This is a genomic window from Pseudomonas citronellolis, assembly GCF_029335315.1.
Lineage (GTDB): Bacteria > Pseudomonadota > Gammaproteobacteria > Pseudomonadales > Pseudomonadaceae > Pseudomonas > Pseudomonas citronellolis_A.
The window spans coordinates 1-55,097 of record NZ_JARJLT010000110.1 but is presented as its reverse complement, the minus strand read 5'-3'; the positions used below and the strand labels follow the sequence as shown (position 1 = coordinate 55,097).

Here is a 55,097-nt window from a genome sequence, read left to right as displayed (position 1 = left end):
CCGCGCATGGGCGAGCCGGGCGACTACCTGATCGAGCGCGCCTTCGTCGAGAAGTAAGCGCGTCCGCGTCGAAAGAACCCGCCGGCATGGCGGGTTTTTTTATGGCCGGGTGGGGGCCCGTCCGCGCGACAATCGCCTGGAAGAAAGCGTTTGGGATATTTCAGACGAGCATTTGGGATGCCCTGGGTGTAGGGGAATTCCTGTTATTCGCTGGAAAGTCAGCTGAATGCTCAAGCTGCAAAGTGGTTCGCAATCAAGGCGGGCGCCTCTGCGGGAGTGGATGGCCAATCTGTTATTTTTCATTGCAGATGGGCTCGCCTTTGACCGCGTTGCGGCTCGATAGTTCGGGGAGGGCCCGCCCGGGATCTTGTCGGATTCGGCGGGTGTGCCCGTTGTCCCGTCTGACGACAAGGATGGATGCCTTCGCGTGCGATCAGGAGCGGTTGGAGCTACGGATGTTCAAGAATCCCAAGGTGACGATGGGCGGGGGGAGCGAGCTCAGGCAGGTACTCTCCAAGGTCAGGGATGGCTGCATCGGCGAACTGAGCGCGCCTCTCATCGGGCTGCTCGCCCACCTGGGTTATCTGGTCCTGCTCGATGGTGCGCCCGCGCTGACCCTCAAGAGCTACCGTCTGCTGCGCGAGCGCCTGCGTTGAACCGAGCCGGCTTCAGGCGTCGCCGCGCTGCACGTCGAGCACGCGGATGATGCCCGGCTCGGGGTAGTGCCAGTGCACGTCCAGGTCCCACAGGCGCGCGCCGTAGCGGCGTTCCGCCGTGGGTTGCTGGTAGGCCGGGCGCGGGTCCTGGGCCAGGCACTGTTCCACCAGCTCCACCACCGGCTCGCCCAGGCGCAGCGCCTGCTCGCGGGCCTGGGCCAGGGCGGCGTCGCTCCACTGCACCGGAATCGCCGCCGGCGGCGCCTCGGCGATGGCGTTGCGCGCCCCGGCCACTGCGTCGGCATAGGGCACGTAGGGTTTGACGTCGAGCACCGGGGTGCCGTCCAGCAGGTCGATGCCGGACAGCCACAGGCGCCCGGGCTCGACCTTGTCCAGCTTCACCACCGATTGGCCGATGCCATTGGGGCGGTGCGTGGCGCGGGTGGCGAATACGCCGAGGGAGCGGTTGCCGCCCAGGCGCGGCGGGCGCACCTTGAGCCGTGGCTTGTCTTCCAGCGCCTGGTGGAAGAGGAACAGCAACCAGACGTGGCTGACCTGCTCCAGGCCCTCCACCGCCTCGCCGCCGTCGAAGGGCGGCAACAGTTCCAGCACGCCGCGCGCCGCCGGGGCCAGCTGCGGCTGGCGCGGGATGGCGAACTTCTCCTTGAAGCAGGAGCGAATGTGGCCGATGGGGGCGACGGAGTAGGACATGGCGGCGGACGCGTGGCGCAGGGGCCGCCATGTTACCCGATCAGAGGTGGAAGCCGCCGTCGATGGGGATGATGTTGCCGGTCATGTAGGCGCCGGCGGTGCTCGCCAGGGCCACCGCCAGCGCCGCCATTTCTTCTTCGCGGCCCCAGCGCTTCATCGGGATGTGCGCGTTGTCCTCGGCGAGCGCCTCGGGGTCGTTGGCGATGTGCCGGGTCATCTTGCTCGGGAAGCGCCCCGGGGCGATCACGTTGACGTTGATGTGCTCGCTCACCAGTTCCCGCGCCAGCATGCGCGACAGCTGGTGCAGCGCGGCCTTGCTCGGCCCGTAGGCGTAGGCCTGCTCGCCGAGCGAGGCCAGCCCGGCCACCGAGCCGATGTTGATGACCCGCGCCGGGCTCTGGGCATTGCCGGCCTTGCGCAGCAGCGGCAGCAGTTGCTGGATGCAGCTGAACACGGCGGTGACGTTGAGCTGCATGACCTTGTCCCAGCCCGCCGCCGGGTAGCTTTCCAGGGGCGCGCCCCAGGTGGTGCCGGCGTTGTTGACCAGGATGTCCAGGCTGTCGATGCGCTCCCCGAGGCTGGCGGCCAGGGCGCGGGCGCCTTCCTCGCTGGCCAGGTTGGCCGGTAGGCCATGGCACTCGCCGTAGGCCGAGAGTTCGCTGGCGGTCTCGGCGCAGGCGGCGCCGTCGCGGGCGCAGATGAACACGCGGGCGCCGGCTTCGAGCAGGCCCTGGGCGATCATCCGACCGATGCCGCGGGTGCCGCCGGTGACCAGCGCGGTGCGGCCGGCCAGGCTGAAATAGGGGTGCATGGGACGATTCTCCGTTGAGGGGCTCGGCCGTCACCCTACTGCCGTGGTGATGCTTCGGCCGATCACTATCCAGGGCGCAAATACTCGGCCATGCGGTGAATCTCACCTGGCCTGCACCTTTCCTTAACCCCGGCATAACCTTCGCCTCGCTACCTTGCCGTCGCCGTGCCGCTGGGGCCCGGCATGGACTCCGGGGAGAGGTCGGATGAAGTACCTGCGAAGCGAGCGTGGCCAGCTGCTGTTGCTGCTCGGCGTGACGGCGCTGATCCTGTTGTTCGGCTTGGGCCTGCGCGAGGTCTGGGGGCCGGAGGTGCGCTGGGCGGACATCAGCCTGCGCATGCTGCAGTCGGGCGACTACCTCGACCCCTACCTGCTCAGCGAGCCCTACTACGACAAGCCGCTGTTGTCCTACTGGCTGATTACCGCGCCGGCGCACCTGTTCGGCCTGAACCACTGGACCCTGCGCCTCTCCACGGTGCTCGCCGGCTGGGGCAGCGTCTGGCTGACCTACCTGCTCGGCACGCGCCTGTTCGAGCGCCGCGTCGGCCTGGTCGCCGGCTGGCTGCTGGCGACCACCTTCTACTTCGCCTTCTGGGCGCGGGTAGCCACCGCCGACATCCTCACCGTGTTCGGCGTGCTGGCGGCGCTCTACTGGTACTGGCGCGGGCCGGACGACACCCGTTTCAGCCGCTACCTGGGCTTCTGCCTGATCCTCAGCGTCACGTCGCTGTGCAAGGGGCTGATCGGCTTCGTCCTGCCGGTGCTGGTGCTGTTGCCGCACCTGTTCAGCGAGGGCCGCTTCAAGCGCCACCTGAACCTGCGCCTGCTGGCCGCCGCGGCGGTGGCCGGGGCGCTGTACCTGGTGCCGTTCATCCTGTCGAAACGCTATGGCGCGCCGACCTACGCGGAGAGCGGCCTCGACCTGGTGGTGCGGGAAAACCTGGTGCGCTTCTTCCAACCCTTCGATCACGAGGGGCCGATCTACACCTACCTGATCTACCTGCCGGTCTACACGCTGCCCTGGGCGCCCCTGTGGATCGCCGGGCTATGGCTGGCGGTGCGCCAATGGAAGACCCTGGAGCCCAACGAACGCTGGCTGGTCTGGGCGCTGGCGATCCTGTTCCTGTTCTTCAGCGCCAGCGGCAGCCGGCGCAGCTACTACGTGCTGCCGCTGGTGCCGTTCGCCCAGTTGCTCGCGGGCTGGTGGCTGGTGCGCCGGCGCCAGGGCCTGAGCCGGGCCTGGCGGCGCGGCATCGCCGGCGCGGCGTTGGTGCTGCTGCTGGTGCTCGGCGTGGCCTACCCGTGGAGCAACCTCGGCGGCGGCAGCATGACCTTCGCCCGCGACGTGCAGGCCCAGGCCGAGCGCGAGGCGCCCTGGCAGGCCTGGCGTGTGGTGCTGGTGGGGGATATCGATCGCAAGTTGCCGATGTACCTGAATCGTCCGGGGCAGCCGCAGGCGCAGCCATTCTTCTTCGTTCCCGAAGGCGCGGACTACCCGCGCGACGGTGACAGCGCCGCGTTCTTCGCCTGGCTGCAACGCTATAGCGGCCAGGCCTGGGACCCGGCGCGCAGCATAGTGATAGTGGACTTCCGCCATCACCAGGCGCCGCCCCTGGCCTACCTGGGGGGCGACCACCAGGCGCTCGTGGCGCGCTCGGACAACGGCCAGCGGCTATTCAAGCAACATGGCGAGCGCAGCCTGGCCTATCTGCCGGCTACTGCCTCAGCGGCGCAGTCGAGCGCTCAGGCCCTTGAGGAAGTTGCGCAGTAGCTGGTCGCCGCAGGGGCGGTAGTTGTCATGGCCGGGCGCGCGGAACAGGGCGTTGAGTTCGGTCTTGGTCATGATCAGGCCGGCGTCGTCGAGGATCGCCAGCAGGTCGAGGTCGCGCAGCTCGAAGGCCACGCGCAGCTTCTTCAGCACCAGGTTGTTGGTCAATGGCAGTTCCAGCGGTGGCAGCGGGCGGCTGTCGTCGCGGCCACGGCGGTGGATGATCAGCCCGTCGAGGAAGCGCGCCAGCACCTCGTCCGGGCATTCGCGGAAGCTTGCCTCGTCCTCGCGGGCGAGCAGCGCGGCGACGTCTTCCTCGCTCAGCGCTTGCCCGGCCAGGGCGGCGATGGCGGCTACCTCGCGATCGGCGATGTCGAGGCTGTAGCGCAGGCTGCGCAGGATATCGTTGTTGAGCATCGGTAGTTTCCCGGCTTGAAAGAGAAAGCCCCGCGAGGGCGGGGCTTTCGGCGACTCAGACCAGTTCGGCCCAGAGGTCGTATTCGTCGGCGTCGGTGATGCGCACGCGCACCTTGTCGCCGGGCTTCACGTCGAAGCTGTCGACGTAGACGGCGCCGTCGATCTCCGGGGCGTCGGCCCAGGAGCGGCCCACCGCGCCTTCGGCGTCCACTTCGTCGATCAGCACTTCGATTTCCTGGCCGACCTTCAGCTGCAGGCGCGCGGCGGAGATCGCCTGCTGGTGCGCCATGAAGCGCTCCCAGCGCTCCTGCTTGACGTCGTCCGGCACCGGTTCCAGGCCCAGGTCGTTGGCCGGGGCGCCTTCGACCGGCGAGTACTGGAAGCAGCCGACGCGGTCGAGCTGGGCTTCGGTCAGCCAGTCGAGCAGGTACTGGAAGTCCTCCTCGGTCTCGCCGGGGAAGCCGACGATGAAGGTCGAACGGATGGTCAGCTCGGGGCAGATCTCGCGCCACTTCTTGATGCGCGCCAGGGTCTTGTCCTCGAACGCCGGGCGCTTCATGGACTTGAGCACTTTCGGGCTGGCGTGCTGGAAGGGGATGTCCAGGTACGGCAGCAGCTTGCCTTCGGCCATCAGCGGGATGACGTCGTCGACGTTGGGGTAGGGGTAGACGTAGTGCAGGCGCACCCACACGCCCATGCTCGACAGCGCCTGGCACAGCTCCAGCATGCGCGTCTTGACCGGCTGGCCTTCCCAGAAGTCCAGCTTGTACTTGAGGTCGACGCCGTAGGCGCTGGTGTCCTGGGAGATCACCAGCAGTTCCTTGACCCCGGCCTTGACCAGGCGCTGGGCCTCGCTGAGTACGTCGCCCACCGGGCGGCTGACCAGCTTGCCGCGCATCGACGGGATGATGCAGAAGCTGCAGCTGTGGTTGCAGCCCTCGGAAATCTTCAGGTAGGCGTAGTGGCGCGGGGTCAGCTTGATGCCTTGCGGCGGCACCAGGTCGATCAGCGGGTTGTGCTCGGCCTTGGGCGGGATCACTTCGTGAACGGCGCTGACCACCTGCTCGTACTGCTGCGGGCCGGTGACCGCGAGCACGCTCGGGTGCACGTCACGGATGCTGTCCTCGGACACACCCATGCAGCCGGTGACGATGACCTTGCCGTTCTCGGCGATGGCCTCGCCGATGGCGTCCAGGGATTCGGCCTTGGCGCTGTCGATGAAACCGCAGGTGTTCACCACCACGACGTCGGCGTCCTCGTAGGTGGGCACGATCTCGTAGCCCTCCATGCGCAGCTGGGTGAGGATGCGTTCGGAATCGACCGTGGCTTTGGGGCAGCCGAGGCTGACGAAACCGACTTTGGGCGTTGCGGTGGACATGGGTGGCTAACCTCTAAGGGCGCGCTGGCGGCGCCTCTGATCAAAAAGTGCGCAATTCTAGCGGCAGCCCGCGCGCTTGACCAGCCTCCGTGAGACAAGGTGTCGCAGGCGCGCCTCGTGGCGCAGCGAAGCACAGGGTAAGCGCAACGATCACGCTCTATAGTCATTCAGATCATGCTTTGTTGCGCTTGCATCGTCGCAGCCGTCGGAGCAGGATGCGCCGAATTTTTCCTAGAGGAATTTTGTTACATGTCCGATGCCAGCGCTGGAACCGCAGAGCACCAGGAACGTCACTCCAGCTCCGCGATAGGCATGATGGTGGCCGCGGTGGGGGTTTGCTACGGCGATATCGGCACCAGCCCGCTGTACACCCTCAAGGAGGTGTTCGTCGGCGGCTACGGTGTGGAAGTCGGGCATGACGCGATCCTCGGTATCCTCTCGCTGATCTTCTGGTCGCTGGTCTGGGTGGTGTCGATCAAGTACGTGATCTTCGTGCTGCGCGCCGACAACCAGGGCGAGGGCGGGGTCATGGCCCTGACCGCGCTGGCCCGCCGCGCCGCCCATGGCTACCCGAAGCTCAGCTCGGTTCTGGTGGTGCTCGGCCTGTTCGGCGCCTCGCTGTTCTACGGCGACAGCATGATCACCCCGGCGATTTCCGTACTCTCGGCCATCGAAGGCCTGGAGATCGCCTTCGACGGCCTGGAGCACTGGGTGGTGCCGCTGGCGCTGGTCGTGCTGGTCGGCCTGTTCCTCATCCAGCGCCACGGCACCGCGCGTATCGGCATCCTGTTCGGGCCGGTGATGGTGCTGTGGTTCCTGGTGCTCGGCGCCCTCGGTCTCTACGGCATCTACCAGCACCCGGTGGTGCTGAACGCGATGAACCCCTACTGGGCGGCGAACTTCTTCATCGTCCACCCCGGCATCGGCGTGGCCATCCTCGGCGCCACCGTGCTGGCGCTGACCGGCGCCGAGGCGCTGTACGCGGACATGGGCCACTTCGGCCGCAAGCCGATTTCCCGCGCCTGGTTCGCCCTGGTGCTGCCGGGCCTGGTGCTGAACTACTTCGGCCAGGGCGCGATGATCCTCTACAACCCGGAAACCGCGCGAAACCCCTTCTACCTTCTGGCGCCGTCCTGGGCGCTGCTGCCGATGGTGGCGCTGTCCACCGTGGCCACCGTGATCGCCTCCCAGGCGGTGATCTCCGGGGCCTTCTCGCTGACCCGCCAGGCCATCCAGCTGGGCTTCGTGCCGCGCATGTTCGTGCAGCACACCTCCAGCCACGAGCAGGGGCAGATCTACATCGCCGGGGTGAACTGGGCGCTGATGGTCGGCGTGGTGCTGCTGGTGCTGGGCTTCGAGTCGTCCGCGTCGCTGGCCTCGGCCTACGGCGTGGCGGTGACCGGGACCATGCTGGTGACCACCCTGCTGATGGGCGTGGTGCTCTGGCTGCACTGGAAATGGCCGCTGTGGCTGGCGATCCCGTTCTTCTGCCTGATGCTGCTGGTGGACGTGCTGTTCTTCTCGGCGAACCTGCCGAAAGTGGTGCAGGGCGGTGCCTTCCCGGTGATCGCCGGTATCGGCCTGTTCATCCTGATGACCACCTGGAAGCGCGGCCGCCAGCTGCTGGTGGACCGCCTGGACGAAGGCTCGCTGCCGTTGCCGCTGTTCATCGCCAGCATCCGCTCGCAGCCGCCGCACCGGGTGCAGGGCACCGCGGTGTTCCTCACCGCGCGCTCCGATGCCGTGCCCCACGCGCTGCTGCACAACCTGCTGCACAACCAGGTGCTGCACGAGCAGGTGGTCCTGCTCACCGTGGTCAACGAAGACAACCCGCGGGTTTCCACCGACCGCCGCTTCGAGGTGGACGCCTACGGCGAGGGCTTCTTCCGCGTGGTGCTGCACTTCGGCTTCATGGAAGACCCGGACATCCCGGCGGCGCTGAAGTACTGCCACCTCAACGAGCTGGACTTCAGCCCGATGCGCACCACCTACTTCCTCAGCCGCGAGACGGTGATCCCGTCCAAGCGCATCGGCATGGCGCGCTGGCGCGAGGGCCTGTTCGCCTTCCTGCTGAAGAACGCCAACGGCAACCTGCGCTACTTCAACCTGCCGCTGAACCGGGTGATCGAGCTGGGGACCCAGGTAGAGATCTGACCGGCCTTGCCGGTACGAAAAAGCGCGCCCTCGGGCGCGCTTTTTCATTATTGAGGGTGCAATCGCCCTGAATCGTAGGAGCGGGCCATGCCCGCGATTCGCGCGCGTGGCGCGCTCCTACGAGGGGGCGGTCACTCCGGGCGCGCCTCGCCGGCGCCGGGGAGCATGCGCACCAGGGTGTTGTCGCGGCTGATGAAGTGGTGGAACAGGCCGGCCGCGGCATGCAGGCCGATCAGGAAGTAGCCGAGGTTGCCGACGGTCTCGTGGATTTCCTTGATCTGCTTGGCCAGGTCCGGGCTCTCCGCCACCAGCGGCGGCAGTTGCAGGCCCCAGAACGGAATCGGCTTGCCGGCAGCGCTGAGGATGATCCAGCCGGCCAGCGGCAGCCCGATCATCATGGCGTACAGCGCCAGGTGCATGACCTTGGCCAGCAGCATCTGCCAGGCCGGTGGCGCCGGGACGATCGGCGGGGTGGGGTAGATCAGCCGGCCGAGCAGGCGCAGCCAGACCAGCACGAACACACTCAGGCCAAGCATGAAGTGCCACTGGCTGAGCAGCGCGCGGGTATCGCTGCCCTTGGGAAAGTTGCCTTTCAGCTCGATGCAGGCGTAGACGCCGGCGATCAGCAGCAGCATCAGCCAGTGCAGGGCGATGGACAGGCTGCCGTAGCGGCGCGGATAGGGGGACTGGCTCATGCAAACTCCTTCTCTTCAGGCTGCCCCGCTCGTGTGGCGGGTTGCGGCAGCTTGCGTCGTCAACCTGAAGTCAGGCTGAAGACGCCGCCGCTGGACGGAAGTGTAAGCCAGCCTTCGCGTCAGGACTCGTTCGGCGGCACCTGGCGCGCGCGAATGGCGTTCACCAGGCGCTTGGCCAGGGCCGGGTAGTTCTCGTCGAAGTGGTGGCCGCCGGGCAGCTCGAGGTTCTCGCCGACCGCCTGGGGCTGGGTACAGCCGCTCTCGTCCTTCTCGTCGATGCCGTACACGCAGAGCACCTTCGGGCCGGGCATGCGCGCCAGTTCCGGGCCGGTGGCGGCTTCCTTGCCGGCCTTGCCGAGCCAGCCCTGCACTTCGATCTCGAAGCTGCCGCTGCGCGCCAGGGCCAGCAGCAGCACGGTGCTGACCTGCTGCTTGTCGGCTTCCGGCAGGCGGTTGTAGATGGCCGGCAGCACGTCGGCGCCGAACGAGTAGCCGGCCAGCACGAAGTGCTTGGCGCCCCACTTGTCGCGGTAGTGCTGCATCAGCAGGGCGAGGTCGGCGGCGCTCTGTTCCGGGCTCTTGTGCTCCCAGAAGTAGCGCAGCGCGTCGACCCCGACCACCGGGTAGCCGAGCTCGGCCATCTGCCCGGCCACGTCGCGGTCCAGGTCGCGCCAGCCGCCGTCGCCGGAGTAGAACAGGGTGATGGTTTCCGAGGGTTTGGCGGCCGGCACTTCGACCACCGGGAAATCGTCGCCGCTGCCCTGGATCAGGCGCTTGAGCTGGTCGTCCAGCACCACCGGCAGGCTGTCGTAGTAGTTGGCGATGACCGTCTCGGCGTTCTGCTGGGTGCGGGCGAAGCGCGCGGTCTCGTCGGACGGGTTGTCGTTCCAGGCGGCGGTCCAGTGGCCGTGGGCGGCGCTTTCCGGCAGCTTGGGCGAGGCGCAGTCGGGCTTGTCGAGGGCGAAGCCGACCGACAGTGCCTTGGCCTTGTCGCTGTTCTGCCCGGCCAGCCAGCGCCAGGCGTAGGCGCCGCCCTGGTGCACGCCGGCGACCAGGGTCGGCTGGGCGTCGAGCAGGTTCAGCGCGGCCTGTGCGCGATGCTGCTGGGCCACGCAGTCGTTGTCCGGGAAGATGAACTGCACCACGCGGGCGCCGTTGTCGTGGGCCAGCGCCAGCAGCTGGGCGTCGTCCAGCTTATTGTCCTGGGGGACCGCCAGCAGCACGGTGGCGGTCGGGTGCTTGGCGGGAATCGCCAGGGCCGCCGGGCTGCCGTCGGGCAGTTGGCTGTGTTCCAGGCGCGCCTGGGACAGCGGGTGGAGCCACAACAGCGCGCCGGCGACGGCGGCGGCGATCAGCAACAGCAGGACGATGGCCAACAGGCGCCAGCGACGTTTCGACATATCAGCGTTTCACCAATCCAGAAAGGCCGCCGGCGATCAGGGCGGCGGTATCGGCGAGGGCCACCAGCGGATCGAGTCCGGCGGGCACTGCCAGGTAGCGGGGCTCCCAGTCGGGCTGGAACTTGTCCTTGAAGCGACGCAGCCCCTGGAAGTTGTAGAACTGCTCGCCACGGTGGAACACCAGCGCGCCCAGGCGCTGGGTCAGCGGCGCGCCGCGGCGCGGTTGCAGGCCGGAGAGCGGCACCATGCCGAGGCTGAAGCGCGCGTAGCCGCGCTCCTTGTAATGCAGGATCAGGCCGAGCATGAGGAATTCCATAGTCATCTTCGGCGCGTCCGGCACCACCCGCATCAGGTCCAGGCTGGCCAGTTCCTGGCTGGAGGTCTCCAGCAGGTTGACGAAGGCCACCGCGCGGCCCTGGAAACGCACCACGGCGACGCGGAAGTAGTGCAGGTATTCGGGGGTGAAACGGCCCAGGGAGAAGCCTTTCTCGCGGGTCGCCTTGCCGCCCAGCCAGGCGTCGGAGATCGCCCGCAGCTCGTCCAGCGGCGCCTGCCCGGCGTCGTGGAATTCCACCGAGAGGCCGTCGCGCTGGCCACGGTTCCAGGTGTAGCGCAGGTCCTTCATGTCCTTGCCCTTGCTCTCCAGGTCGAAGCGGCGCAGGTCCACGCGCGCCTCCTCGCCGAGCTTGAGGGCGGTCAGGCCGATGTCCATGTAGAACGGCAGGTTCTCCGCGCGCACCTGGTAGAACACCGGGCGCGCGTGGTGCAGGTCGCAGAGGTCGCGGAACTGCCAGATCAGCTCGGCGCGTGCCTGGGTCGGCCCGATCGGGTCGTACAGCGCCACCAGGCTGCGCCCGCGGCGGGCGTACATGACGAAGGCGTCCTGGGTCGGGTGGAACAGCAGGGCCTTGTCGCCGGACAGCGCCAGGCCGCCGTCGGGCTGCTCGGAGCGGGCCAGGATGGCGGCGGCGCGGTCGAGTTCCTCGGCGCTCGGCGCGTGAATCGCCGGCGGCGAGGTGCGCAGCAGCCAGGTCAGGCCGACCGCGGCCAGCAGCAGGCAGCTGCCGAGGGCGGCGCGCAGGCCGCGTGGCGCGTCGGCGTCCAGGGCGAACTGCCACCACAGCTCATGGCTGTAGGGCACGTCCTGGTAGGCGAAGAGGAACAGCCAGATGGACGCGGCGACCACGCAGGCGGCGGCCGCCAGGTACATCGGCGAGAAGGGTACTTCCATCAGCCGGCTGCGGCGGTAGAAGGAGCGGCGGAAGATCGCCAGGAGCAGGGCGGTTACGCCGAGGATGCTGGCTTCCTCCCAGTCCACGCCCTTGAGCAGCGAGAGCACCGCGCCGCTGATCAGCAGCACCAGGGTCAGCACCCAGGCGGCCGACAGGCGCCGGCGCAGGCCCTGGGCCAGCAGCAGGCAGAGCACGCCGATCAGGCTGGCGGCGAAGTGCGAGGCGTCGACCAGACGGTGCGGCACCAGGAAGTCCAGCTCGTCCAGGCGGGTGTCGATGGACGGGGTGGCGCCGGAGAACAGCAGGACGATGCCGGAGATGAACACCAGCACCGCCAGCACCGGCGCGGCCAGGCCGGAGGCCACGCGCATCGCCTGGCGCGCCAGGAGCATGCGCCGCGCCTCGACCACCAGCAGCAGCAGGCAGGCCAGCAGCAGCGGCAGCACCACATAGATGAGGCGGTACATCAGCAGCGCGGCGGCCAGCGGTGCCGCGCCGAGCTGACCGGCGAAGGCCGCCAGCAGGATCGCCTCGAACACCCCGACGCCGCCGGGCACGTGGCTGAGCACGCCGGCGGCCAGGGCGATCATGTACACCAGCAGGAAGGCGCCGAACGGCGGCGCTTCGGGCAGCAGCAGGTAGAGCACGGTGGCGGCGGCGGCCACGTCCAGCGCGGTGATCACCAGCTGCAGCAGCGACAGGCGCAGCGTCGGCAGGCGCACCGAGCGACGGCCGAGGCGAATCAGCTGGCTGTCCGGCGACGGCTGCTCCGCCTCGCGGCGGCGCTCCATGCCGATCACCAGCAGTACGCAGAACACCAGGATGGTCACGCCCAGGACGGCCACCAGCCATTGCGGCAGGTTCAGCGCCAGGGCGGCGTCGGGCAGGTCGCTGAGCGCCGCCACGGCGGCCAGGATCGGCAGGGCGCAGCCCAGCGAGAGGCTGGCGAACAGGGTCATGCGCGCCACTTCCATGGCGTTCAGCCCGGCGCGGGCGTACAGGCGGTAGCGCACCGAGCCGCCGGAGAGCATCGACAAGCCCACCGCGTTGCCGATGGCGAAGGCGCTGAAGCCGCCGGTCAGCAGCGTCGGCAGCGGCAGCTTCACGCCGGCGAAGCGGGTGGCCGACCATTCGTAGCCGAGCAGGCAGACGAAGCCGGCAGCGGTCGCGGCCAGGGCGCCGAAGAGCGCGTCGCCGGGAATGTCGAGGATGGCGTCATGCAGGGAATAGGGATCGATGTCGCGCAGCAGGTGGTAGCAGGCGATCAGCGCCAGGGCGAACAGCAGCAGGGTGATGCCCACGCCGATGGCCTGGCGATAGGGGGCGAGTCGCTCCAGCAGGCCGGAGCGGGGGAGAGCGGCAGGGGAATCCGGAATCTCGGGCGCGGTGGAGTTTGCGCGCATCGGGCACCTCATGGAGTTTGCGCGATCTAGGTGGGGCCTGATCGCCAATTCCCAAGTCCTTGGGAACAATTGTCCGCAATTATGAGCGGCGCGCCTCGGGGAAGGCTCAGTCTTTTTTCCGGTATAACGAAAAAAGCCACTCGAGAGAGTGGCTTTTTTCTGTGTTTGGTTGCGGGAGCTGGATTTGAACCAACGACCTTCGGGTTATGAGCCCGACGAGCTACCAGACTGCTCCATCCCGCGCCGGCCATTCTACGCGGAACGAACACCCTGTCAATCGATTTCTGCTTTTCAATCAATTATTTAAATTGAGCGCAAATGAAAAAGGCCACTCCGGGGAGTGGCCTTTTTCGATGTTGGTTGCGGGAGCTGGATTTGAACCAACGACCTTCGGGTTATGAGCCCGACGAGCTACCAGACTGCTCCATCCCGCGGCGGCCATTCTACTCAGGACGGACACCCTGTCAACCGATTTCTGAGAAAAAGTGTTTTTTCTTCAAATGCTTAGCCAAGCGACGGCCGCCATCGAGGCGGCGCCACGGCGCGCAGGCGGGGCGCCGCAGGCGTGCGCGGCGTTTTGCATTACCATGGGAGGCTTCCCATAAGGCGTAGGAAATGTCGGTCGCACCGCGCATTGCCGAACGCCCTTCCGTCCGAGCAGGTTCCGCGTTGAGTTCCCGGCAGCGAAAGATCATCCACATCGATTGCGATTGCTTCTACGCCGCCATCGAGATGCGCGACGACCCCAGCCTCGCCGGCAAGCCGCTGGCCGTGGGCGGCTCGCCGGACAAGCGCGGGGTGGTCGCCACCTGCAACTACGAGGCGCGCGCCTACGGCCTGCACTCGGCCATGGCCATGCGCACCGCGGTCAAGCTGTGCCCGGACCTGACCATCGTGCGCCCGCGCATGGACGTCTATAAAGGCGTGTCACGGGAAATCCACGCGATCTTCCGCGACTACACCGACCTGATCGAGCCGCTGTCGCTGGACGAGGCCTACCTCGACGTCAGCGACTGCCAGCAGTTCTCCGGCAGCGCCACGCTGATCGCCCAGGACATCCGCCGGCGCGTGTGGCTGTCGCTGGGCATCACGGTTTCCGCCGGGGTGGCGCCGAACAAGTTCCTGGCCAAGATCGCCAGCGACTGGCGCAAGCCCAACGGGCAGTTCGTCATCACCCCCGACCAGGTGGAGGCATTCGTCGCCGCGCTGCCGGTGAAGAAGCTTCACGGCGTGGGCAAGGTGACGGCCGAGAAGTTGGCGCGCCTGGGCGTGCAGGACTGCCTGCAGCTGCGCGACTGGTCGCGCCTGGCGCTGGTGCGCGAGTTCGGCGGTTTCGGCGAGCGCCTGTGGAACCTGGCCCGGGGCCTCGACGAGCGCCCGGTGCAGGTGGACAGCCGGCGCCAGTCGATCAGCGTGGAGAACACCTTCGACCGCGACCTGCCCGACGTCGACGCCTGTCTGGCCGAACTGCCTGGGCTGCTCGACGAATTGCAGCGGCGCATGCAGCGCCTGGATGCCAGCTACCGGCCGGGCAAACCCTTCGTCAAACTGAAGTTCCACGACTTCACCCAGACCACTCTGGAACAGGCCGGCGCCAGCCGCGACCTGGACAGCTACCGGCTGCTACTGACGCAGGCCTTCCAGCGCGGTGAGCGGCCGGTGCGGCTGATCGGCGTGGGCGTGCGCCTGGAAGACCTGCGCGGAAAGGCCGAGCAGCTCACGTTGTTCTGAAATTGCCTGGCCAGCGAAAAATGCCGATCATGCGCTGCGCGTAGCCAGGGCCCCGAGCATGCGAATCCACGTCACCTTCACCGACCGCGTCGGCATCACCCAGGAAGTCCTGGCGTTGCTGGGCGCGCGCAACCTCAACCTGGACGCCGTCGAGATGGTGCCGCCGAACGTCTATATAGACGCCCCCGAGCTGCGCCAGGAAGTGCTCCACGAACTGCACGGCGCGCTGCTGCGGGTGCGCGGCGTGCTCTCGGTGCAGATCGTCGACATGCTCCCCGGCCAGCGCCGCAGCCTGCACCTGGACGCGCTGCTGGAAGCCATGGGCGACCCGGTGCTGGCGGTGGACGCCCAGGCCCGGGTGCTGCTGGCCAATCCCCGGCTGATCGACCTCTGCGGCCGCCAGCCGGCCGGCGAGTCGCTGTCCACCCTGTTCGACGAGCCGGGCCTGGCCGAACACCTGGTGGAGAAGGGTTTCCGCCTGCCGATGCACGAGGTCAGCCTGGGTGGCCAGCCGCTGCTGCTGGACGCCACGCCGATCCGTGGCGCCGGCGATGCCCTCGACGGCGGCCTGCTGACGCTGTACCCGCCGAGCCGCATCGGCGAACGCCTGTCGCTGCTGCACCATGACCACGCCGAGGGCCTGCAGGGCCTGATCGGCCGCTCGCCGCCGCTGATGCAGCTGAAGGCGCGGGTGCGCAAGGTTGCCGGGCTGGATGCGCCGCTGCTGATCCAGGGCGAGACCGGCACCGGCAAGGAGCTGGTGGCGCGCGCCTGCCACGCCTTGAGCGCGCGCCGCGAAGAGCCGTTCCTCGCGCTCAACTGCGCGGCGCTGCCGGAAAGCCTCGCCGAGAGCGAGCTGTTCGGCTACGCATCGGGCGCCTTCACCGGCGCCCAGCGCGGCGGCAAGCCGGGCCTGCTGGAGCTGGCCGACCGCGGCACGGTGTTCCTCGACGAGGTCGGCGAAATGTCGCCCTACCTGCAGGCCAAGCTGTTGCGCTTCCTCAGCGACGGCTGTTTCCGCCGCATCGGCGGCGAGCGCGAGGTGCGGGTGAACGTGCGGGTGCTCTGCGCCACCCACCGCAACCTGGCGAAGATGGTCGGCGAGGGCAGCTTCCGCGAGGACCTGTACTACCGCCTCAACGTGCTCAACCTGCAGGTGCCGCCGCTGCGCGAGCGCGGCCAGGACATCCTGCTGCTGGCCGAGCACTTCCTGCGCCTGGCCTGCACGCAGATCCAGCGCCCGCCGTGCCGCCTGGCGCCGGAAACCCATCCGCTGCTGCTGGGCAACCGCTGGTCCGGCAACGTGCGCCAGCTGCAGAACAAGATCTTCCGCGCTGCCGCCATCGGCGAGGGCGAGGTGATCGGCGTCGAGGACCTCGAAGTGGCCGGCACCGAGCTGGACACCCGGCAGGCAGCCGACGAGGAGGTCACCAGCCTGGAGGAAGCCGTGCAGCAGTTCGAGAAGTCGCTGCTGCAGCGACTCTATGCGGCGTATCCGTCCACCCGCCAGCTGGCGGCGCGGTTGCGTACCTCGCACACCGCCATCGGCCAGCGCCTGCGCAAGTACGGGATCGGCGAGCGCTGAATGCTGGAGCGATTTCGCTCCAGTGGAGCGATTTCGTTCCAATTGCCGCGAGCCGCGCCGGCTGTGGCTTGCACCCCGTCCCAGGGATCCCCCAATGCTCACTGAGTGGAATGTTTTCGTTCCATGTGGTGCTTTGCAGTGCCTTCGATATTTATTTAACTATTTGATTTGTAAGGTATTTTAATTTATTGGCATCGCCCTTGCTCTGCTCGGCGGAAAAATCGCCGAGCCACCCGACGGCTCTCTCGAGAACAAGAGGACGATCCATGACCACCCTGCGCTTCACACCCGACCATGAATGGCTGCGCCTCGAAGCTTCCGGCGAAGTGACCGTCGGCGTCACCGACTATGCCCAGGAGGCCCTGGGCGACGTGGTCTACGTCCAGCTGCCGGAGCTCGGCCGCCATGAGCAGGGCGCCGAAGTGGCGGTGCTGGAGTCGGTGAAGGCCGCCAGCAACATCGTCATGCCGCTGGCCGGCGAAGTCACCGAGGTCAACGCCGCGTTGGTCGACAGCCCGGAGCTGGTCAACCAGGCGCCGCTGGCCGAGGGCTGGTTCTTCCGCATCCGCCTGGATGACGCCGCCGTCCTCGACACCCTGATGGACCAGGCCGGCTACGAAGCCTACCTGTCCGCTCGCGCCTGACCCCGGAGGCCGCCATGAGCCAGATCGAACTGAGCACCACCAACGAATTCATCGCCCGCCACATCGGCCCGCGTGACGCCGACACCCAGGCCATGCTCGAGCTGGTCGGCTACGCCAGCGTCGACGCGCTGACCGACAGCGTCATCCCCGACAGCATCAAGGGCACCAGCGTCCTCGGTGGCAGCCAGGGGCAGGGCGAGGCCCAGGCCCTGGCCGAACTGCGCGCCATCGCGGCGAAGAACCAGCTGCTGCGCAACCACATCGGCCAGGGCTACTACCCCTGCCACACCCCGGCGCCGATCCTGCGCAACCTCCTGGAAAACCCGGCCTGGTACACCGCCTACACCCCGTACCAGCCGGAAATCTCCCAGGGCCGCCTGGAAGCGCTGCTGAACTTCCAGACGCTGATCAGCGACCTCACCGGCATGCAGATCGCCAACGCCTCTCTGCTGGACGAAGCCACCGCCGCCGCCGAAGCCATGACCTTCTGCAAGCGCCTGTCGAAGAACAAGGCCGCCCAGGCCTTCTTCGCCTCCGCCCAGTGCCACCCGCAGACCCTCGATGTGCTGCGTACCCGCGCCGAGCCGCTGGGCATCGACGTGGTGGTCGGTGACGAGGCTGCGCTGGAAGACTTCTCCGCCTACTTCGGCGTGCTGCTGCAGTACCCGGCCAGCACCGGCGCCGTCGTCGACCAGCGCGAGCTGGTGGAGCGCGCCCACGCCGCCGGCGCCCTGGTGGCCGTGGCCGCCGACCTGCTGGCGCTGACCCTGCTGACCCCGCCGGGCGAGTTCGGCGCCGACGTGGTCCTCGGCAGCGCCCAGCGCTTCGGCGTGCCGCTGGGCTTCGGCGGCCCGCACGCGGCCTACTTCGCCACCCGCGACGCGTTCAAGCGCGACATGCCCGGCCGCCTGGTCGGCATCTCCATCGACCGTTTCGGCAACCCGGCGCTGCGCCTGGCCATGCAGACCCGCGAGCAGCACATCCGCCGCGAGAAGGCCACCAGCAACATCTGCACCGCCCAGGTGCTGCTGGCCAACATCGCCAGCATGTACGCCGTCTACCACGGCCCGCAGGGCCTGACCGACATCGCCCGGCGCGTGCACCGCCTGAGCGCGATCCTGGCCGCCGGCCTGGCGCAACTGGGCCAGCGCGTCGAGCAGGAGTTCTTCTTCGACAGCCTGAGCGTCGTCACCGCGCGCCCGGCCGCCGAGGTCCACGCCGCCGCCAAGGCCGCCGCCATCAACCTGCGGGTGATCGACGACGTACGCGTCGGCGTATCCCTCGACGAAACCTGCGAGCAGGCCGCCGTCGAAGCCCTGTGGGCGGTGTTCGCCGCCGGCCAGGCGCTGCCGGACTTCGCCGCGCTGGCCGCCAGCGTCGGTGACCGCCTGCCGCAGGCGCTGCTGCGCCAGTCGGCCTTCCTGCGCCACGAAGTGTTCAACCGCTACCACTCCGAAACCGAGCTGATGCGCTACCTGCGCAAGCTGGCCGACAAGGACCTGGCGCTGGACCGCAGCATGATCCCGCTGGGTTCCTGCACCATGAAGCTGAACGCCGCCAGCGAGATGATCCCGGTGACCTGGGCCGAGTTCGGCAACCTGCACCCCTTCGTCCCGGCCGAGCAGGCCGCCGGCTACCGCGCCATGACCGAGGAGCTGGAGGCCATGCTCTGCGCCGCCACCGGCTACGACGCCGTGTCGCTGCAGCCCAACGCCGGGTCCCAGGGCGAGTACGCCGGCCTGCTGGCCATCCGTGCCTACCACGCCAGCCGTGGCGAAGCGCACCGCGACATCTGCCTGATCCCGTCCTCGGCCCACGGCACCAACCCGGCCACCGCCCAGATGGCCGGCCTGCGCGTGGTGGTCACCGCCTGCGACGCGCGCGGCAACGTCGACCTCGCCGACCTCAAGGCCAAGGCCGAAGAGCACCGCGAGCGCCTGGCCGCGATCATGATCACCTACCCGTCGACCCACGGCGTGTTCGAGGAAGCGGTGCGCGACATCTGCGCCATCGTCCACGACAACGGCGGCCAGGTGTACATCGACGGCGCCAACATGAACGCCATGGTCGGCCTGTGCGCGCCGGGCAAGTTCGGCGGCGACGTGTCCCACCTGAACCTGCACAAGACTTTCTGCATCCCCCACGGCGGCGGCGGCCCGGGCGTCGGCCCGATCGGCGTGAAGGCGCACCTGGCGCCCTTCCTGCCCGGCCACGGCGAGCTGCTGGAACGCAAGCAGGGCGCGGTGAGCGCGGCGCCCTACGGCAGCGCCTCGATCCTGCCGATCACCTGGATGTACATCCGCATGATGGGCGGCCAGGGCCTCAAGCGCGCCTCGCAGATGGCCATCCTCGGCGCCAACTACATCGCCCGCCGCCTGGAAGAGCACTACCCGGTGCTCTATACCGGTGAGAACGGCCTGGTGGCCCACGAGTGCATCCTCGACCTGCGTCCGCTGAAGGAAACCAGCGGGATCAACGTCGACGACGTGGCCAAGCGCCTGGTGGACTTCGGCTTCCACGCCCCGACCATGTCCTTCCCGGTGGCCGGCACGCTGATGGTGGAGCCCACCGAGAGCGAGTCGAAGCAGGAACTGGACCGCTTCTGCGACGCCATGATCTGCATCCGCGAGGAAATCCGCGCGGTGGAGCGCGGCGAACTGGACGCGGACGACAACCCGCTGAAGAACGCCCCGCACACCGCGGCGGAGCTGGTCGGCGAGTGGTCGCACCCGTACAGCCGCGAGCAGGCGGTGTTCCCGCTGGCGAGCCTGGTGGACGGCAAGTACTGGCCGCCGGTGGGCCGCGTGGACAACGTCTACGGCGACCGCAACCTGGCCTGTTCCTGCCCGTCGATCGCCGACTACCAGGACGCCTGACTCGTTCGGGCCTGTTTACGATCTCGCGAGCTAGAGCAGAACAAGGCAAAAACAGGCGAGAGAGCGCAGTTTAGTCCGCTAAATGAGCATCGCTCGCCTGTTTTTAACGCAGTTATGCCGACGCGCAGCAGATCGTAGACAGGTTCGTTAGTCCCCGCGCCCGCCTCGGCGGGCGCCATGGCCGCGGTTGGCGAGGGATGCGCCAACGCGGCCTTTTTTTCGCCAAGGAGACACCATGAGCCTCGCCAAGACGCCGCTGTACGACCTGCACCTGGAACTGGGTGCGAAGATGGTTCCCTTCGCCGGCTACGAGATGCCGGTGCAATATCCCCTGGGGGTGCTCAAGGAGCACCTGCACACCCGAGCCCAGGCCGGCCTGTTCGACGTCTCGCACATGGGCCAGCTGCGCCTGCGCGGCGCCGACGCCGCGGCCGCGCTGGAAAGCCTGGTGCCGGTGGACATCCTCGACCTGCCGCTGGGCCAGCAGCGCTACGCGCTGTTCACCAACGCCGAGGGCGGCATCCTCGACGACCTGATGGTGGCCAACGCCGGCGACCACCTGTTCCTGGTGGTCAACGCCGCCTGCAAGGAGCAGGACCTGGCGCACCTGCGCCAGCATATCGGTGACCGCTGCGAGATCGAGTCGCTGTTCGACAGCCACGCGCTGCTGGCCCTGCAGGGCCCGGCCGCCGTCGAGGTACTCGGGCGCTTCGCCCCGGCGGTGAAGGCGCTGACCTTCATGCAGGTGGCCACGCTCGAACTGCTCGGCGTGCCCTGCAGCGTCAGCCGTTCCGGCTACACCGGCGAAGACGGCTACGAGATTTCCGTGCCCGCCGCCCACGCCGAAACCCTGGCCCGCGCCCTGCTGGCCGAGGAAGAAGTCCAGCCCATTGGCCTCGGCGCGCGCGATTCGCTGCGCCTGGAAGCCGGCCTGTGCCTGTACGGCCATGACATGGACAGCGCCACAACGCCGGTCGAGGCCAGCCTGGGCTGGGCCATCTCCAAGGTACGCCGCGCCGACGGCGCGCGCGCCGGCGGCTTCCCTGGCGCCGAGCGGATCTTCGCCCAGCAGCGTGAAGGCGTGCCGAGCAAGCGCGTCGGCCTGCTGCCGCAGGAGCGGGTGCCGGTGCGCGAGGGTGCGGAAATCGTCGACGCGCAGGGCGCGGTGATCGGCAAGGTCAGCAGCGGCGGCTTCGGCCCGAGCCTGGGCGCGCCGCTGGCCATGGGTTACGTGGCCCGCGCCCAGGCGGCGCTGGACAGCGAAGTCTTCGCGATGGTGCGCGGCAAGCGCGTGCCGATGAAGGTGGCGCGCACGCCGTTCGTGCCGCAGCGGTATTACCGCGGCTGAAGAGCATCGCGGACGGAGTCCGCTCCTACGAAAAAGCGGGGTAGGGCGTATAACCGTTCGCGGTTATACGCCGTGGTTCCGAGCGCCATGGTCATGCGGGTGCTAAATGACGCGTCCGAACGGCGGATAACGCTTCGCGTTATTCGCCCTACGCGTTTGCCAGGAGGCATGGCATTTCCCCCGTAGGAGCGGATTCATCCGCGATTGCGCCGGCAAGGGCGCTCTCAGGCCTGGCGACAGAGTCCCCGGAAGCCTCGTTCGCGAGCAAGCTCGCTCCTGCGAAGAGCCGCTGGGCGCCTCAGTCTTCCGGCCACATCCGCAGCGCGCGGCTGTCGGCCGAGAGCAGGCGCAGTTCGCCCTTGTCGGTGATTTCCCAGCGTTGCACTTCACCCAGGGCCTGGAAGAAGCGCTGTTCCTGTTCCATCAGCGCCGGGGCGCACATGCGCCGGGTGCTGCCGGGCTGGCCGAAGCTGAGCGTGTCGCCGTCGATCTGGTAGCTGGCGAACCAGTGGTTGCAGCCGGCGTTGCCGAAGGCCCGGCCCTGGCCGTCGAAGGTCAGGCTGACGTGGCTGTGGCCGACCAGCGGGCGCTTGCCGATCCATTCCACGCGGTAGGCCTGGTCGCTTTCCGGCTCCGTCGGGTGCTGGGCGCAGCCGGCCAGCAGCAGGGCCCCGAGCAGGGGTGTCAGCAGCTTCTTCATGAACGCTCCTAGGCCTGGCAGGCGTTGCAGAGGTGGCGGTCGCCTTCCACGGTCCAGCCCAGCTCGACGATGCGCGCGCTGGCGGCGGGGCCCTGGGCGGCCTTGCCGAGGCTGCCGTCGACGGCGAACTCGAAGTCCAGCATGGTCCCGCAGCCGTCGCACTTGACCTGCCAGTTGAGGATCGACAGCTCCTTGAACACCGGGCCCTTGGCCACGGCGGTCCATTGGCCCGGCGGGTTGATCAGGTGGCGGACCTTGTCGACGCTGAGGGTCATGCTCAGGTCGCGGCTGCCCTTGAGGGTGACCAGCAGGGTGTCGCCGTTCTGGATCGAGCCGCCGTTGCCGGTGACCTGGTACAGGCCCGGCACCAGCGCGCGGCACTCGTTGAGGGTGTGTTGCGGGTTGAGCAGGTTGTAGCGGAAATCGTGTTGAGCCATGGGTCCTCCGAAAGACCCCTAATGGTAGGGGATATGGCCCGCTGCCGCGACCGCGAAGGCGGGCCGGCGAACTCTGGCGTCAGGGTTCGACCTGGTTGCTGCAGTTACCTTTGCTCCAGGCGGCGATGTTGTCCAGCGTCGTTTCGGCGATGGCCGCCAGCGCCTCGCGGGTGAGGAAGGCCTGGTGCGCGGTGATGATGACGTTGGGGAAGGTCAGCAGGCGCGCCAGTACGTCGTCCTGCAGCGGCAGGTCGGAGCGGTCGGCGAAGAAGATTTCCGCCTCCTCCTCGTAGACGTCCAGGCCCAGGTAGCCGAGCTGGCCGCTCTTCAGCGCCTCGATCAGCGCCGGGGTGTCGACCAGCGCGCCGCGCCCGGTGTTGATCAGCATGGCGCCGCGCTTCATGCCCTGCAGGCTGCGCGGGTTGACCAGGTGCCGGGTGGCGTCGTTGAGCGGGCAGTGCAGGCTGATGACGTCGGCCTCGGCGAGCAGCGCGTCGAGGGCGACGAAACGCCCGCCGAGGGCCTCGATGGTCGGGTTGGGGTAGGGGTCGTAGGCGAGGATGCGGCAGCCGAAGCCGTGCATGATCTGCGCGAATACCTGGCCGATCTGCCCGCTGCCGACCACGCCGACGGTCTTGCCGTGGAGGTCGAAGCCGGTCAGCCCGTGCAGCGAGAAGTCGCCCTCGCGGGTGCGGTTATAGGCGCGGTGCAGGTGCCGCGACAGCGCCAGCACCAGGCCCACGGCGTGCTCGGCCACGGCGTGCGGCGAGTAGGCCGGCACGCGCACCACCACCAGCCCTAGGGCCCTGGCGGCGGCGAGGTCGACATGGTTGTAGCCGGCCGAGCGCAGGGCGATCAGCCGCGTGCCACCGGCCGCCAGTTGCTCCAGCACCGGCCGCGAGAGGTCGTCGTTGACGAACGGGCAGACCACCTCGAAGCCCATCGCCAGCGCGGCGGTGTCCGGGCGCAGCGGGCTCTGCTGGAAGTGCAGCTCGAAACCGTGGGGCGGGTTGGCGGCGAGGAAGCTGTCGCGGTCGTAGTTCTGGCTGCTGAACAGGATGATGCGCATGGCCGGCCTCAATGGGAGTCGTGGGGCGCGGGCTGCCCGGTGGCGCTCGCGGTGACGCGGTTCAGCTCGCCGATGGCCTGGTCAAGAGCGTCCAGTGCGGCCTGGGCCTGCGGGTCGTTCTGCTTGAGCAGGGTCTCGGCGCGCTGGCAGGCGGCGCGCAACTGCGGCACGCCGCAGTAGCGGGTGGCGCCGTGCAGGCGATGCACGCGCTCGATCAGGGCGGCGCGGTCGTTGCGTTCACGGGCCTGGCGGATGGTCTGGCGGTCGGCGGCCAGGGAGGCGAGCAGCATGGCCAGCATGTCGGCGGCCAGGTCGGCCTTGCCGGCGGCCAGGCGCAGGCCTTCCTCGGCGTCGAGCACGGCGAGCCCGGCGGTTTCGGGACGCGCGCCGGGGCCGCCGGCCTCGCGGCCGGCCAGGGACAGGCCGGTCCACTTGAGCACCACCTGGGCCAGCTGGCGCTCGTCGATCGGTTTGGTCAGGTAGTCGTCCATGCCGCCCTGCAACAGGGCGCGCTTCTCGTTGGCCAGGGCGTGGGCGGTGAGGGCCACGATGGGCACCGGACTGACTTCGCGCTGGGCTTCCCAGTGGCGGATCGCCTCGGTGGCCTGGCGGCCGTCCATGCCGGGCATCTGCACGTCCATGAAGACCAGGTCGAAGCGCTCGCGCTGCACGGCGTCCACCGCGGCCTGGCCGCTGTCCACCGCCACTACCTCGGCGCCCAGGTCGCCGAGCAGGGTCTGCACCAGCAGCAGGTTGGCCGGGTTGTCGTCGACGCAGAGCAGGTGCGGCACCTGGCGCTCGGCGCGCAGGGCGGGCTTGTCCTTGCGGCTGGGGCGCAGGTGCAGGAGCTGGTCGAGGGCGTGCTGCAGCTTGCGCGTGCAGGCCGGCTTGCTCTGCACCTGGCCTTCGGGGAGCACGGCGTTGTACAGCGCCTGCTCGACCGTCGGGCACAGCACCAGGGTTTTGCAGCCCTTGTATTCGAGTTCGCGGATGGTCTGGCGCAGGCTGTCCGGCTGGTTACTCGACTGGCTGACGGCGAGCACCACCAGCTCGATCGGCGCCGCGCCGGCCGGCGGCTGCTCCAGCGCCGCGCGCAGGCTGTCGAGGTCGACGAACTCGGTGACCTCCAGGCCGCAGTCCTGCAACTGGTGGTGCAGCGCCGCGCGGGTCAGCTCGTGGGGTTCGCAGAGCGCCACGCGGTGCCCGCTGGGTGGCGCCGGCAGGCTGTCGTCGCCGTCGTCGCGGGCCTTGGGCAGGCTCAGGCTGATCCAGAATTCCGAGCCGTCGCCGGAGCTGCTGTCGACGCCGATCTCGCCGCCCATCTGCTCGATCAGGCGCTTGGAGATCACCAGCCCCAGGCCGGTACCGCCGGCCTGCCGGGACAGCGAGTTGTCGGCCTGGCTGAACGCCTGGAACAGCGCGCGCAGGTCGGCGTTGGTCAGGCCGATGCCGGTGTCCTGCACGCTGATGCGCAGTTGCGCGCGCTCGTCGTTCTCGTCCTCGAGCATGGCGCGCACGGCGATGGTGCCTTCGTGGGTGAACTTGATGGCGTTGCTCACCAGGTTGGTCAGCACCTGCTTCAGGCGCAGCGGGTCGCCCACCAGGTTCAGCGGGGTGTCGCGGTAGATCAGGCTGACCAGCTCCAGGCGTTTCTCGTGGGCGGCCGGGGCGAGGATGGTGAGGGTGTCCTGGACCAGTTCGCGCAGGTTGAACGGGATGTTCTCGAGGATCAGCTTGCCGGCCTCGATCTTCGAGAAGTCGAGAATCTCGCTGATGATCCCCAGCAGGCTCTCGGCGGATTTCTGGATGGTCGCCAGGTAATCCTGCTGGCGCCCGGACAGCTCGCTTTTCTGCAGCAGGTTGGTGAAGCCGATGATGCCGTTGAGCGGGGTGCGGATCTCGTGGCTCATGTTGGCGAGGAACTCGGACTTGATGCGGCTGGCCTCCAGGGCCTCCTTGCGCGCCAGGTCCAGCTCGATGTTCTGGATCTCGATGGTCTCCAGGTTCTGCCGCACGTCCTCGGTGGCCTGGTCGATGTTGTGCTGCATCTCTTCCTGGGCGCTCTGCAGCGCTTCGGCCATGCGGTTGATGCCGGCGGCCAGTTCGTCCAGCTCATGGCTGCCGAGGGCCGGCAGGCGGGTTTCCAGGCGGCCCTCCTTGAGCTGCGCGACGCCCTGGGCGATCTGCCCCAGCGGCGCGCTGATCGCCCGGCTCATGCGCAGGGCGAGCAGGGCGGTGACCACCAGGCCGCTGATGATCAGCAGCAGGCTGGTGAACAGGCTGCGGTAGCCGCGCAGCAGGGTGGCGTGGTGCGAGAGCTCCAGCTCGACCCAGCCGAGCAGGCGGTTGGCGTCTTCTTCCGGGGCGCCGGAGAGGCTGCGGTGGTGGCCCAGCACCGGCAGCAGGAAGTGCGTGGTGTCGAGGTTGCTGACCTGGCTCAGGTGGCTGCCGTCGCCGCTGGGCATCGGCGTGAGGATGCTCGGGCCGGCGTGGGCCAGGCGCTCGCGCTCGGGGTTGAGGAAGGTCACCGCGCGCACGTCGGGCTGGTCCAGCGCTTCGTTGGCGATGCGCTCCAGCAACTGGCGGTCCTCGTGGGCCATGGCCGGGGCCGACAGCGGGGCGAGCTGCTCGGCGATCAGTTGGCCGCGCTCGATCAGTTGCACGCGCATGTCGGACAGCTGCACCCAGGTGAAGTAGCCGCCCAGCACCAGCGTCAGCAGGCTGGTGGGTAGCAGGGTGAGCAGCAGCACCCGCCCCTTGATGCCGAGATCCTTGTACACGCGCGTCCTCCCAAGCGGTTTCGGGGCAGTTTAGCGGGTTGCCGGGTGGGAATCTCGGTGATTGACCGCCGGACGGCTGCGCTTGCCCTGGAGCGGCCGCGTCGTGAATACTTGTCTTTCGCGAATAAGTCTTATTTGTCATGACCCCGACCGCCGCCAGCCAGCCCCGCCTGTTGACCATCGAGGACGACCCGACCCTGGGCGCCCACCTGCACAGCCACCTGAGCCAGCGCGGTTTCGCCGTGACCTGGTGCCGCGACGGCCGCGAGGGCCTCGGCCAGGCGCTCAACGAGGCTTACGACCTGGTTCTGCTGGACGTCATGCTGCCCGGCTGTTCCGGCCTGGAGGCCCTGCGCCAGCTGCGCCGCGAACAGCGCGTGCCGGTGATCCTGATGTCCGCCCTGGGCGCCGAGCAGGACCGCATCGCCGGTTTCTCCCAGGGCGCCGACGACTACCTGCCGAAGCCCTTCAGCCTGGCCGAGCTGAACGTGCGCATCGACGCCATCCTGCGGCGCGTCGCCCTGGAGCGCGGCAGCCTGCAGCCGACCCCGGTGGTGGCCGGCCTGCAACTGTCCGAGGAGCCCTGCGAGGTTTCCCTGGACGGCGTCACCACGGCGCTGACCGCCACCGAATACCGTCTGCTGGAAGTCTTCCTCGGCAACGTCGACGAGACCCTGAGCAAGCCGTTCCTCTACCAGCACGTCCTGCACCGTGGCTACACCGCCCACGACCGTGGCCTGGACATGCACGTCAGCCACCTGCGCCGCAAGCTGCAGGCCATCGGTTACACGCGCCACCAGCTGCGCGCCGTCTGGGGCAAGGGTTATGTTTTCGCTAGCGCCGAGTGAGGGCCGCGCGCGCCTGGCGCTGCCCAGCCGGCATTCGCTGTTCTGGCGCCTGGCGGTGCCGGTGGTGCTGCTCTGCCTGCTGCTGATCTGGCTGTCCTGGACCTGGGGCCGGCAGGTCGAGCGCAAGGGCTTCTTCCTCGACAGCGAGGCCCATCGGGTGCTCAACGGCTACTCCGCCGACCTGGAGCGCGCCTGGCGCGAGGGCGGGCGTGGCGGCGTGGATGCCTGGCTGGCGCGCATGCGTGCCCAGGAAGACACCTGGATGGTCGCCGTGGATAGCCATCTGCAGGCGCTGGGCAACCAGCCGCTGAGCGTCGAGGAATCGACGCGGCTGACCTTCCTGCGCGGCCTCGACTGGCCGGTGAGCAACCGCAGCAGGCAGTTGCCGTATATCGGCATTCCCTTTCCCGGCAACCCCAACGACGGGCGCCTGGTGCTGCAACTGCCGCAGCGCTTCCTTCCCGGTGGCTTTTCGTTGTGGACGCGGCTGCTCGGCCACGGCCTGATTCCCGCCGGCCTGGCCCTGCTGCTGTGCACGCTGCTCTACCGCCAATTGATCCACCCGCTGGCGCGCCTGCGCGAGCACGCCAACGCGCTGCGCGCCGACGACCTTGGCTCCGGCGCCGGGCGCGAGGTGAGCGTGCGCCGTGACGAGCTGGGCGAACTGGGCCGCGCCTTCGACCACATGACCCAGCGCCTGAGCAGCCACATCGAGTTCCAGCGCCAGCTGCTGCGCGACCTGTCCCACGAACTGCGCACACCGCTGAGCCGCCTGCGCGTGGCGGCGGAGACGGCGCCGGCGGACGACCCGCTGCGCCTGCGCCTGGAGCGCGAGGTGGAGGTGATGCAGCGCCTGGTGGAGAACACCCTGGAGCTGGCCTGGCTGGACACCGAGCGGCCGCGCCTGGCGATGGAGGACATCGCCATCCTGCCGCTGTGGGAGCTGCTGGTGGAGGATGCCGGCTTCGAGTCCGGCTGGCAGGCCGAGCGCTTCCAGTGCGAGCTGCCGGCGGACTGTGTGGTGCATGGTCATCTCAACGGCCTGGCCCAGGCGCTGGAGAACCTCTTGCGCAACGCCATCCGCCATTCGCCCGAGGGCGGGCATATCCGCCTGTTCGGTCGCCGCGATGGCGGCTGCTGGGAGCTGTGCCTGGCGGACCAGGGACCGGGCGTCGAATCCCGCGACCTGGAGCGTATCTTCCTGCCTTTCACGCGGTTGTCCGCCGCGCGCTCCGGCGAGGGCTTCGGCCTCGGCCTGAGCATCGCGCGCAGCGCCATTCACCTGCAGGACGGCGAGCTCTGGGCCGAGCGCGGCAACCCCGGCCTGCGTATGCACCTGCGCCTGCCGGCGGCCTGAGGTCGCCGCCAGGCGCCACGACTCAGAACTCCAGCACCGCCGACATCCACAGGCGGCGCCCTTCCTCCAGCGTGCCGCTGGTGCTCGAACCGATCTGCGTGTAGTCCGAGGCCCAGCCCGTGCTGCCGTCCACGGCGGTGTAGTAGGTGCCGTCGAGGAAGTCCTTGTCGAACAGGTTGTACAGGGTGGCGTTGAGGGTCAGGTTGCGCGTCGCCTTGAACGAGCCGCCGAGGTGGAACAGCTGGTAGGCGTCGAGGTCGCCGACCTGGTCGGCGATGGCCTGGTTGGCCGCCGTGAGGTTGGCGTAGCGCGAGGTGAAGCGCGCCCGTTCGCCACGGTATTCGCCCTTGAGCCAGAGCTTCAGGCGCTCGTTGGCCTGCCAGTCGAGGCGGGCGTTGGCCACGTGCCTGGGGGTGTTGGTCAGCGGCGCGCCCTTGTCCTTGCCGCTGAGCTGCTCGCTGTCGGTGAAGGTGTAGTTCAGCGAGGCGCTCCAGGCCGGGGCGAAACCCCAGCGGCCGGCCAGCTCCACGCCCTGGGTGCGGGCCTTGCCGATGTTCACCTGCTGGGCGAAGTTCTCCTGCAGGAAGCTGCTGCCCAGGTCGATGCAGCCGGCCTGGTTCGGTGCGTCCGGCCAGTTGCAGTTGGCGATCGGGGTGCCGCTGTCGATCTTGTCCTTGAAGCGGGTGTGGAACAGCGTGAGGTTGGCGTTGAGGTCGTCCAGGTTGTCGTAATAGACGCCGAACTCGGTATTGGTGCTGGTTTCCGGGTCCAGGTCCGGGCTGCCGATGGTGATGGTCTGGCCCTGGCCGCTGACGCCGTTGATGCCGTCGTGCAGCTGGTTCAGCGTCGGCGTCTTGTAGCCCTGGCTGACGCCGCCCTTGAGGGTCCAGGCCGAGCTGGCGTTCCACACCAGGTAGGCGCGCGGGCTGACGTGGCCGCCAAAGGCTTCGTGGTCCTCGTAGCGCGCGCCGAGGGTCAACGCCAGGTCCTCGCGCAGGCGCCACTCGTCCTCGGCGAACAGGGCCCAGGAGCTTTGCTGGAACTCGTCGGTGGCGATGCCGTCCTCGACCTTGGCGTCCCAGTACTGGCCGCCGAGGGTGGTGATGTGCGCATCCCCCAGTGGCATGACCAGCTTGCTGTCCAGCACCAGGTCGGTGGACTTGAGCGTGCGCGCGTCGCCGCCGACGATCGACGGGTAGCCGCTGTAGGGGCGGCCGATGGTGCCGGGGATGGTGCGCCCGAGGGTTTGCGTGGTGCTGTGGGTCAGGCTGCTGTCCAGGGTGCCGAAGCCCAGGCGGGCGGTGTGCGCCAGGGCGTACTGGTCGCGCTCGAAGCGCAGCTCGTCGGCGTAGCCGTTGGCGCGGGTCGGCGCGTCGCGGCTGCAGCCGTCGGTGGCGCTGCCGCCGGCCTTGCCGTCGAGGGTGCCGAGCTGGCAGTCGGCGTTGTCGTAGCGCTGGCGCCCGCGTTCGAAGTCCAGGGAAATGTCGTGCTCGGTGTTGGGCGTGAAGGTCAGGCGGCTGCCGATGTTGTAGTTCTGCCCCTCCACCGGCGAGGCGCCGCGCCGGCTGACGGTGGCGCCGTCGTCGAAGCTGAGGTCCGACGCGCCACGATCGAAGAAGCTGCCGCGCAGGTTCAGGCCGAGCCGCTCGGGCACCAGCGGGCCGCTGGCGTAGAGGCTGGTGCCGCTGCTGTCGCCGTAGTCGCGGTGTTCCTGCACGGTGTGGTCGAGGCTGAGGGTGGCGCCCCATTGCGGCGCCACCTTGCGGGTGATGATGTTGACCACGCCGCCCATGGCGTCGGAGCCGTACAGCGTGGACATGGGGCCGCGAATCACCTCGATGCGCTCGATCGCCGAGAGCGGCGGCATGAAGCTGGTGGAGGTCTCGCCGAAGCCATTGGGGGTGATGTTGCCGGCGCTGTTCTGCCGGCGGCCGTCGATGAGGATCAGCGTGTAGTCGCTGGGCAGGCCGCGAATGCTGATGTTCAGCCCGCCGGTCTTGCCGGTGCCCTGGCCGATATCGACGCCCTCGACGTCATCCAGGGCCTCGGCGAGGTTGCTGTAGCGCTTCTGTTCGAGCTCCTCGCGGCCCAGCACGCTGATGCTGGCGGGCGCCTCGGTGACTTTCTGCTCGTAGCCGGCGGCGGTGACCACGGTGGCGTCGAGGTTCAGGGTGTCGTCGCCCTGGGCCTGGCCGACGAAGGCCAGGGCGAGGGCGCCGGCCAGCGACGAGTGGGTAGGGGAGTAGGACATGGGTAGGCTCCGCTTGACGTGTGGTGGCGGCGAAGCCTGTGGCTAACGAAAATCATTTGCATTCAATCGGCGGTAACCGCATGTGTCCCCATGGCCCGCCAATCAGCCGGCAGGCCACGGCTCCCGGAGCCTGGAACCCTTTGCCACAATCTGTAAGTTTGGGAAACGTCTTACGCGCGACTTCTATGCCTGGAAGGCCGATTCCTGAGCCTTCGCGGGACGTTGCGACAGCTTGCGCGGCGCTCATCGCGCTTGCCGATATGGCCAGCGGCGGTTTACCGGTATCATAGGGCGTTATCCAGATCTGCCTTGCGGACCACGAGCGACTCCATGACCGTGCAGTACCCCACCATCGCCGAGTGCATCGGCAACACTCCGCTGGTACGCCTGCAGCGCCTGCCCGGGGAAACCTCCAACACCCTGCTGGTGAAACTCGAGGGCAACAACCCGGCCGGTTCCGTGAAGGACCGCCCGGCGCTGTCGATGATCACCCGCGCCGAGCTGCGCGGCGACATCCAGCCCGGCGACACGCTGATCGAGGCCACCTCCGGCAACACCGGCATCGCCCTGGCCATGGCGGCGGCGATCAAGGGCTACCGGATGATCCTGATCATGCCGGACAATTCCACCGCCGAACGCAAGGCGGCGATGACCGCCTATGGCGCCGAGCTGATCCTGGTGACCAAGGAGCAGGGCATGGAAGGCGCCCGCGACCTCGCCGACCAGATGCAGCGCGACGGCAAGGGCAAGGTCCTCGACCAGTTCGCCAACGGCGACAACCCGGTGGCGCATTACAGCAGCACCGGCCCGGAGATCTGGCGCCAGACCGGCGGCGAGATCACCCATTTCGTCAGCTCCATGGGCACCACCGGCACCATCATGGGTGTGTCGCGCTACCTGAAGGAGCAGAACCCGGCGGTGCAGATCGTCGGCCTGCAGCCGATGGAAGGCTCGGCCATCCCCGGCATCCGCCGCTGGCCGCAGGAATACCTGCCGAAGATCTTCGACGCCACCCGCGTCGACCGCGTGGTGGACATGCACCAGAGCGAGGCGGAGGATGTCATGCGCCGCCTGGCCCGCGAGGAAGGCATCTTCTGCGGCGTGTCCTCCGGCGGTGCGGTGGCGGCCATGCTGCGCCTGTCCCGCGAGCTGGAGAACGCGGTGCTGGTGGCGATCATCTGCGACCGCGGTGATCGTTATCTGTCCTCCGGAATCTTCGACCCCAGCTGACATGGCCAAGCAGAGAAGCGGACTGCGCTTCCAGCCCAGCGGCGGCGCCCGCAACACCGGCGTGCCGGTGGGCAAGAAGCAGCGCCTGAACATCGAGCGCCTGGCCCATGACGGCCGTGGCATCGCCCACCTGGAAGGACGCACCTGGTTCGTTTCCGGCGCCCTGCCCGGCGAAGAGGTCGAGGCCCGCGTGCTGGCCGCGCGCAGCCAGGTGGTGGACGCCCGCGGCGAACGCATCCTGGTCGCCGCGCCGGAACGTCGCGTCGAGCCCTGCCCGGTGGCCGGCAAGTGCGGTGGCTGCAACCTGCAGCACCTGCCCCACGCCGAACAATTGGCGCTCAAGCAGCGCGCCCTCGCCGAGCAGCTGCAGCGCTTCGGCGACATCGTGCCCGAAGCCTGGGCCGCGCCCCTGGTCGGGCCGGAATTCGGCTACCGCCGCCGTGCCCGTATCGCGGTGCGCTGGGATATCAAGGCGCGCCGGCTGGACGTCGGCTTCCGCGCCGCCGCCAGCCAGGCGATCGTCGCCTTCGACGATTGCCTGGTATTGGTGCCGCCGCTGCAGGCCCTGGCCCGCGCGCTGCCGGAGTTGCTCAGGGGCTTCAGCCGTCCCCAGGCCATCGGTCACGTCGAACTGTTCCACGGCACCGCCTGCGCCTTGCTGCTGCGACACACCGAAGCCTTGCCCGACGCCGACCTCGAACGCCTGCGGGCCTTCTGTTCGGCACGGGATGTGCAACTGTGGTTGCAGGGCGACGGCGAACCGACGCCGCTGGAAGAGGGTGCGCAACTGGGCTATCGCCTGGCGGACCTGACCCTGGCCTACCGGCCGGGCGATTTCGTCCAGGTCAACGAACCGGTCAACGCGGCCATGGTCGAGCAGGCGCTCGAATGGTTGGCCCCCGCGCCCGGCGAACGGGTGCTAGACCTGTTCTGTGGCCTGGGCAATTTCGCTCTGCCGCTGGCCCGTCGCGCCACCTCCGTGGTGGGCGTGGAGGGCGTGGAGAGCATGGTCGCGCGCGCCGCGGCCAACGCCCGGGCCAATGGCCTGGACAACGCCGTGTTCCACCAGGCCGACCTGGCGCAGCCGCTGTCCGCGGCGCGCTGGTTCGCTGGCGACGCGGCGCAAGGATTTTCTGCCGTGCTGCTCGACCCGCCACGTGATGGCGCGTTCGAAATGGCGCGGGGCATGCGTGACCTGGGCGCGGAGCGGGTACTCTATGTGTCCTGCAATCCGGCGACCCTGGCGCGCGACGCCGGCGAACTGGCCCGACAGGGCTATCGCCTGAAGCGTGCCGGAATCCTCGACATGTTCCCGCAGACGGCGCATGTGGAGGCGATGGCTCTGTTCGAGGCAGGTTAGGAAGACCTGCGCAATCCGACCGGCCCGCGCAAGAAAGGCCGGCGCAGTCGAGCGGTGTGCCAGGGTGCACCGTGGGGAAGGGTAGACAAGATGGTACAGGTGAGAGCGCACCAGCCGGTCAATACCGACGGCAGCATCAACCTCGAGGCCTGGCTGGACCACGTCCAGACCCTGGTTCCGCAGCTGGATCGCAAGGTCCTGCTGGAGGCCTGCGAGTTCGCCCGCGAGGCCGAGCACAAGGCGGCCAGCCAGGCGGACGCCTCCTGGGCGGACGGCACCTCGAGCTTCCAGACCGGGCTGGAGATCGCCGAAATCCTCGCCGACCTCAAGCTCGACCAGGAATCCCTGGTCGCCGCGGTGATCTACCGTGGCGTGCGCGAGGGCAAGGTCAAGCTGGAAGAGGTGCAGCAGCGCTTCGGTCCGGTGGTGGCCAAGCTGATCGAGGGCGTGCTGCGCATGGCGGCGATCAGCGCCAGCCTCAATCCCCGGCAATCCATGGTGCTCGGCACCCAGGCGCAGATCGAGAACCTGCGCAAGATGCTGGTGGCCATGGTCGACGACGTGCGCGTCGCGCTGATCAAGCTCGCCGAACGTACCTGCGCGATCCGCGCGGTGAAGAACGCCGACGAAGAAAAGCGCATGCGCGTCGCCCGTGAGGTGTTCGACATCTACGCGCCGCTGGCGCACCGCCTGGGCATCGGCCACATCAAGTGGGAGCTGGAGGACCTGTCCTTCCGCTACCTCGAACCCGACCAGTACAAACAGATCGCCAAGCTGCTGCACGAGCGCCGCCTGGACCGCGAGCAGTACATCGCCACGGTGATGCAGCAGCTCAAGGACGCCCTGGCCGCCACCGGCATCAAGGCCGACCTCAGCGGCCGCGCCAAGCACATCTACTCCATCTGGCGGAAGATGCAGCGCAAGGGCCTGGATTTCAGCCAGATCTACGACGTCCGCGCGGTGCGCGTGCTGGTCCCGGAAATGCGCGACTGCTACACCGCGCTGGGCATCGTGCACACCCTCTGGCGGCACATTCCCAAGGAATTCGACGACTACATCGCCAACCCCAAGGAAAACGGCTACCGCTCGCTGCACACCGCGGTGATCGGCCCCGAGGGCAAGGTGCTGGAAGTGCAGATCCGCACCCACGCGATGCACGAAGAGGCCGAGCTCGGCGTGTGCGCGCACTGGCGCTACAAGGGCACCGACGTCAAGTCCGGCTCCAACCACTACGAGGAGAAGATCTCCTGGCTGCGCCAGGTCCTGGAGTGGCACGAGGAACTGGGCGACATCGGCGGCCTCGCCGAGCAGCTGCGCGTGGACATCGAGCCGGACCGGGTCTACGTATTCACCCCCGACGGCCACGCCATCGACCTGCCCAAGGGCTCCACGCCGCTGGACTTCGCCTACCGCGTGCACACCGAGGTTGGCCACAACTGCCGTGGCGCCAAGATCAACGGCCGCATCGTGCCGCTGAACTACAGCCTGCAGACCGGTGAGCAGGTGGAGATCATCACCGGCAAGCACAGCGGCCCGAGCCGCGACTGGCTGAACCAGAACCTCGGCTACGTCACCACCTCGCGGGCGCGGGCGAAGATCGTCCACTGGTTCAAGCTGCAGGCCCGCGACCAGAACGTCGCCGCCGGCAAGACCATGCTCGAACGCGAGCTGTCGCGCCTGGCGCTGCCGCCGGTGGACTTCGAGAAGCTGGCCGAGAAGGCCAACTACAAGACCGGCGAGGACCTGTTCGCCGCCCTCGGCGCCGGCGACCTGCGCCTGGCCCATGTGGTCAGCTACGCCCAGGCGCTGGTGGAGCCGGAGCGCGGCAACGAGCAGCTCGAACTCATCCCGCGCAAGCCCAGCCGCATCGGCCACGGCAAGCGCGGCGACATTCAGATCCAGGGCGTGGGCAACCTGCTGACGCAGATGGCCGGCTGCTGCCAGCCGCTGCCGGGCGACCCCATCGTCGGCTACATCACCCTCGGCCGTGGCGTCACCATCCACCGCCAGGACTGCGCCACCGTGCTGCAGCTGGGCGGCCGCGAACCCGAGCGGATGATCCAGGTGAGCTGGGGCCCGGTGCCGGTGCAGACCTACCCGGTGGACATCGTCATCCGCGCCTACGACCGCTCCGGCCTGCTGCGCGACGTGTCCCAGGTGCTGCTCAACGAGCGCATCAACGTGCTGGCGGTGAACACCCGCTCGGACAAGGACGACAACACCGCGATCATGCGCCTGACCATCGAGATTCCCGGCCTTGAGTCCCTCGGTCGCCTGCTCGCGCGCATCTCGCAACTGCCCAACATCATCGAGGCGCGGCGCGACCGCGCGAGTGGCAAGGATGTATAAGCTCGACGACCTGCTGCACCTGATGGCCCGCCTGCGCGACCCGCAGCACGGCTGCCCCTGGGACCTCAAGCAGAACTACGCGAGCATCGTTCCCTACACCATCGAGGAAGCCTACGAAGTCGCCGACGCCATCGAGCGCGGCGACTTCGGTCACCTGCGCGAGGAAGTCGGCGACCTGCTGTTCCAGGTCGTCTACTACGCCCAGCTGGCCCGCGAGGAACAGCGTTTCGACTTCGCCGAGGTGGTCCACGGCATCACCGCCAAGCTGGTCCGCCGCCATCCCCACGTGTTCCCCGACGGCGACCTGTACGGCGAGCCTGATCCGGCGAAGCTGGAAGAGGCCGCGGTCAAGCAGCGCTGGGAAGAGTTGAAGGCCGAGGAGCGCGCCGCCAAGGCCGCCGAGCCGGTGCAGCTGTCGCTGCTCGACGACGTGCCCACGGCGCTGCCGGCGCTCAGCCGCGCGGCCAAGCTGCAGAAACGCGCCGCCCAGGTCGGCTTCGACTGGCCGGAAGCCCTGCCGGTGGTGGACAAGCTGCGCGAGGAACTGGACGAGGTGCTGGAGGCCATGGCCGACGGCGACGCCGAAGCCCAGGCGGAGGAGGTCGGCGACCTGCTGTTCGTGGTGGTGAACCTGGCGCGGCACCTGAAGGTCGACCCGGAAACCGCCCTGCGCGCGGCCAACGGCAAGTTCGAGCGACGCTTCCGCTACATCGAGTGCGCCCTGCGCGACCAGGGCCGCAAGGCCGAGGAATGCAGCCTGGAAGAGCTGGACGCGCTCTGGGGCGAGGCCAAGCGCGAAGAGAAGAACCCGCTGGGTTGCGGCTAGTTCGCCGGCGTTATGAAAAAAAGCCCCGGTTCGCCGGGGCTTTTTGCTTTTCGTGGGAGCGAGCCTGCTCGCGAATGGGCTGTTCGTGCCACCGGGGCGTCCGGCGTGGCCGGTGAGTCCAATCGCGGACAGAGTCCGCTTCTACGCCCGTGCTTCCCTGTAACTGTAGGAGCGGACTCTGTCCGCGATTCGGCGGCTAACGTCGTAGGCGTTAGCCGCCTTACGTGAACATCCAGCGCAGCAACAGCACCAGCAGCGCCACCGCCAGGATCGGCCGGCCGATGCGGTAGGCCTTGGGATAGCGGCGCTTGAACTTCTTCACCTGGGCGCCCACGGCGTTGCCCAGGCGGATCAGCACCGAGTAGGCCTGGTTGATCCCGCCGACGCGTTCGCCCTCGACGTTCTGCGGCGCGGTGGCGCGCCCGAGGAAGGCGCTGACGCGGCGGTTGACGCGAGTCAGCAGCGGCGACTTGAGCGGGCGCTCGATGTCGCAGAAGAGAATCAGGCGCGACTCGTCGGTCTCGTTCTTCACCCAGTGCACGAAGGTCTCGTCGAACATCACGTCTTCGCCGTCGCGCCAGGCGTAGGGTTGGCCGTCGACGAAGATGCGGCAGTCGTCGGAGTTCGGCGTGGCCAGGCCCAGGTGGTAGCGCAGCGATCCGGCGTAGGGGTCGCGGTGCTTGTTCAGGTGGCTCTTGGGCGGCAGGCGGGTGAACATCGCGCCCTTGACGTTGGGGATGCTGCTGACCAGCTCGACGGTTTTCGGGCACAGCTGCTGCGCGGAGGGCAGGGGGCCGTCGTACCAGGTCAGGTAGAAGCGGGTCCAGCCCTTCTTGAAGAAGGAGCCGAAGCCGGCCTCGTTGTTGTTCAGGGCGTCGCGGATGTAGCCCTCGTCGAACAGTTGCTCGGCTTCCTCGCGGATCATCTGCCAGTTGTCGCGCAGCTTGTCGAGTTCGGGGAAGCGCTCACGGTCCAGGTAGGGCTTGGAGGGTACGCTGGAGTTCAGGTACATCAGCGAGTTGTAGGGCGCGAACCAGGCCGAGTGGTTCACCACCTGACGCAGGAACGGCAGGCGCACCTTGCCGCGCAGGTGTACGTAGAGGATGGCGATGAGGAAGACAGCGAGAATCGCGACGACGAGGAGCTTGATCATGGGATGGCAAGTCCGCCCTGATTGGCTGAAAAACGGCCGGCCACTTGCGCATCGCCGGCTCAGGCCCGAGGATTATACCCTCAGCGAGCGCCGCCGCTGAATTTTCCGCCATGTCAGAATTGTCCTGCGTAAATTCGCAGGCTGTCGGAGAGTCGTTAGCTAATGAGCATGTCATTGCGTGACCAGCTGCTGAAAGCCGGGCTGGTCAACGAAAAGCAGGCCAAGCAGGCCGGTAAGCAGAAACAGAAACAACATCGCCTGGAACAGAAAGGGCAGGTCGAGAAGGACGACAGCCAGCGCCAGGCCGCGCTGCAGGCGCAGGCCGAGAAACAGGCCCGCGACCAGGAGCTGAACCGCCAGCAACAGGAGAAGGCCGAGAAGAAATCCAAGGCCGCCCAGATCAAGCAATTGATCGAAGGCACCCGCCTGCCCAAGCTGGAGGGCGACGACTACTACAACTTCGTCGATGCCAAGAAGGTCAAGCGCATCTCGGTGAACGCGCTGGTGCGCGACAAGCTCAGCCGCGGCAGCCTGGCCATCGTCAGCTACGACGGGCGCTACGAGATAGTCCCGCGCGACGCCGCGCTGCGTATCCAGGAGCGTGACGAGCGCCGCGTGGTGCTGCTCAACGAGCCCAGCGGCGAGCCGGACGAGGACGATCCGTACAAGGACTACGTGGTGCCCGACGACCTCATGTGGTGAGGCGGGCGAAAACGAAAAAGCCGGGCAGATGCCCGGCTTTTTTCGTTGCGGCGGAAGGTCAGGAACCCTTGACCTGCTTGCCGTCGACGGTGCCGTCCTTGAGCATGATCTGGTACTCCTTGCCGTCGGTTTCCTGCTGGTACAGGCGCACGAGGAGGTAGTCCCAGTCCTTGGCGAACCAGAGGATGGTCTTGCGGTTGCTCTTGGTCGGGTCGCGCACGCGCTCGACCTTGATGGCGGTGATCTGGCCGGCCCGGGTGGCGACCTTTTCCTCGCCGAGCACGCGGAAGTCGTAGGTGTCGGTGTCGGTACCCTCGATCACCTGGTAGCTCATGCTCTTCTTGCCGGCGGCGACGTCGTGTTGCAGGGCCAGTTGATAGGTGGACTTGTCCAGCTGGCCGGTCTTCAGCGCCTGGTGCACCGCGTCGCCACGGTCGCTACCGGTGACTTGCTTCTGCGCCCAGTTGAACTGCAGGTCGGTGGACTTGTTCTTGCCCAGCCCTTCGCGGGACCAGTGGTAGGTCTGCGGCAGGTAGTTGTCGCCCTCGACCTTGAAGGCACTGCTCTCCTTCAGGCTGGCGAGCAGCATGGAGGCCTGGAAATCGAGTTCCCAGTTGCCGCCATCGCCTTGCTTGAGGCTGCGGGAGGCGGTGCCGCTGAGCGGCATCTGCTTCCAGTCCGCGGTGTAGCTGGCCTCGAACGGCTTGAGCTGGAACGACGCGGCGTACGCCGGCAGTGTCAGCATGGCCATAAGGAACAGCAGGACTCTACGCATCACGAATCTCCTAGGTTCGGAACGGGTAGCCGGTGGCCGGCAACGCCTGACCATCCAGCATGGCGCCTTGCTCGCCGAGGCGCAAACGGCCTTCGGCGAACCAGCGCATGGCCAGCGGGTAGATCAGGTGTTCCTGCACGTGCACCCGCGCGGCCAGCGTTTCCGGCGTGTCTTGCGACTCTACCGGGATTGCCGCCTGTACGACCAGTGGTCCGCCATCAAGTTCCTCGGTGACGAAGTGCACCGAGCAGCCGTGTTCGGCGTCGCCGGCCTCCAGCGCGCGCTGGTGGGTGTGCAGGCCCTTGTACTTGGGCAGCAGCGACGGGTGGATGTTCAACAGGCGGCCATGGTAGTGGCGCACGAAGCCGGGGCTGAGGATGCGCATGAAACCGGCCAGCATCACCAGGTCGGGGGCGTGGGCGTCGATGCGGCGGATCAGTTCGGCGTCGAAGGCTTCGCGGTCGGCGAAGCCCTTGTGGTCGAGCACTTCGGTGGCGATGCCGGCGTCGGCCGCGCGTTGCAGGCCGTAGGCCTCCGCGCGGTTGGATACCACCGCGCGGATCGAAGCCGGCGAGTCGCCGGCTTCGAGGCTGTCGATCAGTGCTTGCAGGTTGCTGCCGGAGCCGGAAATCAGCACCACGACATTGCAAGGACGGGACATCAGTGACCTTTCAGGTTGTTCAGCACCACGCGCTCGGCGTCGGCCGCGCAGGCGTCGATACGGCCGATGACCCAGGGCTGCTCGCCGGAAGCGCGCAGGGAGGCGAGGGTGGCGTCGACCTGGTCCTGGGCGACGCAGATGACCATGCCCACGCCGCAGTTCAGCACGCGGTGCATCTCGTGCTCGTCGACGTTGCCTTGCTCCTGCAGCCAGTCGAAGACCGCCGGGCGCTGCCAGCTGGCCACGTCGATCACCGCCTGGGCGTTGTCCGGCAGTACGCGCGGAATGTTGTCCAGCAGGCCGCCGCCGGTAATATGGGCCATGGCCTTGACCGCGCCGGTTTCCTCGATCAGCTTCAGCAGCGGCTTGACGTAGATGCGCGTCGGCGCCATCAGCAGGTCGGCCAGGGGCTTGCCGGCGAGCTGGGTGGTTTCGATGTCGGCGCCGGAGACTTCGATGATCTTGCGGATCAGCGAGTAGCCGTTGGAGTGCGGGCCGGAGGAGGGCAGGGCGATGAGGGCGTCGCCGGCGAGCACTTTCGAGCCGTCGATGATCTCGGCCTTTTCCACTACGCCGACGCAGAAGCCGGCCAGGTCGTAGTCCTCGCCTTCGTACATGCCGGGCATCTCGGCGGTTTCACCGCCGACCAGCGAGCAGCCGGCCAGTTCGCAGCCGGCGCCGATGCCGGTCACCACGGTGGCGGCGACGTCGACATTGAGTTTGCCGGTGGCGTAGTAGTCGAGGAAGAACAGCGGCTCGGCGCCGCAGACCACCAGGTCGTTGACGCACATGGCGACCAGGTCCTGGCCGATGCTGTCGTGCTTGTTCAGGTTCAGCGCCAGGCGCAGCTTGGTGCCGACGCCGTCGGTGCCGGAGACCAGCACGGGTTGTTTGTAGCCGGCCGGGATTTCGCACAGAGCGCCAAAGCCACCCAGGCCGCCCATGACTTCAGGACGCGCGGTGCGCTTGGCGACGCCTTTGATGCGTTCGACGAGTGCTTCGCCGGCGTCGATGTCCACACCGGCGTCCTTGTAGCTCAACGAGGGTTGCTTGCTGCTCATAAATCCAGGCCTGTAGAAAGGAGTGATTCGTCTGCCGGCCGTGATGCGCGAAATGCGCCCCGGCCCCGCGGGAGGCGCGGGATTTTATCAGGCTTGCCCGGCAGCGGCCATCTCGCGCTGTTGCCGCTGACCGGAGGGCTGTTTAAGGTATAGGCCTTCCGGAAGGGCTTGCCAGGTGTCGTTCCCTTCCTTGTTCCGTTCGTCGAGAGCCCGTTCATGCGACTTACCGCCCGCCTGTTGATCCTCTGCCTGTCGTTGCTCAGCCTGCCGACCTTCGCCGCCGCGCTGAACAACCTCTATCAGGTGCACGAACCGGTCGCCTCGCAACAGCCCGACGAGCGCAGCGCCGGCCTGAGCCGCGCGCTGCAGACCCTGGTGCTGCGCCTCACCGGCGACGCCCGGGCGGCCCAGAGCGGCGCCCTGGCCGGCTACTTCAAGGACCCGCAGCAACTGATCAGCCAGTACGGCTACGAGAACGGCCCGCCACTGGCGCTGGTAGTGGACTTCGACCCGGTGTCGGTGGACAACGCGCTGCGCCAGGCCGGGCTGCCGGTCTGGGGCGCCAACCGCCCGAGCCTGCTGGCCTGGTGGCTGAACGAAAGCGCCACTGGCAGCAACCTGGTGGGCGGCAGCCAGGACAGCGCCGCACCGCTCAATCGCGCCGCCCAGCGTCGCGGCCTGCCGCTGCTGCTGCCGATGGCCGATCTTTCCGAGCAGGGCGTCGGTACCGCGCAGAACATCACCGCCGCGCAGCCCGACGCGCTGCGCTCCGCCTCTGAACGCTACTCCGCCGACGGCCTGCTGGCGGTCGACGCCAAGGAAGCCGATGGCAAGTGGCAGGCGCAATGGCGCCTGTGGCTGGGCGACTCGCGCGAACAGGGTCAGGCCCAGGGCGACACCCCGGACGCCCTGGCCGACGCCGTGATGCTGGCGGTCAGCCAGCGCCTGGCGCCGCGTTTCGTCGGCGCCCCGGGCGCCTCCAGCGCGCTGACCCTGCAGGTGCAGGGCGCGAACCTGGACCGCTACGCCCAGCTGCAGAAACTGCTCGACCCCATGGGTGCCCGCCTGCTCTCGGCGCAGGGCGACAACCTGCAGTACCGCCTCAACGCCAGCCCCGACCAGTTGCGCGCCCAACTGGGCCTGGCGCGCCTGCAGGAGGTGCCGGTGGAAGCCGCCGCCCAGCCGGTCGACGCCAGCGGCCAGCCGGCCCCGGCGCAAGCCGCGGCGCCGAGCAACGTGCTGCGCTTCCGTTGGCAATGATGGTGGGCCTGACGCCGGATTCGCAGTATGCTGCGCCTCCGGCGTCTTTTCGGGTGCGCCAAAATGATGATTTGGTTACACTTTTGATCCGTACGGCTTCACTGTAAGCGTTTTCGAAGAAAAGCCCCGCCCGGCATGAAACAACCAATGCAGCTCCCCCTGGGCATCCGCCTGCGCGACGATGCCACCTTCGCCAACTTCTATCCCGGCGCCAACGCAGCCGCCCTGGGATACGTCGAGCGACTTTGCGACTGCGACGCCGGCTGGACGGAAAGCCTGATCTACCTGTGGGGCGTCGAAGGCGTGGGGCGCAGCCACCTGCTGCAGGCGGCTTGCCTGCGCTTCGAGCAGTACGGCGAAACCTCGGTGTACCTGCCGATGGCCGAGCTGGTGCAATACGGCCCGGCGATCTTCGACGACCTGGAGCAACTGGAACTGGTCTGCCTCGACGACATCGAGGCGCTGGCCGGCCTTCCCGAGTGGGAAGAGGCGCTGTTCCACCTGTTCAACCGCCTGCGCGATTCCGGTCGCCGCCTGCTGCTGGCGGCCTCGATGCCGCCGCGCGAGCTGCCGGTCAAGCTGCCCGACCTGAAGTCGCGCCTGACCCTGTCGCTGATCTTCCAGCTGCATCCGCTGAGCGACGAGGAAAAACTTCGCGCCCTGCAACTGCGCGCCTCGCGTCGCGGCCTGCACCTGACCGACGAGGTGGGGCGCTTCATCCTCACCCGCGGCGCGCGCAGCATGGAATACCTCTTCGACCTGCTGGACGAGCTGGACAAGGCCTCGCTGCAGGCGCAGCGCAAGCTGACCATCCCCTTCCTCAAGGAAACCCTGGGCTGGTAGAACCCTTCGGGGGGGGGCTACAGGCGGGGTAGGGCGAATAACCGCTCACGGTTATCCACCGTCGCCCGGAGCGCCATGGCCATTCTGCTGCCAAGTGAGTCGCTCGGTCGGCGGATAACGCTTCGCGTTATTCGCCCTACGAAGCTTCGCTCGATCATGGCGTCAGCGTGAGGCCAGGGCGCTGGATCCCCGCGTTCGCGGGAGCCCAGCGCCTTTCGCTTGACTCTCGAACTCAGTCTTCGCCGGCCAGCTTGCGCTCGTACTGGAAACGCCAGCGCGTATAGAGCAGCGCCGCGCAGAACAGGCTGACGCTGAGCAGCACTTCGGCCCAGCCGTAGATGCGCTGGCCCGGTTCGAAGGTGTTCAGCACACCGGTGATGAAATACAGGTTCACCACGTAGCAGGCCCAGGCATGACCGCGGGCGCTGCCGATCAGCATGCCCGGTGCGATGAGCAGCAACGGCAGCAGCTTGAGCGCGGTCCACGCCTTCGGCACCCAGCTCGGCGCGCCATGGGCGTCGGTGAACAGCAGGCCCCAGACGAGGATCAGCACGACCAGCCCCAGCAGGCTGCCCAGGCTCACCGCGCGGCTGGCCGCCAGGCGCGGGCGCAGGTGCTCCAGGGAGGGCAGGGGTTTCTTCTTGCGGGCCATTCAGCGCTCCAGTTTTGCGGTCACTTGCGCCAGGCGCTTGCCCAGCGCGCGGCAGAGGGTGATCTCGTGTTCGTCGAGGGGGCGTTTGCCGTCGGCGCCGGCGAAGTGGCTGGCGCCGTAGGGCGTGCCGCCGCCACGGGTTTCCAGCAGGGCCGGCTCGCTGTAGGGGATGCCCGTCACCAGCATGCCGTGGTGCAGCAGCGGCAGCAGCATGGACAATTGGGTGGTTTCCTGGCCGCCGTGCAGGCTGGCTGTGGAGGTGAACACCGCCGCCGGCTTGCCGACCAGGGCGCCGGTCAGCCACAGGCTGCTGGTGCCGTCGAGGAAGTATTTCAGCGCCGCGGCCATGTTGCCGAAGCGCGTCGGGCTGCCCAGCGCGAGGCCGGCGCAGTCCTTGAGGTCGTCGAGGCTGGCGTAGAGCGCGCCTTCCTCGGGCAGCTCCGGGGCCACAGCCTCGCATTCCGTGGACACCGCCGGCACCGTGCGCAGGCGCGCCTCCAGGCCGCCCTGCTCGACGCCGCGGGCGATCTGCCGGGCCATCTCGGCGGTGGCGCCGTGGCGGCTGTAGTAGAGCACCAGGATGTAGGGCGCGCTCAAGGCAGGATCTCCAGCATCTTCTCCGGCGGACGGCCGATCACCGCCTTGTCGCCGACCACCAGGATCGGGCGCTCGATCAGTTTCGGGTGGGCGACCATGGCGTCGATCAACTGGGCGTCGCTGAGCTGCGCATCGTCCAGGCCGAGGGCCTTGTATTCGTCTTCGCCGGTGCGCAGCAGTTGGCGCGCGCCGATGCCCAGCTTGCCGAGCAGGGCCTGCAGTTCGGCGGCGCTCGGCGGCGTCTCCAGGTAGCGCACCACGGTCGGGGCGAGGCCGCGCGCCTCCAGCAGTTCGAGGGCGCCGCGGGACTTGGAGCAGCGCGGGTTATGGAAAAGTGTCAGTTGGCTCATATCCATGGACTCGCTGGGCCGTTAAAGTGGCGGCTATTCTAACCGCCTCCCGAGGATTGGCTGAACCGTCCGCGTTCGGCCGGGCCGGCGGCACGGTGATTTCTCAAGGACACAGCATGCAGCCGCGCCTACAGGAACTGATCGAGTTCTGGCGTTATCTCCTCCAGCGTTTTCGCCTCGACCGCGTCAGCAGCCACGCCGCGGCCCTGACCTACACCACGCTGTTCGCCGTGGTGCCGATGATGACCGTGACCTTCGCCATCGTCTCGGCCATCCCGGCGTTCGAAGGCATGGGCGAGCGCATCCAGCTATTCATCTTCCACAACTTCGTCCCCTCCACCGGCGAAGCGGTGGAGGCCTACCTGCGCAACTTCACCGTCCAGGCGCGCCACCTGACCTGGCTCGGCGTGGCTTTCCTGGCGGTGACCGCGTTCAGCATGCTGGTGACCATCGAGCGGGTGTTCAACCAGATCTGGCGGGTGCGCAAGCCGCGTCGCGGGGTGACGCGCTTCCTGCTGTACTGGGCGATCCTCAGCCTTGGCCCGCTGCTGCTGGGCGCCGGCTTCGCGGTGTCCACCTACGTCACCTCGCTGTCGCTGCTCTCCGGCCCGCACGCGCTGCCAGGCGCCGGCACCCTGCTGAAGTTCATGCCGCTGCTGTTCAGCGTGGCGGCCTTCACCCTGATCTACGCCGCGGTGCCCAACGCCCGCGTGCCGCCGCTGCACGCCCTGGCCGGCGGCGCCTTCGCCGCCGCGCTGTTCGAGGCCGCGAAGGCCCTGTTCGGTCTCTACGTGGGCCTGTTCCCCGGCTACAAGCTGATCTATGGCGCCTTCGCCACCGTGCCGCTGTTCCTGCTGTGGATCTACCTGTCCTGGCTGATCGTGCTGTTCGGCGCGGAGCTGGTCTGCAACCTGTCCTCGACCCGCCTGTGGCGGCGCAAGGCCCTGCCGCGCCTGCTGGTGCTGCTGGGCGTGCTGCGGGTGTTCTACGAGCGCCAGCGGATGGGCGAGCCGACCCGCCTGGCGCACCTGCACGCCGCCGGCTGGATGCTGCCCGAGGACGAGTGGGAGGAGCTGCTGGCGTTCCTCGAGCGCGAACAGCTGGTGTGCCGTTCCGGCAGCAGCGACGAGGCCTGGGTGCTGTGCCGCGACCTGGGCAGCTACAGCCTGCACCGCCTGCTCAACCGCAGCCCGTGGCCGCTGCCCTGCCTGGAGAGCCTGCCGGCCAGCCTCGACGAGGCCTGGTACCCGGAGCTGCGCGAGGCGCTGCAGCATTACCAGGCCGAGCGCGAGAGCCTGTTCGGCGCCAGCCTCGCCGAATGGTTGAGTCCGTCACAATTCAGGTGACGTAAATGGTCAGTTTGCGGCGCAACAGATAGTCAGTGCCGCCGGGGCGGGGACGAAAAGCCGAGAAATCGTGGGGCCGGAACGATTGGCACGCTTCTGGCTATAGCTGGGTCAGGACAGTGATGTTCCCCGGAAGTTCCTAAAAGGCCCCACCCTTCATGAACAAAGACCAGAACAAAGTTGTACACCTGCACCAGCGCGACCCGCAAAGCGCCCTGGAGCGGCTGAATAGAATCACCGGTCTGCAGTTCAGCAGCTGGCCCGAGTCGCTGCTGCCCAGCGTCCAGGGGGCTCACGACGAGCAGGACAAAAGCACCGCCGAATCCCACGACGAGCAGGCCTGCCGCCAGCTCGGCTAAGCCTTACAGGCTGCCGGCGTGAATCCGGCCGTCCTGAATGGCAATCTGCTCCACCGCCTGGACGAAAAGCTCTTCCACCGTCAGGCGCGCCAATCCCACCGCCGAACGCAGTTTGATCTGCAGGTTGTCTATCCTGTGGCGGTGTGGCAGGCGGGCTATCCCGGACAACAGGATGCGCCCGCTGGCGTTCAGCGCGCCGTGGTCGATCACCACCTCGCGAGCCCTTTCACCATCGCCATAGCTGGCCAGCAGCGTTACCGGCAGCTCGGCCATGCCCGGCACCTGCAGCCAGGCGGCGACGTTGTAGTCGCTGAGGTGGCCGCCGTTGGCGGCGTCGCGGGCGCGGGCGTTGACCACGATGTGTTCGGGCACCCGGCTGACAAGCTGATCCGTGGGCTGCATCTGGCGGTTCCGTGTTGGCGGGCGGCCGGCGTGCATGGCACCGGCTCTGGGGCGACGGAAGCGTGACTTCCGCCGATCGCCGGCATTATAGGAAGCGCGTTCGCGGCAGAACGTGCGTGCTGCCGATCTTGGCTGTGACGCCGCTCGCAAATGGCGGCATCAGGCCAGCCGCAACGGGTGGCGACTGACCAGCGGGGTGCGCAAGTTGGCCACGGGCAGCGGCAGTATGGTCTGGTTGTCGAAGCTGGCCAGCTGCAACCAGAGATTCTCGCCTTCGACGAACTGCCCCTGGGGCAACCAGATGCCGTGGTACCAGCCGTTGCCGGGATCGGGCGTGCTTTGCAGTACTGCCGGGTGACGCTGGGCGTCAGGTGTGCGGCGCAACCAGACCGGCCTGGGCAGGCCCTTGAGGTAACGCAGGCCCAGGTGCAGGCCTTCCCCGTTGAGGTGGCGCCAGCGCACCACCGCCAGAATCGGCGTTCCCGGCGTGCCGAGAATCAGCAGCAATTGCCCGATCGGCAGGCGCTGAGACTGGCTGCCCTGGCAGAGAATGCGCGCGCCGCCGGGGCTGCTGTCCGCCACTTGGGCCTCGCAGCTGCCCGCGGCGCTGGCCAGCAGGTGCGCCTGGATGGCCGTCAGGCCGACGATCAGTTGGCAGTTTTCGTGTTTCTCCGCGCGCAGGTGGCGGCGCTGCTGATGGCCGAGCCAGTGCGGGCGAACCTGCTCCAGCAGTTGCGCCTCCGGTGCCGGGCGCAGCGGCGCCGGGTCGTGCAGGGCGATCAGCAGCGCGCCCAGTTCCAGGCGCCGCAACTGTTCGGCCGGCGCGGCGGGCTTCTGCTCGAAGCCCAGGCACGGGCGATCCTCGCCCAGGTCGACCACGTAGCCTTCCTGTTCCTCGTCGTCCCAGGGCTGCAAGCGCGCCAGCCCGGCCAGCGGCGCCAGCGCGCCGAACAGCAACGGGGCTTCGCCTTCGGCCAGGTGGAAGGGGTTGCTCAGGGCCAGCAGCAGCGATTGCTGGTAGAGGCCGCGCAGGGTGCCGGCCGGCGCCGGCTCGAAGGCCGCCGCGATGGGTTCGTCCAGGCATTCCTGGTGCTCGCCGATCCAGTACAGCAGGTGGCTGTCGCGCCACAGCGAGCCCGGCGGCTCCTGGTACTGCTGGTAGTGGCGCAGCAGGGCCTGGGCGAGGAAGTGCTCGGCCATGTACAGGCACCAGGCCAGGTGCGGGCGCGACGGCTTGTGGCCGTTGAGAATCTGCAGCAGCAGGCGCTTGAAGCCGGCGGCCAGCTCGCCGCAGAAATGCACAAAGAGCGCCGGCGGGGATTTGTCGTTGCGGATCAGCCGGGTGTAGTGGCGATATTCTTCGGCGAGGCTTTGCAGCGCGCGCTGCCTTTCCAGTAAGGTCAGCGCACAACGATTCAGGCGGAACAGGACCCCCAGGCAATGCTGCAGACCTTCATGTACCGACAGGCGTCGGGCCTGCGCCAGGCCCGCCGGCAGATTGCTCGCCGCGTCGCCGTCCTCTTCGAGAATGTCCGGTACTTCCAGGCGCAGGGCGCTGAGCATCATGACCACCCCGCATACACGAGGACTGAAGGCATGGGAGTACGGCTCCGTTTTGTCGGTGGACTGTTGGCCGGCCTGATCCTGGCTGGCTGCTCGGCGGATTACGGCGTCGATCAGTACGGAAGAAAGGTACCGGCTGCAAGCCTAGATGGCCAGTGGCTAGTCATCAATTACTGGGCCGATTGGTGCGCTCCCTGTCGCAAGGAAGTGCCCGAGCTCAATGCGCTGGCCAAAGAGGGCCGGGACAAGGGCGTGCGGGTGGTGGGAGTGAACTACGATGGACTGCGTGACGCCGAGTTGAGCAAGGCCGCCGAGGCGCTCGGCATCCAGTACACCGTGCTGGCCGACGATCCGGCGGAGCGCTTCAAGCTGCCGCGCAGCGAAGCCTTGCCGGTCACCTATATCGTCGATGCCAGGGGCCAGGTGCGCGATAGCCTGCTCGGCGAGCAGACCGCCAGCGGCGTGAAGGCACGCTTGCAGGCATTGCAGGAGGAGAAGCGCTGATGGCGAGAATCTGCGTGCACGGGTTCGTCAGTGGCCGGGTGCAGGGGGTGTACTACCGCCAGAGCACCCAGGAGCAGGCCGAGCGCCTGGGCATCGATGGCTGGGTGCGCAACCTGGACGACGGCCGGGTCGAGGTGTTGGCCGAGGGGGACGAGGTCGCCGTCAACGAGCTGCGCGAGTGGCTGCGCGAGGGGCCGAAGGAGGCCGAGGTGACGTCGGTGGAGCTACAGGACATGCCCGCCCAGGGCATCACCGGGTTCATCGTCCGGCGCTGAGCCGGGCACCGTCGGCGCGCGGGGCGCGCCGATGGGTTCAGTTGCTGGCGCCGGGGTCGGCGGCTAGGCGACCGGCGTCGGTCAGCAGGCGGTGCAGGAAGTCCTTCTGCAGTTCCGGATCGTTGCGGGTCAGCTCGATCAGGCTCTGTTCCAGCTCGCTGGCTTCTTCTTCCAGGCCCAGGTCGGAGAGGCGCTTGACCCGGTGCACCCAGTGCTGCACGTCTTCGCCTTCCAGGTCGTCGTAGATCAGCCCATGGGCTTCGTGCAGCTTGCCGCGCAGCGTCGGGCTGACCAGCAGGGCGGCTTCGCCATGGGCGCTGTCCTGCGGGTCGCGCACGCTCAGCTGCAGGCGTCCGCTGCTGTACACGGCATTGTCGCTGAAGGGGCTGTCCAGCAGATTCAGGCGCAGGATGCCGTGGCGGTCGGTCAGCAGCTCCTGGGTTTCCTTGCCGACGCTGACCTGCACCGGACGTTCGGCCCAGGGCAGGCTGGAGTACTCGGTGTGCTTGTTGCGCTGCTGCTCGTCGATACCGGCCAGGTTCTGCTCGGCGCGACCGTTGGATTGCACGTTCATGAACGGGTTCATGCCGTCGATGCCGTAGCTGATCCAGCCGTGGGTGACGCTTTCCGGCAGGTTGCCCAGGGCGAACACATTGACCACGTTGGCGCCTACGCCGGCGACGAAGGTCACCGCGCCCAGCGGCACTTCGTACAGCTCGCGCCATGCCTGGTAGGGCGTGTAGCGGTCGTAGCGACGGCTCACCTCGAAGGTGGTGACCTCGAAGGTCTTCTGTTCCTGGATGCGCACGCGACGCTGCGGCAGCTGCAGGACGCCGGGCTCGCCGACGTCGATCTGCAGGCTGTGGTCGAGCAGCTTGCGCTCGACGCGTTCCTCGTGCTCGCTGCGCTGCGACATGTGGTTGGCGCAGCCGCTCAGTACAAGGCTGCCGCACAGGGCGGCAGCCTTGAGGCGGGTGGTGCTTCGCGGGGACATCGTCGTGCTCAGTTGCCGATCTTCGCCTTGAGGAAGTCCATGACACCGGTCACCGCGATGTTCTGCGATTCGCTGTCGCGACGGCCCTTGTATTCCAGGGTGCCTTCACCCAGGCCGCGGTCGCTGACCACGATGCGGTGCGGGATGCCGATCAGTTCCATGTCGGCGAACTTCACCCCGGGGCTGGTCTTCTTGTCGCGGTCGTCCAGCAGCACTTCGTAACCGGCGGCGGTCAGCTCGGCGTAGAGCTTGTCGGTCGCCTCGCGCACGCTCTCGGTCTCGTACTTCAGCGGCACCAGGGCGATCTGGAAGGGCGCCAGGGCGTCCGGCCAGAGAATGCCGCGGGCGTCGTTGTTCTGCTCGATGGCGGCGGCGACCACGCGGGACACGCCGATACCGTAGCAGCCCATGATCAGGGTGACGGGCTTGCCCTGCTCGCTGAGGACGTTGAGCTTCATCGCCTCGCTGTACTTGGTGCCGAGCTGGAAGATGTGCCCGACTTCGATGCCGCGACGGATCACCAGGGTGCCCTTGCCGTCCGGGCTGGGGTCGCCGGCGACGACGTTGCGCAGGTCGGCGACTTCCGGCAGCGGCAGGTCGCGCTCCCAGTTCACGCCGAAGTAGTGCTTGTCGTCGACGTTGGCGCCGATGGCGAAATCGCTCATCAGGGCCACGGAACGGTCGACGATGCACGGCAGCGGCAGGTTCAGCGGGCCGAGGGAGCCGGGCGCGGCGCCGATGGCGGCCTTGATCGCGGCTTCGCTGGCCATCTGCAGGGGGCTTGCGACCTGCGGCAGGTTGGCGGCCTTGATTTCGTTCAGCTCGTGGTCGCCACGGATGACCAGGGCGACCAGCTTGCCTTCCTCGGCGCCATGCACCACCAGGGTCTTGATGGTCTTCTCGATGGCCAGGCCGAATTTTTCCACCAGGTCGGCGATGGTCTTGGTCGCCGGGGTATCGACCAGGCGCAGTTCCTCGCTGGCCGCGCCACGCACGGTTTCCCGCGGCAGGGCTTCGGCCTTCTCGATGTTGGCGGCGTAGTCGGAGCTGTCGCTGAAGACGATGTCGTCTTCGCCGGAGTTGGCCAGCACGTGGAATTCGTGGGAGCCGCTGCCACCGATCGAGCCGTTGTCGGCCTGCACGGGGCGGAAGTCCAGGCCCAGGCGGGTGAAGACCTTGCAATAGGCGGCGTACATGCCGTCGTAGGTCTGCTGCAGCGAGTCCTGGGTCATGTGGAAGGAGTAGGCGTCCTTCATGATGAACTCGCGACCGCGCATCAGGCCGAAGCGCGGACGGATCTCGTCACGGAACTTGGTCTGGATCTGGTAGAAGTTGATCGGCAGCTGCTTGTAGCTGGACAGCTCGTTGCGCGCGAGGTCGGTGATCACTTCTTCGTGGGTCGGGCCGACGCAGAACTCGCGATCGTGGCGGTCCTTCAGGCGCAGCAGCTCGGGACCGTACTGCTGCCAGCGGCCGGATTCCTGCCACAGTTCGGCGGGTTGCACGGCCGGCATCAGCACTTCCAGGGCGCCGGCGGCGTTCATTTCCTCGCGGACGATGGTCTCGGCCTTGCGCAGTACCCGCAGGCCCATCGGCAGCCAGGTGTACAGACCCGAGGCCAGCTTGCGGATCATGCCCGCGCGCAGCAGCAGCTGGTGGCTGATGACCACGGCGTCGGCGGGAGTTTCTTTGAGGGTGGACAGCAGGTACTGACTGGTACGCATGTTCGGCCGTTATTCGATTGCGAGACGGAGGTAGGCGGGCATTGTACGGTGCGTGCCTGGTCGCGTACAGGGCGCTGCCGCTCGACCTGCGGCGGGCGCGGCAATCTCGGGCGCAAGTGTCGGGTGTCGCGGTCGAATCGCGGATTTCGCGAGAAAGTTGCCCGGCTCGAACTTTTCTGCTGTAGCGCTGGCACTATTCGAGATATTCGCCCGTTGTATCGAAAGTGTTAAGTGCGCGTTGCAGGTAGTGGAACTTGCAAAAGAAGAAGCCCGGCAATTGCCGGGCTTCTTGATATCGCTTGAACTCGCGAGTCGATTACATGATCGACAGCGGGTACTCGGCGATCAGGCGGAACTCGTTCTGGCGGCCGCCAGTGGAGTCGTCACCGTAGTGGAAGGCCTGACGGATACGGAAGGACAGGTCCTTGGCGGGGCCGTCCTGCAGTACGTACTTGGCTTCGATATCGGTTTCGTGCTCACTGTCGCCGTTGTTGTAGTTGCCGTACTCGGTGGTGGGGTCGACGTTGTCGATGCCATCGCCGTGGATGTAACGGGTCATGAAGGTCAGGCCGGGAACGCCGTACTCAGCCATGTTCAGGTCGTAGCGAGCCTGCCAGGATTTTTCGCCCGGGGCGTTGAAGTCGGAGTACTGGACCGAGTTCGCCAGGAAGATCGAGTCGCCACTGCCGGCGCCGGCGCTGCCGAACTGGGCGTAGTCGAACGGCGTGTCGCCGTGGATCTTCTGGTAGGCCAGGGTGAAGGTGTGCGCGCTGAGGGTGTAAGCGGCTGCCAGCGACCAGGCGGTGGTGTTGATGTCGCCAGCCTTGGCCGAACCTTCGTCGTTGGTGCGGTAGATGTTGAAGTCGAAGCCCAGCGACTGGTTGTCGGCGATCGGCAGGGTGTAGTTGCCGTTGAAGTAGTACTGGCGCCAGATGTCTTCCAGTTCGCCGCCGTACAGCGAAACGCTGGCGTTGTCGGTGATGGCGTACTTGCCACCAACGAAGTCGGCCGAGTTGGCTTCGATACCGGTGTAGGTAGTGAAGATGCCGTCGTCGCGGTTGGTGGTGTTCGGGCTGGTGCCGCTGGTGAAGTGGCCGCCTTCGAGGTCCAGGCCGGCGATTTCGCTGCTCTGGATCTGGAAGCCGCTGGCAACCTGCGGGATCAGGCGGGTGCCGCCTGCTGCGAATACCGGAGCGGTGGGCTGCATGTCGCCCCACTTCAGCTCGGTCTTGGAGATGCGGACCTTGACCGCGCCGCCAGCCTTGCCGTAGTCGTCCTGCATCTCACCCTTGCTGTTCACCTGGGTGTAGCCGCTGCCCGGGTGGCCATCGCCGCCGTCGAGTTTCAGCGACAGGTAGCCGAAGGCGTCAACACCGAAACCAACGGTGCCCTGGGTGAAGCCGGATTCGTAGTTGCCGAGAATGGCCCAGGTCAGGTCGCGCGGATCGCGAGCATTGTTCGCTGCCTGGTTGTGACCGTCGCCACCAACCATCTTGTTGTAGTAGGCCATCTTGTTGGTGATGGTCAGATGGCTGTCTTCCAGGAAACCCTTGGCTTCCGCTTGGTCGCTGACGAAGGCGTCGGCCATGGCCAGTTGGGACGTGGCTGCAGAAATCGCCAGGGCAATGGCGCTCCACTTCATCACTTTCATCGTGATTGCTCCTTTGGTTTTGAAGTTATCTGCCATCACTCTGTGCCGCGGTGACGGCTCGTTCTTTTTGTCGGCGCTAACTTATAGCACGCGGTATGTCTTGGCGATAGTTGCCTGAAACTTCAGACGTTTTCTTTATGGCACTGTCGCAAACATGTATGCCTGGTGTCGCTTCCGGAAAGGTCTCAGTTTGAGAAACCTGAAATGCAACACCGGACTGTCTTTCGATTGTTCTTATTTCCCCCAGGGTGTCGTCGCTAACTTGCTGGTTGTTTTTTGTTCAAGTTTCGCTGCGACTTCCTTGTTGAGTCGAGGTGAGGACCTCCTAGCAACATCCGTGCACAAAAGCCTGCCGGTCGTTGCCGGGTGTTCCGGTCGCCACGGTTGTTGCACGGTGTATGCCGTCGGCGCGCAGATTTCAAGATGTTGCGTGCAGATTTGTGCGCCGCCGCTGCATGGCGCGGGCCCTGGGATGTAGCGGGTTCGCTCGAGAAGGGTGCGCTTTCTGTACGATTTCTTCGGATAATCCGACAGGATCGTGCCTTGGCCTGTTGTCGGAAAATGCCCTGATTTGGAGCCTTGCACGAAGGTGGTGCAAGGGTATCGCGCAGCTTCCGTCGCTGGCGAGTGTCTCCCCCGGCTTGCCTCTAGTATGCTGCGCGCCCTTCGCTCCCGCGTGGGGGCTAAGCTTTCCTTCTTGATACTGGTCGAACTGGAGAAGTGACGATGTTCGTCTTGGATTCCCGTCTGCAGCAGGACACCATCGCCCTGGGCGACTTCGCCCTGAGCCGGCTGCTGCTGATGAACGATGCGCAGTACCCCTGGTTCATCCTGGTGCCGCGGCGCGCCGATGTCAGCGAAGTCTTCCAGCTGGCGCCGGACGAGCAGCAGGAGCTGTGGCGTGAGGCCACGCACCTGGCGGAGGTGCTCAAGGACACCTTCAACGCCGACAAGATGAATGTCGCCAATCTTGGCAACGTGGTCAGCCAGCTGCACGTTCACGTCATCGTGCGCCGCCGCGACGATGTCGCCTGGCCCGCGCCGGTGTGGGGGCGCCACCCGGCGCGCGCCTACGAGGACGCCGAGTTGCATGCGCTGCGCGAGAAGCTGCGCATGGCGCTGGGCGATGGTTTCCGTTTCGAGCAGGAGTGATGTCGATGAGCGTCGAAGAGCGAATCGCCGACCTGGAGAGCCGCCTGGCATTCCAGGACGACACCTTGCAGACCCTGAGCGACGTGGTCTACGAGCAGGAGCGCGTGATCGAGCGCCTGCGCCTGCAGATGCACGCGCTGCTCAAGCGTCTGGAGGACCTGCAGGGGCAGGTGGGCGTCGCCGAAGACGAGGCGCCGCCTCCGCACTATTGATGTGGGGAGATCCCGCCCAGTAAAAAGCCCGCCATCTGGCGGGCTTTTTCGTTTCGGGAGGGCGTCAGCGCCGGCCGGGCAGGGCGGCGATCACGTCCTCGGCCTGCAGGCCCTTGTCGCGCTGCACCACCGAGAACTCCACGCGCTGGCCTTCGATCAGGATGCGGTGGCCTTCGCCGCGGATGGCGCGGAAGTGCACGAAGATGTCTTCGCCGGTGTCGCGGGAGATGAAGCCGAAGCCCTTGGACGTGTTGAACCACTTCACCGTCCCGGTTTCGCGGTTCTCGTCGCTGATCGGCGCGGCGCTGGTGAAGGATTGGGCGGCCGGTTTGTTCAGCGTGCCAAGCAGTTGCAGGATGGCGGCGACGGCCAGTACCAGCAGCGGCAGGATGATCGCCGGCTGTTCGCCGATGGCGGGCAGCGGCGCCAGCAGGATCAGCACCTGCAGCACCACGGCCAGTACGAGCAGGGCCGAAACCAGGCTCTGCAGCTGTTGCGGGCGGTTGCCGGCTGGGGTCAGCAGCAGTGCGGTCAGGCCGAGCAGGGCCAGATACACGGCGTCGGCGTTCTGCAGGTAGGGGATGGCGTCGGCGCGCAACGAGGGGGCGAAGGATAGCGCCAGGGCGAGGGCGCCCGTCAGCAGATGGACGATTCTTAGCATCTTGTTGATTCACCTTGAGCGGGTAACTTGACGAGAGGCTGCCGGTCGGGTGATTCGGTCCGGAATGATGAAGGTGGCCTGAAAGAAGGCCGGCAGCCGTGCGCAAAAAGCACGGCCGGTATTTAACAGCAATCCGGGAGCCTACTCAAATCAACCGCTTAGCGCTTTCGTAGGGGGCTCAGGG

The 55,097-nt window shown here is 67.6% G+C and carries 49 protein-coding genes, 2 tRNA genes and 1 pseudogene (1 of these 52 running past the window's edge); 24 read left to right on the top strand and 28 right to left on the bottom strand.

Annotated features, from left to right (window positions below):
• Both fpr and P3W75_RS09380 read left to right on the top strand, forming a co-directional pair.
• Positions 1-57: the 3' portion of a ferredoxin-NADP reductase gene (gene fpr, locus P3W75_RS09385; protein WP_276227100.1), read on the top strand. The gene continues 720 nt to the left of window position 1, outside the view; the window shows 57 of its 777 coding nt (coding positions 721-777); its start codon lies beyond the left edge, outside the window; the stop codon is at positions 55-57.
• A 398-nt stretch (positions 58-455) separates the two neighbouring features.
• A complete protein-coding gene (locus P3W75_RS09380) occupies positions 456-656 on the top strand; it encodes a hypothetical protein (RefSeq protein WP_276227099.1) in 201 nt (66 codons plus the stop codon).
• Positions 657-668: 12 nt separating this feature from the next.
• Here P3W75_RS09380 and tsaA read toward each other — a convergent pair whose 3' ends face one another.
• Positions 669-1,367: a tRNA (N6-threonylcarbamoyladenosine(37)-N6)-methyltransferase TrmO gene (tsaA, locus tag P3W75_RS09375; protein WP_276227098.1), complete on the bottom strand. Its 699-nt coding sequence runs from the start codon at positions 1,365-1,367 to the stop codon at positions 669-671.
• 40 nt (positions 1,368-1,407) lie between these two features.
• On the bottom strand, positions 1,408-2,178 hold the full coding sequence (locus tag P3W75_RS09370) for an SDR family oxidoreductase (protein ID WP_276227097.1): 771 nt from the start codon (positions 2,176-2,178) through the stop codon (positions 1,408-1,410).
• Between the two features lie 205 nt (positions 2,179-2,383).
• Between P3W75_RS09370 and P3W75_RS09365 the strand changes: the two genes are divergently transcribed.
• The gene (locus P3W75_RS09365; protein ID WP_276227096.1) at positions 2,384-3,949 is read left to right on the top strand and encodes an ArnT family glycosyltransferase; all 1,566 of its coding nucleotides are present in this window, start codon (positions 2,384-2,386) and stop codon (positions 3,947-3,949) included.
• Here P3W75_RS09365 and P3W75_RS09360 read toward each other — a convergent pair.
• Positions 3,902-4,363 (bottom strand): DUF1456 family protein, encoded by a 462-nt coding sequence (locus P3W75_RS09360; RefSeq protein WP_276227095.1) that lies wholly within the window; start codon positions 4,361-4,363, stop codon positions 3,902-3,904. The two genes, P3W75_RS09365 and P3W75_RS09360, sit on opposite strands and share 48 nt — an antisense overlap.
• Before the next feature lie 55 nt (positions 4,364-4,418).
• Positions 4,419-5,741: a 30S ribosomal protein S12 methylthiotransferase RimO gene (gene rimO, locus P3W75_RS09355; protein ID WP_276227094.1), complete on the bottom strand. Its 1,323-nt coding sequence runs from the start codon at positions 5,739-5,741 to the stop codon at positions 4,419-4,421.
• 249 nt (positions 5,742-5,990) lie between these two features.
• Here rimO and P3W75_RS09350 point away from each other — a divergent pair, with 249 nt between their 5' ends.
• Positions 5,991-7,895, top strand: a complete 1,905-nt coding sequence (locus P3W75_RS09350; protein ID WP_276227093.1) for a potassium transporter Kup — start codon at positions 5,991-5,993, stop codon at positions 7,893-7,895.
• A 131-nt stretch (positions 7,896-8,026) separates the two neighbouring features.
• Here the strand turns inward: P3W75_RS09350 and P3W75_RS09345 are convergent, their stop codons facing one another.
• From P3W75_RS09345 to P3W75_RS09325, 5 genes are all read right to left on the bottom strand, one after another.
• Positions 8,027-8,590, bottom strand: a complete 564-nt coding sequence (locus P3W75_RS09345; RefSeq protein WP_276227092.1) for a cytochrome b — start codon at positions 8,588-8,590, stop codon at positions 8,027-8,029.
• Between the two features lie 119 nt (positions 8,591-8,709).
• Positions 8,710-9,990 carry a virulence factor family protein gene (locus tag P3W75_RS09340; protein ID WP_276227091.1) on the bottom strand — a complete coding sequence of 427 codons (1,281 nt, stop codon included), beginning with the start codon at positions 9,988-9,990 and terminating at the stop codon, positions 8,710-8,712.
• Between the two features lies 1 nt (position 9,991).
• The gene (gene mprF / locus P3W75_RS09335) at positions 9,992-12,625 is read right to left on the bottom strand and encodes a bifunctional lysylphosphatidylglycerol flippase/synthetase MprF (protein WP_276227090.1); all 2,634 of its coding nucleotides are present in this window, start codon (positions 12,623-12,625) and stop codon (positions 9,992-9,994) included.
• Positions 12,626-12,791: 166 nt separating this feature from the next.
• Positions 12,792-12,868, bottom strand: a tRNA-Met gene (locus tag P3W75_RS09330).
• Positions 12,869-12,982: 114 nt separating this feature from the next.
• A tRNA-Met gene (locus P3W75_RS09325) sits at positions 12,983-13,059 on the bottom strand.
• A 181-nt stretch (positions 13,060-13,240) separates the two neighbouring features.
• Between P3W75_RS09325 and dinB the strand changes: the two genes are divergently transcribed.
• The 5 genes from dinB (at position 13,241) to gcvT (ending at position 20,809) form a co-directional block, all read left to right on the top strand.
• Positions 13,241-14,356 (top strand): DNA polymerase IV, encoded by a 1,116-nt coding sequence (gene dinB, locus P3W75_RS09320; RefSeq protein ID WP_276227089.1) that lies wholly within the window; start codon positions 13,241-13,243, stop codon positions 14,354-14,356.
• A 58-nt stretch (positions 14,357-14,414) separates the two neighbouring features.
• A complete protein-coding gene (locus P3W75_RS09315) occupies positions 14,415-15,941 on the top strand; it encodes a sigma-54-dependent transcriptional regulator (RefSeq protein ID WP_276227088.1) in 1,527 nt (508 codons plus the stop codon).
• Positions 15,942-16,207: 266 nt separating this feature from the next.
• Positions 16,208-16,585 (top strand): glycine cleavage system protein GcvH, encoded by a 378-nt coding sequence (gene gcvH, locus P3W75_RS09310; protein ID WP_276227087.1) that lies wholly within the window; start codon positions 16,208-16,210, stop codon positions 16,583-16,585.
• A gap of 14 nt (positions 16,586-16,599) precedes the next feature.
• Positions 16,600-19,461 carry an aminomethyl-transferring glycine dehydrogenase gene (gene gcvP, locus P3W75_RS09305; protein WP_276227086.1) on the top strand — a complete coding sequence of 954 codons (2,862 nt, stop codon included), beginning with the start codon at positions 16,600-16,602 and terminating at the stop codon, positions 19,459-19,461.
• A 235-nt stretch (positions 19,462-19,696) separates the two neighbouring features.
• Positions 19,697-20,809: a glycine cleavage system aminomethyltransferase GcvT gene (gcvT, locus tag P3W75_RS09300; protein WP_276227085.1), complete on the top strand. Its 1,113-nt coding sequence runs from the start codon at positions 19,697-19,699 to the stop codon at positions 20,807-20,809.
• 298 nt (positions 20,810-21,107) lie between these two features.
• On the opposite strand, the gene P3W75_RS09295 is transcribed toward gcvT, so the two are convergent.
• From P3W75_RS09295 to P3W75_RS09280, 4 genes are all read right to left on the bottom strand, one after another.
• Complete coding sequence (locus P3W75_RS09295; RefSeq protein WP_276227084.1) at positions 21,108-21,509, bottom strand: META domain-containing protein; 402 nt, start codon at positions 21,507-21,509, stop codon at positions 21,108-21,110.
• Positions 21,510-21,517: 8 nt separating this feature from the next.
• On the bottom strand, positions 21,518-21,946 hold the full coding sequence (locus tag P3W75_RS09290; RefSeq protein WP_276227083.1) for a hypothetical protein: 429 nt from the start codon (positions 21,944-21,946) through the stop codon (positions 21,518-21,520).
• Between the two features lie 79 nt (positions 21,947-22,025).
• A complete protein-coding gene (locus P3W75_RS09285) occupies positions 22,026-23,015 on the bottom strand; it encodes a 2-hydroxyacid dehydrogenase (RefSeq protein ID WP_276227082.1) in 990 nt (329 codons plus the stop codon).
• An 8-nt stretch (positions 23,016-23,023) separates the two neighbouring features.
• Entirely contained in the window at positions 23,024-25,795 is a 2,772-nt protein-coding gene (locus P3W75_RS09280) for a response regulator (protein WP_276227081.1), read from the bottom strand.
• A gap of 140 nt (positions 25,796-25,935) precedes the next feature.
• Between P3W75_RS09280 and P3W75_RS09275 the strand changes: the two genes are divergently transcribed.
• Together P3W75_RS09275 and P3W75_RS09270 are read left to right on the top strand one after the other, a co-directional pair.
• Positions 25,936-26,643 (top strand): response regulator transcription factor, encoded by a 708-nt coding sequence (locus P3W75_RS09275; RefSeq protein ID WP_276227080.1) that lies wholly within the window; start codon positions 25,936-25,938, stop codon positions 26,641-26,643.
• Positions 26,621-28,000 carry a sensor histidine kinase gene (locus P3W75_RS09270; RefSeq protein WP_276227079.1) on the top strand — a complete coding sequence of 460 codons (1,380 nt, stop codon included), beginning with the start codon at positions 26,621-26,623 and terminating at the stop codon, positions 27,998-28,000. The genes P3W75_RS09275 and P3W75_RS09270 overlap by 23 nt, the downstream gene beginning before the upstream one ends.
• A 22-nt stretch (positions 28,001-28,022) precedes the next feature.
• Here the strand turns inward: P3W75_RS09270 and P3W75_RS09265 are convergent, their stop codons facing one another.
• Complete coding sequence (locus P3W75_RS09265; RefSeq protein ID WP_276227078.1) at positions 28,023-30,251, bottom strand: TonB-dependent receptor domain-containing protein; 2,229 nt, start codon at positions 30,249-30,251, stop codon at positions 28,023-28,025.
• Between the two features lie 330 nt (positions 30,252-30,581).
• Between P3W75_RS09265 and cysM the strand changes: the two genes are divergently transcribed.
• The 4 genes from cysM (at position 30,582) to mazG (ending at position 36,016) form a co-directional block, all read left to right on the top strand.
• Positions 30,582-31,481, top strand: a complete 900-nt coding sequence (cysM, locus tag P3W75_RS09260) for a cysteine synthase CysM (protein WP_276227077.1) — start codon at positions 30,582-30,584, stop codon at positions 31,479-31,481.
• Between the two features lies 1 nt (position 31,482).
• Positions 31,483-32,841, top strand: coding sequence for a 23S rRNA (uracil(1939)-C(5))-methyltransferase RlmD (gene rlmD, locus P3W75_RS09255; protein ID WP_276227076.1), 1,359 nt, complete (start codon positions 31,483-31,485; stop codon positions 32,839-32,841).
• Positions 32,842-32,931: 90 nt separating this feature from the next.
• Positions 32,932-35,190, top strand: coding sequence for a GTP diphosphokinase (relA, locus tag P3W75_RS09250; protein ID WP_276227075.1), 2,259 nt, complete (start codon positions 32,932-32,934; stop codon positions 35,188-35,190).
• On the top strand, positions 35,183-36,016 hold the full coding sequence (gene mazG / locus P3W75_RS09245) for a nucleoside triphosphate pyrophosphohydrolase (RefSeq protein WP_276227074.1): 834 nt from the start codon (positions 35,183-35,185) through the stop codon (positions 36,014-36,016). Before relA ends, mazG begins: the two co-directional genes overlap by 8 nt.
• 220 nt (positions 36,017-36,236) lie before the next feature.
• Here the strand turns inward: mazG and P3W75_RS09240 are convergent, their stop codons facing one another.
• Positions 36,237-37,169 carry an aspartyl/asparaginyl beta-hydroxylase domain-containing protein gene (locus P3W75_RS09240; RefSeq protein ID WP_276227073.1) on the bottom strand — a complete coding sequence of 311 codons (933 nt, stop codon included), beginning with the start codon at positions 37,167-37,169 and terminating at the stop codon, positions 36,237-36,239.
• Positions 37,170-37,331: 162 nt separating this feature from the next.
• Between P3W75_RS09240 and P3W75_RS09235 the strand changes: the two genes are divergently transcribed.
• Positions 37,332-37,871 carry a DUF2058 domain-containing protein gene (locus P3W75_RS09235; protein ID WP_276227072.1) on the top strand — a complete coding sequence of 180 codons (540 nt, stop codon included), beginning with the start codon at positions 37,332-37,334 and terminating at the stop codon, positions 37,869-37,871.
• 58 nt (positions 37,872-37,929) lie between these two features.
• Here P3W75_RS09235 and P3W75_RS09230 read toward each other — a convergent pair whose 3' ends face one another.
• Genes P3W75_RS09230 through purM form a run of 3 tightly spaced genes read right to left on the bottom strand, consistent with a single transcriptional unit; the run spans position 37,930 to position 40,368 of the window.
• Complete coding sequence (locus P3W75_RS09230) at positions 37,930-38,646, bottom strand: DUF3108 domain-containing protein (protein WP_276227071.1); 717 nt, start codon at positions 38,644-38,646, stop codon at positions 37,930-37,932.
• A gap of 10 nt (positions 38,647-38,656) precedes the next feature.
• Complete coding sequence (gene purN / locus P3W75_RS09225; RefSeq protein ID WP_276227070.1) at positions 38,657-39,307, bottom strand: phosphoribosylglycinamide formyltransferase; 651 nt, start codon at positions 39,305-39,307, stop codon at positions 38,657-38,659.
• Complete coding sequence (gene purM, locus P3W75_RS09220; RefSeq protein ID WP_276227069.1) at positions 39,307-40,368, bottom strand: phosphoribosylformylglycinamidine cyclo-ligase; 1,062 nt, start codon at positions 40,366-40,368, stop codon at positions 39,307-39,309. Before purM ends, purN begins: the two co-directional genes overlap by 1 nt.
• A gap of 216 nt (positions 40,369-40,584) precedes the next feature.
• On the opposite strand from purM, the gene P3W75_RS09215 reads away from it, so the two are divergent.
• Complete coding sequence (locus P3W75_RS09215; RefSeq protein WP_276227068.1) at positions 40,585-41,628, top strand: DUF2066 domain-containing protein; 1,044 nt, start codon at positions 40,585-40,587, stop codon at positions 41,626-41,628.
• A gap of 135 nt (positions 41,629-41,763) precedes the next feature.
• Entirely contained in the window at positions 41,764-42,471 is a 708-nt protein-coding gene (gene hda, locus P3W75_RS09210; RefSeq protein ID WP_276227067.1) for a DnaA regulatory inactivator Hda, read from the top strand.
• A gap of 232 nt (positions 42,472-42,703) precedes the next feature.
• Here the strand turns inward: hda and P3W75_RS09205 are convergent, their stop codons facing one another.
• The 3 genes from P3W75_RS09205 to arsC are packed head-to-tail and all read right to left on the bottom strand — an operon-like array spanning position 42,704 to position 44,070.
• On the bottom strand, positions 42,704-43,123 hold the full coding sequence (locus P3W75_RS09205) for a DUF2069 domain-containing protein (protein WP_276227066.1): 420 nt from the start codon (positions 43,121-43,123) through the stop codon (positions 42,704-42,706).
• Entirely contained in the window at positions 43,124-43,720 is a 597-nt protein-coding gene (gene wrbA / locus P3W75_RS09200; protein ID WP_276227065.1) for an NAD(P)H:quinone oxidoreductase, read from the bottom strand.
• Positions 43,717-44,070: an arsenate reductase (glutaredoxin) gene (arsC, locus tag P3W75_RS09195; RefSeq protein WP_276227064.1), complete on the bottom strand. Its 354-nt coding sequence runs from the start codon at positions 44,068-44,070 to the stop codon at positions 43,717-43,719. The genes wrbA and arsC overlap by 4 nt, the downstream gene beginning before the upstream one ends.
• A 116-nt stretch (positions 44,071-44,186) precedes the next feature.
• Between arsC and P3W75_RS09190 the strand changes: the two genes are divergently transcribed.
• The gene (locus tag P3W75_RS09190; RefSeq protein WP_276227063.1) at positions 44,187-45,416 is read left to right on the top strand and encodes a YihY family inner membrane protein; all 1,230 of its coding nucleotides are present in this window, start codon (positions 44,187-44,189) and stop codon (positions 45,414-45,416) included.
• A gap of 158 nt (positions 45,417-45,574) precedes the next feature.
• The gene (locus P3W75_RS31890; RefSeq protein ID WP_430765354.1) at positions 45,575-45,775 is read left to right on the top strand and encodes a hypothetical protein; all 201 of its coding nucleotides are present in this window, start codon (positions 45,575-45,577) and stop codon (positions 45,773-45,775) included.
• Positions 45,776-45,778: 3 nt separating this feature from the next.
• Here the strand turns inward: P3W75_RS31890 and P3W75_RS09180 are convergent, their stop codons facing one another.
• Positions 45,779-46,177, bottom strand: coding sequence for a hypothetical protein (locus P3W75_RS09180; RefSeq protein ID WP_276227062.1), 399 nt, complete (start codon positions 46,175-46,177; stop codon positions 45,779-45,781).
• 159 nt (positions 46,178-46,336) lie between these two features.
• On the bottom strand, positions 46,337-47,743 hold the full coding sequence (locus P3W75_RS09175) for a PilZ domain-containing protein (protein WP_276227061.1): 1,407 nt from the start codon (positions 47,741-47,743) through the stop codon (positions 46,337-46,339).
• A gap of 30 nt (positions 47,744-47,773) precedes the next feature.
• Here P3W75_RS09175 and P3W75_RS09170 point away from each other — a divergent pair, with 30 nt between their 5' ends.
• A complete protein-coding gene (locus P3W75_RS09170) occupies positions 47,774-48,244 on the top strand; it encodes a TlpA disulfide reductase family protein (RefSeq protein ID WP_276227060.1) in 471 nt (156 codons plus the stop codon).
• Positions 48,244-48,519 (top strand): acylphosphatase, encoded by a 276-nt coding sequence (locus tag P3W75_RS09165; RefSeq protein WP_276227059.1) that lies wholly within the window; start codon positions 48,244-48,246, stop codon positions 48,517-48,519. The genes P3W75_RS09170 and P3W75_RS09165 overlap by 1 nt, the downstream gene beginning before the upstream one ends.
• A 37-nt stretch (positions 48,520-48,556) precedes the next feature.
• Here P3W75_RS09165 and P3W75_RS09160 read toward each other — a convergent pair whose 3' ends face one another.
• The 3 genes from P3W75_RS09160 to P3W75_RS09150 all read right to left on the bottom strand — a co-directional run bounded on the left by P3W75_RS09160 (position 48,557) and on the right by P3W75_RS09150 (position 52,888).
• Positions 48,557-49,513, bottom strand: a complete 957-nt coding sequence (locus P3W75_RS09160; protein ID WP_276227058.1) for a hypothetical protein — start codon at positions 49,511-49,513, stop codon at positions 48,557-48,559.
• 8 nt (positions 49,514-49,521) lie between these two features.
• Complete coding sequence (locus P3W75_RS09155) at positions 49,522-51,237, bottom strand: proline--tRNA ligase (RefSeq protein ID WP_276227057.1); 1,716 nt, start codon at positions 51,235-51,237, stop codon at positions 49,522-49,524.
• A gap of 316 nt (positions 51,238-51,553) precedes the next feature.
• Positions 51,554-52,888 carry an OprD family porin gene (locus tag P3W75_RS09150; protein ID WP_276227056.1) on the bottom strand — a complete coding sequence of 445 codons (1,335 nt, stop codon included), beginning with the start codon at positions 52,886-52,888 and terminating at the stop codon, positions 51,554-51,556.
• A gap of 726 nt (positions 52,889-53,614) precedes the next feature.
• Here P3W75_RS09150 and P3W75_RS09145 point away from each other — a divergent pair.
• Together P3W75_RS09145 and P3W75_RS09140 are read left to right on the top strand one after the other, a co-directional pair.
• The gene (locus P3W75_RS09145) at positions 53,615-54,040 is read left to right on the top strand and encodes an HIT family protein (RefSeq protein ID WP_276227055.1); all 426 of its coding nucleotides are present in this window, start codon (positions 53,615-53,617) and stop codon (positions 54,038-54,040) included.
• Between the two features lie 5 nt (positions 54,041-54,045).
• The gene (locus tag P3W75_RS09140; protein ID WP_276227054.1) at positions 54,046-54,252 is read left to right on the top strand and encodes a SlyX family protein; all 207 of its coding nucleotides are present in this window, start codon (positions 54,046-54,048) and stop codon (positions 54,250-54,252) included.
• A 64-nt stretch (positions 54,253-54,316) separates the two neighbouring features.
• On the opposite strand, the gene P3W75_RS09135 is transcribed toward P3W75_RS09140, so the two are convergent.
• Together P3W75_RS09135 and P3W75_RS31820 are read right to left on the bottom strand one after the other, a co-directional pair.
• Entirely contained in the window at positions 54,317-54,547 is a 231-nt protein-coding gene (locus P3W75_RS09135) for a cold-shock protein (protein ID WP_134163507.1), read from the bottom strand.
• A gap of 108 nt (positions 54,548-54,655) precedes the next feature.
• A pseudogene (locus P3W75_RS31820) lies at positions 54,656-54,913 on the bottom strand (cold shock domain-containing protein membrane protein); the annotation flags it as partial.
• Positions 54,914-55,097: the final 184 nt, after the last annotated feature.

Excerpts from the sequence above, each read along its gene's own strand:
- P3W75_RS09155 (WP_276227057.1), bottom strand. The coding sequence starts at position 51,237 with ATGCGTACCAGTCAGTACCTGCTGTCCACCCTCAAAGAAACTCCCGCC.
- P3W75_RS09180 (WP_276227062.1), bottom strand. The coding sequence starts at position 46,177 with ATGCAGCCCACGGATCAGCTTGTCAGCCGGGTGCCCGAACACATCGTG.
- P3W75_RS09275 (WP_276227080.1), top strand. The coding sequence starts at position 25,936 with ATGACCCCGACCGCCGCCAGCCAGCCCCGCCTGTTGACCATCGAGGAC.
- P3W75_RS09380 (WP_276227099.1), top strand. The coding sequence starts at position 456 with ATGTTCAAGAATCCCAAGGTGACGATGGGCGGGGGGAGCGAGCTCAGG.
- P3W75_RS09205 (WP_276227066.1), bottom strand. The coding sequence starts at position 43,123 with ATGGCCCGCAAGAAGAAACCCCTGCCCTCCCTGGAGCACCTGCGCCCG.
- gcvT (WP_276227085.1), top strand. The coding sequence starts at position 19,697 with ATGAGCCTCGCCAAGACGCCGCTGTACGACCTGCACCTGGAACTGGGT.
- dinB (WP_276227089.1), top strand. The coding sequence starts at position 13,241 with ATGTCGGTCGCACCGCGCATTGCCGAACGCCCTTCCGTCCGAGCAGGT.
- P3W75_RS31890 (WP_430765354.1), top strand. The coding sequence starts at position 45,575 with ATGAACAAAGACCAGAACAAAGTTGTACACCTGCACCAGCGCGACCCG.
- P3W75_RS09230 (WP_276227071.1), bottom strand. The coding sequence starts at position 38,646 with ATGCGTAGAGTCCTGCTGTTCCTTATGGCCATGCTGACACTGCCGGCG.
- P3W75_RS09215 (WP_276227068.1), top strand. The coding sequence starts at position 40,585 with ATGCGACTTACCGCCCGCCTGTTGATCCTCTGCCTGTCGTTGCTCAGC.
- gcvH (WP_276227087.1), top strand. The coding sequence starts at position 16,208 with ATGACCACCCTGCGCTTCACACCCGACCATGAATGGCTGCGCCTCGAA.
- P3W75_RS09145 (WP_276227055.1), top strand. The coding sequence starts at position 53,615 with ATGTTCGTCTTGGATTCCCGTCTGCAGCAGGACACCATCGCCCTGGGC.
- mazG (WP_276227074.1), top strand. The coding sequence starts at position 35,183 with ATGTATAAGCTCGACGACCTGCTGCACCTGATGGCCCGCCTGCGCGAC.
- P3W75_RS09170 (WP_276227060.1), top strand. The coding sequence starts at position 47,774 with ATGGGAGTACGGCTCCGTTTTGTCGGTGGACTGTTGGCCGGCCTGATC.
- P3W75_RS09270 (WP_276227079.1), top strand. The coding sequence starts at position 26,621 with ATGTTTTCGCTAGCGCCGAGTGAGGGCCGCGCGCGCCTGGCGCTGCCC.
- P3W75_RS09345 (WP_276227092.1), bottom strand. The coding sequence starts at position 8,590 with ATGAGCCAGTCCCCCTATCCGCGCCGCTACGGCAGCCTGTCCATCGCC.
- P3W75_RS09350 (WP_276227093.1), top strand. The coding sequence starts at position 5,991 with ATGTCCGATGCCAGCGCTGGAACCGCAGAGCACCAGGAACGTCACTCC.
- mprF (WP_276227090.1), bottom strand. The coding sequence starts at position 12,625 with ATGCGCGCAAACTCCACCGCGCCCGAGATTCCGGATTCCCCTGCCGCT.
- P3W75_RS09285 (WP_276227082.1), bottom strand. The coding sequence starts at position 23,015 with ATGCGCATCATCCTGTTCAGCAGCCAGAACTACGACCGCGACAGCTTC.
- P3W75_RS09370 (WP_276227097.1), bottom strand. The coding sequence starts at position 2,178 with ATGCACCCCTATTTCAGCCTGGCCGGCCGCACCGCGCTGGTCACCGGC.
- tsaA (WP_276227098.1), bottom strand. The coding sequence starts at position 1,367 with ATGTCCTACTCCGTCGCCCCCATCGGCCACATTCGCTCCTGCTTCAAG.
- P3W75_RS09265 (WP_276227078.1), bottom strand. The coding sequence starts at position 30,251 with ATGTCCTACTCCCCTACCCACTCGTCGCTGGCCGGCGCCCTCGCCCTG.
- hda (WP_276227067.1), top strand. The coding sequence starts at position 41,764 with ATGAAACAACCAATGCAGCTCCCCCTGGGCATCCGCCTGCGCGACGAT.
- P3W75_RS09340 (WP_276227091.1), bottom strand. The coding sequence starts at position 9,990 with ATGTCGAAACGTCGCTGGCGCCTGTTGGCCATCGTCCTGCTGTTGCTG.
- P3W75_RS09140 (WP_276227054.1), top strand. The coding sequence starts at position 54,046 with ATGAGCGTCGAAGAGCGAATCGCCGACCTGGAGAGCCGCCTGGCATTC.
- P3W75_RS09360 (WP_276227095.1), bottom strand. The coding sequence starts at position 4,363 with ATGCTCAACAACGATATCCTGCGCAGCCTGCGCTACAGCCTCGACATC.
- P3W75_RS09175 (WP_276227061.1), bottom strand. The coding sequence starts at position 47,743 with ATGATGCTCAGCGCCCTGCGCCTGGAAGTACCGGACATTCTCGAAGAG.
- relA (WP_276227075.1), top strand. The coding sequence starts at position 32,932 with ATGGTACAGGTGAGAGCGCACCAGCCGGTCAATACCGACGGCAGCATC.
- P3W75_RS09160 (WP_276227058.1), bottom strand. The coding sequence starts at position 49,513 with ATGTCCCCGCGAAGCACCACCCGCCTCAAGGCTGCCGCCCTGTGCGGC.
- P3W75_RS09190 (WP_276227063.1), top strand. The coding sequence starts at position 44,187 with ATGCAGCCGCGCCTACAGGAACTGATCGAGTTCTGGCGTTATCTCCTC.
- P3W75_RS09235 (WP_276227072.1), top strand. The coding sequence starts at position 37,332 with ATGAGCATGTCATTGCGTGACCAGCTGCTGAAAGCCGGGCTGGTCAAC.
- P3W75_RS09150 (WP_276227056.1), bottom strand. The coding sequence starts at position 52,888 with ATGAAAGTGATGAAGTGGAGCGCCATTGCCCTGGCGATTTCTGCAGCC.
- P3W75_RS09165 (WP_276227059.1), top strand. The coding sequence starts at position 48,244 with ATGGCGAGAATCTGCGTGCACGGGTTCGTCAGTGGCCGGGTGCAGGGG.
- cysM (WP_276227077.1), top strand. The coding sequence starts at position 30,582 with ATGACCGTGCAGTACCCCACCATCGCCGAGTGCATCGGCAACACTCCG.
- purM (WP_276227069.1), bottom strand. The coding sequence starts at position 40,368 with ATGAGCAGCAAGCAACCCTCGTTGAGCTACAAGGACGCCGGTGTGGAC.
- P3W75_RS09365 (WP_276227096.1), top strand. The coding sequence starts at position 2,384 with ATGAAGTACCTGCGAAGCGAGCGTGGCCAGCTGCTGTTGCTGCTCGGC.
- purN (WP_276227070.1), bottom strand. The coding sequence starts at position 39,307 with ATGTCCCGTCCTTGCAATGTCGTGGTGCTGATTTCCGGCTCCGGCAGC.
- rlmD (WP_276227076.1), top strand. The coding sequence starts at position 31,483 with ATGGCCAAGCAGAGAAGCGGACTGCGCTTCCAGCCCAGCGGCGGCGCC.
- rimO (WP_276227094.1), bottom strand. The coding sequence starts at position 5,741 with ATGTCCACCGCAACGCCCAAAGTCGGTTTCGTCAGCCTCGGCTGCCCC.
- P3W75_RS09290 (WP_276227083.1), bottom strand. The coding sequence starts at position 21,946 with ATGGCTCAACACGATTTCCGCTACAACCTGCTCAACCCGCAACACACC.
- P3W75_RS09295 (WP_276227084.1), bottom strand. The coding sequence starts at position 21,509 with ATGAAGAAGCTGCTGACACCCCTGCTCGGGGCCCTGCTGCTGGCCGGC.
- P3W75_RS09315 (WP_276227088.1), top strand. The coding sequence starts at position 14,415 with ATGCGAATCCACGTCACCTTCACCGACCGCGTCGGCATCACCCAGGAA.
- gcvP (WP_276227086.1), top strand. The coding sequence starts at position 16,600 with ATGAGCCAGATCGAACTGAGCACCACCAACGAATTCATCGCCCGCCAC.
- arsC (WP_276227064.1), bottom strand. The coding sequence starts at position 44,070 with ATGAGCCAACTGACACTTTTCCATAACCCGCGCTGCTCCAAGTCCCGC.
- P3W75_RS09240 (WP_276227073.1), bottom strand. The coding sequence starts at position 37,169 with ATGATCAAGCTCCTCGTCGTCGCGATTCTCGCTGTCTTCCTCATCGCC.